Origin of the sequence: Acinetobacter sp. 16 (assembly GCF_033439925.1) — a bacterium.
GTDB classification, from domain to species: domain Bacteria; phylum Pseudomonadota; class Gammaproteobacteria; order Pseudomonadales; family Moraxellaceae; genus Acinetobacter; species Acinetobacter junii.
In genome coordinates this window covers 2,478,663-2,536,333 of the sequence record NZ_CP137746.1, presented here as the reverse complement: position 1 = coordinate 2,536,333, position 57,671 = coordinate 2,478,663, and the positions used below count along the sequence as shown (strand labels likewise).

Sequence of the window (57,671 nt, the reverse complement as noted above, 5' to 3'; positions counted from 1 at the left end):
ATTGGTATGAGTTTGCCTTTTATTCTGAACAAAGCTGGTTTAGATCCTGCAAGTGCTTCTGCGCCTTTAGTTACTTCGATTTGTGACGCGACAGGTGTCATTGTTTATTTGTTTATAGCTTCAATGATTTTATTCTAAATTTTAATAATAAATGTACCGACAAAATCTAAAAACTACTTTATTCTCAAACATAAACGTAGTTTTTAGGTTAGGTTGATGACTGGTCAAACAGAACAAAAAAAATTAACTCAACAGCAAGCAATCGCAGTCGAGCGAGATTTAGCTAAATTTGCCAACACAATGGATAGTTTAGTCCGAATTCCTTTCACGAAACAGGGCGTTGGTGCGGATGCTGCATTAAGTACAATCCCATTTGCAGGAGATATTGCGGGTTTCATTCTGACCATGTATGCCTTTAAAAAGGCAAAAGAAGTTGGTGTACCGCAACATAAATTAGCTGGTGTAATTAAGCTTGCCATTCTCGATATGCTGGTTGGATTTGTACCGATTGTTGGGACACTATTTGATGTATTTATACGTCCAAGTCGTAAAACATTAGAGATTGTGCATGACCACATCCGAGAAGAATACCAAGTGCATAGTGATATTCATGTGGTACATCCTTTTTTGCATGAGTCTTTGGAACAAAAGCAAAAGACCTCAGCATTTTGGCGTAATCCTATTGTAAGTTGGATTTGGTTACGTATTCCTGATCTATTAGGAATTGCTGTATTGATCTTACTGATTCTCGCTGTTTGGCTCGGTGTCAGTTATTTATGGCAACTTTATCAGTCATTCTAATCGGCTTAATTTGCACTCATAAATATAAATAAAGCCTCCATTAAGGAGGCTTTATTTTGTTTAATCTATTTGAATTATTGAACATTTAATTGTTGTAGAGCTGCTACACGTTGTTCAATACTTGGGTGAGTTTGGAATAAAGCTGCTAAGCTGAAACCTTGCTCTTTACCTTCAGTAATCGCAAAAGCTTTCATTTCTTTTGGCATTTGATCAGGCATCTCTGATTCTGCTTGTAAACGGAGTAATGCCGAAATCATCGCTTGTTTACCCGCTAAACGTGCTCCAGCCTCATCTGCGCGGTATTCACGTTGACGAGAGAACCACATCACGATCGTAGAGGCTAAAATACCAAATACGATATCGAGAACAATGATAATTGCGAAGTAAGCAAGACCAGGTGCTTCTCCATCTTCACGACCAAAGACATTGCGGTCAATGAAATCGCCTGCTACACGTGCAAAGAACATCACAAAGGCGTTCACAACACCTTGTATCAATGCCAAAGTAACCATATCACCATTTGCAACGTGACCGATTTCATGTGCAAGAACCGCACGCAATTCATCTTTATTCATTCGCTCAAGTAAGCCAGTTGATACAGCTACTAGAGCATCATTCTTGTTCCAACCCGTTGCAAACGCATTTGATTGGTATGACGGGAAGATACCCACCTCAGGCATTTTGATACCTGCACGTTGGGATAATTGAGCAACTTCTTGTAACAACCACGCTTCAGCCTGATTTCGAGGCGCATTTGGGTCAATTAATTCAGTTCCAGTGGTTTTTTTAGCCATCCACTTCGACATGAAGAGGGAAATTAATGAACCCACCATACCAAAGACAAAACAGACGACCAAAAGGTTGCCTAGATTCAAGCCACCCGCGCCATGGTAACTACCGACACCGAAGAGTGACAAGATAATGCCAGCTACAACCAGTACCGCGAGGTTGGTTAGCAAGAACAAACCAATCCGCATCATTGAGAAAACCCTCATGTAAAGAAAAAGTAATCTGATTTATAAATTTAAATCATGATCATAATATGCAGGGCGATGCTTAAAAATTCAAGCAAAAAATGGGCGTAGATACATTAAGCTAATAAAACAATGAACTAGTATTTAAACAGTCACTTAGCGAGTGAGAAAGTTATAAAATCAACACTAAAATCATAGTGTGAGAATATAGGCTAAACGATCATTCGCTAATATTTATTCGGGCTGATGCAGTTGCATTTGCTGTAGTATATGTACCTGATGGTGCATCAGTAAAAGTACCATCAGCTAGGGTAATGATTTGTCGATTATATTGTTTTGGTGGAGGACTCGGTTCGCTTCGTGGTGGAGTAGTGTAGTTCGCAGACTGAGCTAGTACTTGTCCACTTTGAGCAGACGATGAGTTACTCATGCCTAGACCAGAAGCATATAAGTTTTGATAACGACTGGTTACTCGACGGACATAATCTTGAGTTTCTCTAAATGGAGGAATTCCACCATATTTATCAACATTACCTTCACCAGCATTATAGGCTGCAAGTGCAAGTTGAGTATTTCCATTAAATCTTCGTAGTAACCAACTCAGGTATTTTGCGCCAGCATATATGTTTTGTTGAGGGTCATATGCATTACTTACATTAAAACGTCGAGCCGTTGCTGGCATGAGTTGCATTAAACCTTGAGCGCCAACAGGAGAACGTGCGTTGATATTAAATCCTGATTCAGTATGCATCACGGCTTTGATTAATCCTTCTGCAACTCCATGTTGTTGAGCTGCTTGTCGAATTATTTGATCAAATGCATTTTTATTACGACTATAGCTAGGAAGTACTGAAGCTTCACTCGCACCCCAGTTGCTATAACTGTGAATATTACTGTCAGGATAATAAGTGGCTTTTACCACTTTGAGATGGCTATATTCTGCCTTTTTCTTATTGGTGAGAAGTGTAGTGCCGTTAGTATCTTTGAACTGATAAATGGTCTGACCAGCATATATTGCTGAGCAGCTCATTAAACCGACTGTCCCCAACCAAAGGGCGAAAAAATAATTTTTACTATCCATCGTTATAATATTCGTAAAAAAGCATAATTTCTTCACAGCAGTTTAACAAAAAAAATCATAAAAAGAACTTTTGCTACAATTTTTTTAATTTTGACTGTCTGACAAAAATCAAGTCCTTTTGTGCGAATGTTCATCAAAAAAAATTAAATATTTTTTTTGAAAACGAAAACTTGACATATGTAAGTAATTGATTTTAATTGCTAAAAAGTGTTGGTTAAAAAATGATCAATTTGATCGGAAGCCTTATTTTCAGATAAAAGCAGTTTGTCAATAGCGAAGAAATCCACAATTTTATCCACAGGTTTTGTGGAAAACTGTGGAAAAGTTTGAAATATAAGCAATCTAGCTAAATCTGATCAAATTTGATGCAGGTTTTGTCAGTATCCTTTTTGAATATGACGAATGAAAGAAATTGAAAAATTCTTTTGGTGCGCAAATTTTCGGAATCGGATAAAATCTCGCGGTATTTTTGTTTATGGGTAAATCACGTCTATGTACGCGCCAGTGGAGTCCAACCAAGGATTTAATTTCAAGCCAGAACTTCCGACAAGTTCGGCGTATTATCGCCTGTTGAAAAAACTTCGTCGCCAAGTTGGGCATGCAATTCGTGATTACAACATGATCGAAGATGGCGATAAGGTAATGGTATGTGTGTCTGGAGGTAAAGACAGTTATACATTGCTTGATATCTTGTTGCAGTTTAAGCGCATTGCACCGATCAATTTTGATATCGTGGCTGTGAATCTTGACCAAAAGCAACCTGGTTTCCCAGAAGACGTGCTACCACGCTATATGGAAGAAAATAACATTCCATATTATATCCTTGAGAAGGATACCTATACGATTACTAAGCGTTTAACGCCAGAAGGTAAAACTTATTGCGCCGTTTGCTCTCGTTTACGTCGTGGTTCACTCTATGGTTTTGCTCAAGAAATTGGCGCGACTAAAGTTGCATTAGGACATCACCGTGATGACATCATGGCGACATTCTTTTTGAACTTATTCCATGGCGGCAGTTTAAAAGCGATGCCACCAAAATTATTGTCTTCAGATAAAAAGAACATTCTGATTCGTCCATTGGCATATGTTGAAGAAAAAGACATCATCAAATATGCAGAGTTAAGAAAGTTCCCGATTATTCCGTGTAATCTTTGCGGTTCGCAAGAAAATCTACAGCGTGCGATCATCAATGACATGCTACGTGAATGGGATAAACAATATCCGAAACGTTTACATAGTATTTTTGGGGCATTACAGAATGTTTCTCCATCACAACTAGCGGACCGTGAATTATTTGATTTCGAGGCATTGGATAGTCAACGTGAGTTTCATATGAAAGATCCAGAAGAAATGAAAAATCGTCTCGATGTAGTGAATTTGAGTTTTGCTGCAGAGTAAAATGTAAAAGTTTTTTAAAAGGCACTTTGATAAGTGCCTTTTCTTTATAAATTTTTTAAAAATTGAATATCGCGTACAAAAAATCATAGCCTAAAATAAAAATTACATGCTATAACAGGGCACGAGCAAAAAGCTTCATGTGATGTCGTCTGGATAGATGGCACAAGAAACTGAACAAATACATTTGAGGAATAATCATGGCTGCATTTTTAACTGATGATTGGTTTGCAACTGTTGAAAAACTTACTGCTGAAGCAGGTGATTTAAATTTACCACCAGCACTTGCAAACTTAGCGATTAACTTGGTTGTAACAGATGCAGCTGGAAATACAGAGTTAGCTTTAGACGCTGGTAAAATCCAAAAGGGTTTATCTCCAAATGCTAAAACAACTTTAAATATGGATGCAGAGACTCTACGTAAAGTGTTCTTAGAGTTTGATATGGCAGCTGCTATGCAAGCATTCATGACAGGTAAAATTAAAGTGCAAGGCGACATGTCTCAATTGATGGCATTACAAACTGCTAAGCCTAGCCAAGAACAAAAAGATTTATTCAAAAAGGTTCTTGAACAAACTGCATAAGTTTATTCATAAAAAAAGCTTACCGTTGGTAAGCTTTTTTTTGCTCTGAGCATTTTAAACTTCGATACGATTACTCGTTTTTAGATGCTCTAGATATGTACGGATTCGGGTGACGTACTGTAATGCTTGCTTGTAACGACCATTACGCGCTTGATTACGCTGTAAATAGTCATATAGGTTTACCCATTGATTTGGGTTCTTACCTTGAGCCTTAATACGTTTTTGAATCTGATTTACTGCACCTGGCCCCATATTGTATGCAACCAGCGCATACCAGTTACGATCTGGATAGGGAACATTCTCATATTGATCTAACATAAGATCATAATACTTAGCACCGCCTTGAATGCTTTGTATTGGATCCGTACGGTTAGTTACACCCATTGCTTGCGCTGTGCTGCTCGTCAGCATCATCAAACCACGAACACCCGTGGGAGACACCGAAGTGGGTTTTAAATATGATTCTTGATAACCAATTGCAGCTAATAAATGCCAATCTAAATTATATTTCGCAGCACTTTGTTTAAAGCTTGCCTTATAGATTGGAAGACGCTGATTGAGGTCTTTTTGAATCGTTGACCAAGATTCAGGTTTAACGACATTACGATTATAAAAAGAGGCTAATTGCTGAGTTGTTCCTGACTGTTTGCTTTGGCAAACAAAACCACTCGCAGTTAAAGTCAATGGATCGTCAGCTTGTTTAAACACCCAGTTTAATTGAGGGTTTAAACCATTTTTACTCAAAGTTGCTTGATCGCCACAACTTGCAGAAAAGGAAACAAGCTGTTTACTTTCAATCGTTGCAAGATTTGCTGTGGTCATTGCAAGATTTGCTTTGCCTTGAGCAATCCACTTTAAAGCAGTGGCATTGTCAGGAACTGTCTTAAAATCTAACTTCACGTTGAGACTTTGTGCGTAGTTTCGAGCTAAATCGTAACCGAAACCATGTAAAAATTCGCCGTCTTTAAAAACTGTGGTTGGATTTTCAACTGCAACCACGGTTAAAACTTTTGTCGTTACGACTGTGTTGTATTGATGAGATTTCTCAGCATTCAAGCTATTAAAAGGAAGGATTGCGAATCCTAAAGCTAAAGCTTGAAATGGACGTTTAGAAGATAAAGAGTTAAGGCTAGGCCTAGACCCAGAACTTGAATTACTGTGCATGTTGTCTCCGCTACAGATAATTTATGCCCTAAAAGCTCAGAAAACAAAAACTTCGCTTTTAAAAGTTGATAAATTCGATAAGGGGTGGGCAAGTCATGAACGTCATTCAAAATGACATTGGGTTGATCGGATATTTAATAAATGTTTCACAACATTTACAAAATGTATAAAAAGTAAACAAAAACTAACTTAGGGGCGCATATTAAGGGTCAAAAAACTGATTGTCAAATTTTGTACAGTAAAAAAATGAGAAATACATCACAACCGTCTGATTTGAAAAAGAATAAAATTTATACACTTTGGTGATGATCAAATAAGGAATACAATGCTAAATCTTGTAAATGGAATGTTGTAATAGCGTATTTTTATCTATGAAATCGAATTTAATTACTCGTACAGGACATGATTTATTGGTTGCCGAGTTGAAAAAGCTTTGGCATGACGAGCGACCTGAGATCACTAAAAAAGTAAATTGGGCAGCAAGTTTAGGCGATCGTTCGGAAAATGCTGATTATCAGTATAATAAACAATTGCTTAGGAAAATTGATCGCAGAGTTAGATATTTAGGAAAGCGTTTAGAAGAATTAAAAATCGTAGATTATGTCCCTGAGCAAGAAGGAAAAGTTTACTTTGGGGCTTGGGTTGAGATAGAAAATGATGCTGGTGAGCAAAAAACCTTACGTATCGTCGGTGTCGATGAAATATATGATCATCATCCACAACATATATCCATTGAATCACCAATGGCTTGTGCTTTATTGAGTAAACAAGTGGACGACGAGGTTGAGGTCATCACTCCTTTAGGGAAAAAACTTTGGTATATCAACTCAATTCGCTATGAAAAATCTCAAAATCAATAAATTTATAAGCTGTTGATTTTATTTTGAGCGTTCAGTGCATTATTTTGAATAAAAGATTTGCCAAGTTGAATTTTTATTTATATGATAGCCGCCATTGGAAGCGTGGCAGAGCGGTTTAATGCACCGGTCTTGAAAACCGACGAGGGTGTGAGTCCTCCGTGAGTTCGAATCTCACCGCTTCCGCCAAATACTTAAAAAGCCTCTGTTTATACAGAGGCTTTTTTATTTCTATAAGAAAATTTTAAACATCTATTTATTATTTAAATTTTTTATGGAATCTAAAGTGGATAGATTTTGTGAAAAAGAATACTGATGTTAATGCATTCACCCAAGCAAATTTCATACTAAATTGATTGTTTGATAAATTAAGAGAATTGTTATCTAAAATAAAAATAAATTTAGTATGCTAAAAAACAAGAAAAATCTTTGCTGATAGGATTGCATAACTATTATCTATGTTTTGTACTGCTTTAAAAATCATGCATTTTTTGCATGAAATATTTAATTTTTGCATTATCGTTTTTAAAAGAAAAAAGTGACACTTGCCTGTGCTTATTGTTGAGTCGAAAGTTCTGCTGTATGGCTGAAAAATTTTGACTGAGTCAACATGGATTATCACCAAGGTTTGATGTGTATTGATCACATTGGTGTAAAGAAGGATAGGGAAGGAATAATTATTATGAACCAAAAAAGGTTGCTCAAATATATTCTCATCGCAATGATATCGGGAATATTAGTTGGTTGGGCATGTCATAGCTCAGTAAGTACAGCACAAGCAACGGATATTGCATCTTATTTTAAGATTGTCACGGATGTCTTTCTTCGATTGATTAAGATGATTATTGCTCCATTAGTCTTTGCAACGATTGTTTCAGGATTAATTTCGATGGGTAAATCATCCTCTTTAGGATCGATTACAGTCAAAGCCATGAGTTGGTTTATTGGCGCTTCATTTATTTCACTATTGCTAGGTATGGGACTTGCGAATTATTTCCAACCGGGTGTGGGAATGAATCTCGTTATACCAAAGGAAGCTGTAGATGTGGGTGTAAGTGCATCAAGCTTAAGTCTTCAAACATTTATTACGCATATCTTCCCGCGTAGTTTCGCTGAGGCAATGGCGAATAATGAAATTCTTCAAATTTTAGTTTTTTCGATATTTCTTGGTTCGGCTTTAGCTTTTGTCCAACATCAATCTGGGGCTACCGTCATTGGGCGCATTATTGATGAACTATGTCGTGTGATGTTCCGTATCACGGATTACGTGATGGCTGCTGCGCCAATCGCTGTTTTCGCGGCAATTGCATCTGCAATCACAGTTCAGGGTCCGAAGCTGATCTTAGAATATAGTATTTTTATCGGGCAGTTCTATGTGGGGCTGTTGATCTTATGGATGATCCTGATTTCTTTTGGTTATATTTTCTTGGAGAAAGATGTTTTTAGATTGGTCAAAGCTGTACGTGAACCGACAATTTTAGCTTTTGCTACGGCAAGTAGTGAATCTGCTTATCCTAAGACAATGGAAGCGTTGAATAAGTTTGGTGTACCCAAACGGATTACCAGTTTTGTGTTACCACTTGGTTATTCATTTAACCTAGATGGTTCAATGATGTATATGTCTTTTGCAGTACTCTTTATTGCACAAGCTTACAATATTGATCTAAGCTTTACTCAACAAGTTTTAATTCTATTAACGTTAATGATCACCAGTAAAGGAATAGCCGGTGTTTCAAGGGCTTCAATTGTTGTGATTGCATCTACTTTAGTGATGTTTAAATTGCCTGAGGCTGGAATTTTATTGATCCTTGCGGTTGATCAATTTTTGGATATGGGCAGAACTGCAACAAATGTCATAGGCAACAGTATTGCTACAGCTGTGATTGCTAGAACTGAAGTGGGCAATGAGGAAGTCGATGAGGTTGAGGAAGTGGTTGTTGATTCAATTGTGCCAGTGAGTCGTTTAGCAGATAACACCTAACTTTTGAAACCAGTAAAAAGATTGGATGACAAGTAAATTTATAAACTAAAATGATTGTTTAATATCTTTGAATCTGATTTTAGATCATCGGTATTAAGCAATCTTTTTTATTTCATAATTATTATTATTTGAATTCTTGTGAGGTTAAAAAATCCCAAATATAGTTTATTCTTTTGGAGAGTACGATTTTTCTTCTGATGATATAAACGTCTTGATATGTGTGAAAATTAATTGGTTCAACGATTTTAAGTTTATTTTCTGCAATCTTTTTCAACAAGAAGCTTTGGTAGCCAAGCAATTCCTAAACCTTGTAAAACGAGTTCTTTTAAATCGCTTGCATTATCAGTTTCATATAATATTCGATAGTTTAGTTGATTTTCTATAATATCATCGACACATTTTCTCAGATAAGCCTGTTTGCTATATGATAACAACGGAAATAATTCATTAAATGAATATTTTGGTTGGTTATTATAAAGGGCGGTGACAGGCAAAATTTCCACTTTCACGATTTTGTGGAAAAGAAAAAGTGAAAAATCCATTTGAGCTAAAGTTTTCTGGTCACAATAACAAATCAAGAAATCGCAAGAACCATCTGTGAGCAAGCGCATGCCTTGTTTGAGGTTTGCTGCAATAATTTCTAATTTTAAATCACTCAGATCTTCTGAAAGCTCATGAATAAAACGCGGGAAAAACTGCGTAATGAGCGAATGCGAAACAGCGAATTTTGTATTTAGTTCATTGTTTTTAATATTTTTTTCTAAATAGGTAATTGTGCTTGAAAGTTGGTTGTGAATGTTTTTAGCAGTAGCTAATAAAATTTGTCCAGCTTCAGTGAAATCAATATTTTTACTTTCTCGATCGAGGATTGGGAAACCCAAAGCATTTTCAATATTTTGTAGTCTACGTGAGAAGGCAGACTGAGTTACATGCCTGATCTCTGCTGCTTGGGAGATTGACTTTTCCTGTTCTAATGCAAGTAAATCTTCAATCCATCGAATTTCCAAGGTCATAAATTATCCTTAATGCATGCTCATACACTATTATAATCTATTATGCAAAAAATGCATGTAGTAATATTTTTTTACATTAGAAAAAACACACACAGTCTTTTAACATAAAAATATAGTCGTACAGGATTTATTAAAATGAACATTAAGATTAATACGCGGACTGAAAAAGATTTATTGGGTTTTAAAGAAATTTCTTCGAATTGTTATTATGGTGTACAAACTTTAAGAGCAATCGAGAATTTTAATTTAAGCCAAAGTAAATTAAGCCAGTTTCCAAACTTTATTAAAGCATTGGCAATGGTTAAGTCTGCGTGTGCTTATTCAAATCTTAAATTAAATAAAATTGATGAAAATAAGAACAAAGCAATTCAATATGCATGCCAGCAGATTTTAAATAACCAATATCATGACCAATTTATGGTGGATATGATCCAAGGTGGTGCTGGAACCTCAACCAATATGAATATAAATGAGGTTGTGGCAAATATTGGATTGGAATATCTAGGTCATACTAAGGGTGAATATCAATACTTACATCCTAACAATGATGTGAATATGTCTCAGTCGACCAACGATGTATATCCTACTGCAATCAAAATAGGTTTAATTGCGGCAATCGAACAATTAAATGTACCTTTTAATCATCTAATTGCGAGTTTTAGAGCAAAATCTGAAGAGTTTTCGGATATTTTGAAAATGGGTAGAACTCAGTTACAAGATGCTGTGCCGATGACATTAGGGCAAGAATTTGGGGCTTTTGCTGCTACATTACAAAATGATTTAGATAAATTAAATCAGATCATGCCCGATGCTTTGAGTGTTGTAAATCTAGGTGGTACCGCGATAGGTACAGGCATCAATACTGAAGTGAAGTATCGTGAATATGCTATTGAAGCTTTGTCAGAAATTACGGGTCGTAAGATTAGCAGTTCACCTGATTTAATCGAAGCCACATCAGATATGGGTGATTTTGTTTTATTGTCGAGTTTCCTAAAACGTACAGCGACGAAGCTTTCAAAAATCGCCAATGATTTGCGTCTATTATCGAGTGGTCCACGTGCTGGTTTAAGTGAAATTTATCTTGAGCCACGTCAGCCTGGAAGTTCAATCATGCCAGGTAAAGTGAATCCTGTAATTCCAGAGGCAATGAATTTAATTTGTTTCCAAGTGATTGCAAATGATTTGGCTGTCACTTTAGCTGCTGAGGCAGGGCAGTTGCAGCTTAATGCGATGGAACCATTGATTGCATTCAAACTATTTGAATCAATTGATTTGCTAGGAAAAGCAATGCAAATGTTCCAACTTAAATGTATTGATACGATTCGTGCTAATGCGGAACTTTGTCAGTCACAAGTTGAAAATTCGATTGGTATTATTACAGCATTAAATCCATTTTTAGGTTATGAAACCACGACACGTATTGCTAAACAAGCAAATGAATCTGGCCAAAGTGTGCTGAGTTTAATTAAAGCTGAAAATCTAATTTCTGATGAGGTTTTGGCAGATATTTTAGCTGTAAAAAATATGGTACATCCAAAGCAATCAGTCTGACTTTTAAAGACTTGATGTAAATTTGTTCGACCCAAGAAAGCTTGTGACAGCTTTCTTGGGTTATTGATCTTCAAAACGATATAGCTCTAAACCTCTCTGAAAAAATAAGAAATAAAATCGTATTTTTACATTTTCAATACTACTCCTATACATGTGGAGCCAAGCAGAATGATTCTTGCTATGTAAAATATGAAAAATTAATTAATTTTTATAGTTTTGCTCGTAGTTTACAAAATTTTAGCGTTGAAGTTGACATTGAATCCTTGTGTAAACGTTCAAACCATATTTGGAAATAGATGATCTTTTTAATCATTCCAATTTGAAATTTTGATCCATCTATTGAGTTTATCCAAGTCTAAAACCGAAGCTGATTTAGAGACTTTTTATGTTTTCTCCCTACATCCATGCATTTGCATTGTTTTTTTCATTACTGAATCCATTCCTTATGAGTGTTTATATGATTGGTATGATCCGTAATACGGATGCTAAAGTTTTTAGCAAAGCATTGATTCAAGGATGTTTAATCGCATTTATTGTCTTTATTTTATTTGCTTTGGGTGGTGAAAGTATTTTTAGCCGTTATTTGAATGTTCGATTTGAATCATTTCAAATTTTCGGTGGTCTCATATTTTTAGTCATCGGTTATCGTTACGTTTTCCAAGGTGCAGAAACAATTGGTGAGATGAGAGGTGCACCTGAACATCTAGCTGGAACAATAGCTATGCCATTTATGATTGGACCAGGAACCATAAGTGCTGCAGTAGTCACAGGGATTAGTGTTCCATTTTCAGGTGCAGTTGCAGTCATTGCGATTACGTTGATGTTAACGTGTAGTATTTTGATTCTGATGAAATTTGCACACGATCATTTACGCTATAAACATGCAAAATATATTGATCGTTATTTTGACATTGTAGGGCGTTTGTCGGCTCTGCTGATTGGCACAATCGCTGTTGATATGATAGTCAATGGGATTATGGGGCTGATCGAAAGTGCTAATATTATTAAATAGAAGTATATATGGTATTTAAAATATAAATACCAAATGAACAATTTTCTCATTACTATCCGAAAATTGGTGCGATGTAATCATTTTGAAATATTCATCGTAATTTATATAAATATATTTGATGGTATTTTGAGCTAATTTGCATATGTTTAATTGTCTGAATAAAGGATAATAGTCGCGTAGCATATTTACGAGTTTTACTCATGTCTCCTTTAGATCAATTAAACCAAGCTCCCGATGATCAATCTGAATTAACGATGTCAGTGCTTATGACACCTGATATGGCAAATTTTTCAGGCAATGTTCATGGTGGAGCAATTTTAAAGTTACTTGATCAAGTCGCATACGCCTGCGCTAGTCGTTATTCAGGTAGTTATGTTGTGACTTTATCTGTGGATAAGGTCAATTTCAAAGAACCTATTTATGTAGGAGAGCTGGTTACCTTTTTAGCAAGTGTGAATCATGTTGGTCGTACATCTATGGAGATTGGTATTCGAGTGGAAGCTCAAAATATCCAAAAAAGAACGATTCGTCATACCAACACATGCTACTTCACGATGGTAGCAGTAGATGAACAACGTCAGCCAAAAGCAGTTCCAGCATTAAATTTAGATACAGATTGGAAGCGTTGTCGTTTTGAAGCAGCTGAATTACGCAAAATTCATCGTTTAGAAGAAGTGCAACAACCATCATGCAGCATTTTCAAAAAATCTTCTCAATGCTAATAGCTTAATTCTCTGATTTAAAAAAGAACGAACCGCAGCATGGTTCGTTCTTTTGCATTAATAACAACATTTGATTGTTATTAATGTGGTCTAAAGGTCTGGAGGAAGCTTGAGATCAGTTTAGTTTGTAGCAGCAGGTGCAGATGCAGGTGTTTCACTCGCAGTTGCATCAGTTGTTGCTTGACCTTGAGTTTCTGGCTGTTCTTGAGTTGAGACAACAACTTTCTCTTCTGTTTCATGCGCAGCATGTGATTGATCATGTGCTGTAGCAGCAAAGGTTGTTGCAGCAGCAAGTGTAAGCGTAGTAGCTAACAAAGTCTTAATAAGTTTCATAATTGGCATCCTTAAATTCAATTTTTAAAAGCCGCTATCAAGTTTACTGAACAAGCAGAGCCTGATTTCGACATGGGTTCATGCTAAGTGCCAAAATTATTTACAGCAATATTCTTAACAATGTTTTACGCCTAGCTTAACAATGTGAAATAATAATTAATGTTATGTTGCAGACATGTAAAACAAAACGCCAAAATGAATCATTAAAATGTGTGCAAATATGTTTTTTTGATTAAAAATAGAACAGGTGAATTACGAACGGGAAACATAAACTCGGATTTATATAAAATCTGTTGATTGTATAAAACGATTATATTTTTTAATTTATTTTCTTTATTTGATTTAATATGGTGATTTTGTCTTGGAAAATAATAGACCTCTTGCAAAAATCATTTTTCAACCAACTCCATGTTGTAAATTGCAGCAATTAAATTCAGACGTAAACCCATGCGTTTACGCCTATTTCGATAACGTGTAGCCAGAATTCTAAAGGTCTTTAATTTTCCATTGACGTGTTCAATTCGAATACGACGTTTACTAATTTCCCGATTTATTTGCTTCTGTAATAAAGTTAACGGCTTCTTTTTACTTGCCTTGAATGGCATCAGGCATTTTATCCCCAAACGATTTAAACCTAAATAACCTTTATCAATCAGCATAAAGGCTTGATATCTCTGCTTTTTACGTTGAGCCTTAAACAACTGGAAATCATGTGTACTCCCATGTGTAAGACCTAATGAAATAATCTGCATCGTTTCATAATGAATGATGAGTTGAGCTTTGATCGTATGTCGTTTTTTCTTACCGCTGTAGAATCTTTTCTGTTTTTTTTTGGACGCTCAATTGTCATTTCAGTTGCATCGACAATAACAACATTCCAATCTATCCCTGCACCATGCGGTAGTTTCTTAGGTAAATGAAATTTATCAGATTTTATTAAAATATTTTCTATTTTATGAATAATTCTGGACGCAGTTGATTCGTGGATTCCATAACTCATAGCAACATGAAAGAGCGTGCGATATTCACGCCAATAACTTAGCGTCATTAACAGTTGGTCTTCAAGTGAAAGACTCGAAGGCCTACCTCGTTGAGTATTGACTTGGCTTGACTCTAATACTTCAAGCATTTCTAAAAAGGTTGAGGGTTGTATTCCAATCAGTCGTTTAAACTGACTATTTGATAGCATCTTTACTTTTTCATATTTCATGTACTCATGATAGTAGAACATGACTTTTTAATGTGGATAAAAAACAAACAAAACGTTGATCGTTTTTTGATTTTTGCAAGAAGTCTAATAATTATGTGACTTAAGTCTCAACTGGTGGTTTTTAATAAATTGCTTCATTTTCAGTTTTCTTTCTCGATACAATAGGCTTAACACTTAGATTGAGATTGTCGTGAAACTCATTAGCCGTAAAGCTGTACCCACTCATATTATTTCTGGTTTTCTCGGTGCTGGTAAAACCACATTACTCCAGTATTTATTGACTCAAAAACCTGAACATGAGACTTGGGCTGTTTTAATGAATGAATTTGGGCAAATTGGTGTGGATCAGCAGCTTATTACTCAACAGCAAGGCTATACAGTTAAAGAATTATTAGGTGGATGTTTATGCTGTAGTAGTCAGCTTCCTATGCAGATTGCACTTTCACGACTCTTAAGTGAAACACAACCAGATCGTTTGTTTATTGAGCCGACAGGTTTAGGGCATCCTGCCCAATTGCTTGAGCAACTTACAGAACTGCACTGGCAACGAAGTTTAGATATGCGCGCGTTGGTCATTGTTGTTGATGGAAGTCGATTACATGATGAAAATTGGGTCAGACAGAACTTATATACAGATCAACTTAAAGCTGCACAAATTGTTGTAATTTCACATGCTGATTGCATGACGGATAGTGATCAACAGATTTATTTTGAACTAAAAAAAGAATTTCAGGCTTATGTGCAGGATTGGATTGAAGCTGAACATGGCCACGTCCAACTCGAAGTGATTGATAAAGCACAGCGACGTGTTTTACGTAAAATTCAACCATTATTAAAATTACAACAGCATCAAACGCTAGATGAAAATGTCAGCGCAGTGAAACAACTACCGTACCATTATGTTGAGTCATCACAAGGCTATACCGTTGCAGGATGGAAATTGCCTAAACGTTGGATGTTTAATTTTAATGAGCTTTTAGATTTGTTTTGTGCACAACAGGATTGGGTGCGTATAAAAGGTATTTTTAATACAGATCAAGGTTGGAAAAGTTTCAATTTTAATCCTGAGCAATTTAATTACAAGTCAACTGAAGCAGGGCTAGATAATCGAATTGAAATTATTACGCAGGCATCACATGACTGGTTTAAGTTTGAATCGGAGTTGTTAGATTGCCAGCTAAAAGATGAATGATTCATCGTCATAACGGTCAAATGGCATCTTTATTTTTTCAAAATAGAGTATGCTTAGCGCCAAATTTGAGGATGTATTCTATGGCTCTAAAAGCAACGATATATAAGGCAGATTTGAATATTGCCAATATGGATGAGCATATTTATGCTGATTATCAACTTACACTTGCGCTGCATCCGTCTGAAACAATTGAACGACTCATGGTTCGTGTGCTCGCTTACGCGCGTTTCGCTGACGAGCGTTTAGAATTCACAAAAGATCTGTTTGAAACTGACGAACCTGCTTTATGGCAAAAGGATCTAACAGGGCTTTTGGAAAAGTGGATCGAAGTAGGTTGTCCAGCAGAAGATAAAGTCAAAAAAGCAAGTGCTCGTTGCAAGCAAGTCGCAGTTGTTGCATATGGTTCGCAAGTAGATGATTGGTGGAAACGTAATAGTAAAATCAAAACTTTAACGAATGTCGAAGTTTGGCAGCTAGATGATAAAACAACCTGTGAACTAGAGCAGTTGTGTGAAAGAACGATGCAGTTACAGCTGAATATTTTAGATGGTGAGTGGACTTTGTTGAGCGATAAAGGTCAAGTCGATATTAAATGGCAAAAATTGCAATAATTGGCTTGAACGATATTAGGAGATAATTTGAGATGATAACTGAATTAGAAATTATTGATTTAAAAATTGGTGAAGGTAAAGAAGCGGTTAAAGGTGCGCTTATTACCACTCACTACACGGGATGGTTAGAAGATGGTACTAAATTCGATTCTTCAATTGACCGTGGAAATTACTTTGAAACCGTGATTGGCACAGGTCGTGTAATCAAAGGTTGGGATCAAGGTATCATGGGAATGCGCGTGGGTGGAAAGCGTAAGCTGATTGTTCCTTCACACTTGGCATATGGTGAAAGAAAAATGGGAAAAATAATTCCTGCACATTCAAACTTGATATTTGAGATCGAATTATTTGATGTCAAAACACGTGATGAATAATTAAAAAAATATGTTGATAGAAATCACAATTTAATCTTAATTTATGATTTTATTGTGATTTTTATATTTCATACAAAAACAATACAAATAATATTATAGAAATAAAAATAAGCATATGATTTATATAACTTTTATTTAAATGAGTTTTTTAATAATTTCTGCTTAAAGTTATTGATTCTATAGACAGTTCTGTATATCTTTGAGTTAAAAGAGCAGTGTTTTGTGAATCAAACTTTTTTCATAAAATGTGAATTAAGTTTAACTTTTGGAAAAATTGATTAAACTGGATAATCATTAGGCAAACTAGCTTATTGATGTAATTGGCTAAATATAAAAATATTTCACTTGTATGAACCAAGTGATAAAAATTGAGTGAGTAGAGGTGGGTATGAATGACTATTTTGATATTACCGCGTCTGAGCTATTAAAAGAGCTAAATAATTTTTCATGATTGATACGTATGATGGCTCGGAAAATGGTTTTTGGGCAAATTCTAAAGCATTGACGGATAAACATTACTGGATGGATGGAGACAACAAAGTTGAAATCATTCGAGAGTTGAGTTCTTCTAATCCTCATGCAGAATGTAATTATAAAATTACATTACTTTCACCTGAGGAAGGTAATGTGGTTCTTCTTGATTATGATGGATTCAATAAAAAGATTTTAACTTTCCGTCGTGGTGATTGGGTCAACCGTCTTTATCGTTACTTTTATCATAAAGAGCGCTGCTACTTACAAGACCGTGCAGAACATCCAAATTTCCAACTTATTCAATACTAATGTGGATACATTGATAAAGATTGCCTCGACTATCTAAGATGATCGAGGCAAATTTTTTGTGGGTTTAAAATAACAATTTATTTTTAAGATTATTTTCAGTTTAAAAAATTATAACTACAATCCTCATATTACCCGACAAACTCAACCATCCAATTGTCGATAAGATGAAATCCTTCTGCATATCTCTGTACTGATTTTTCTTTATTATTGAGAATATTCTCCATGTCTACTCCTTCAAGATCGCCAGCTTTAAAATGCTTTTTAGGGCTCGTGGTTGGTATGTTATGCAACACGGCAACTTTCGCAGCCAACCCCAAAATTGATGCTACTACCTTGACGGTGATTGGTTATCATGAGATTACCGATGAAAAAGATGCCCTGATACCAAGCTATGCGGTAACAACGCAGCAATTTAGTGAGCATATCCAATGGTTAAAGAAAAATGGTTACCATTTTATTAATTTAGATCAACTTATTAAGGCTCATCAAGGCAAGTATAGATTACCCAAAAAACCTGTTTTATTAACAGTAGATGATGGTTATCAGTCTTTCTACCAAAATGCTTATCCAATTATTCGTAAAAATAAAATTCCAGTCTTACTTGCAGTGGTGGGTTCTTGGTTAGAGCCATCCAATCTTGAAAAAGTCGATTTCGGTGGTGAGTCGATTGATAGAAATAAAATCTTAAGTTGGAGTGAACTTAAAGAAATGCAGAGTTCGGGTTTAGTGGAAATTGCTAGCCACAGTTATCATCTGCACGAAGGAGTCAATGCAAATCCACAAGGTAATTTAGAACCTGCTGCAATTTCTCGAATTTATGATTCCAAAAATCAAAGTTATGAAAGCGATTCAGCTTACCAGCAACGTATTTATCAAGATTTAAAAAAGAATAATGATTTACTACAGGCACATGGATTGCGATCACCACGAGTTATGGTATGGCCATATGGTCGATACAATATGCAGCTAGTGCAAACAGCAAAACAACTTGGTATGCCGATCACCATTACTTTGGATGATGGTGCAGATCATGCCAAACAGTCCTTGCAGAATATGAGTCGTATATTAATACAAGGTAATATGTCGATAAATGCTTTGGCACAAGAAATCAAAAATAGAGAATTGAATTTAAATGACAATAATCGACCGCAAAAAATTATGCATGTCGATCTTGATTACATTTATGATCCCAACCCTCAACAAGAAGAACGCAACTTAAGCCATTTGCTTGATCGTATTAATGGTATGGGCGTGAATACAGTTTATTTGCAAGCGTTCTCTGATCCTGATGCCAATGGTTCAGCAGATATGGTGTATTTTCCAAATCGTCATATACCAATGCGGGCTGATCTATTTAATCATGTAGCTTGGCAAATTCAAACGCGTACCTCAGTGCAACGACTTTATGCATGGATGCCAATGTTGGCTTGGGAACTACCAAAGACTAATCCTGTTGCAAATGAGCTGGTTCAAACAGAGCAGGCCAAAGCGGGTGAACATTTAAACATGGGCTATATACGTCTGAGCCCATTCTCGCCAAAAGCTCGACAAACGATCAAAGAAATTTACCAAGATTTAGCTAAATCGACACCATTTGATGGTCTGCTATTTCATGATGATGTGACCTTATCTGATTATGAAGATGCTAGTCCTCAGGCTTTGGCTGCTTATGCGCAACAAGGCTTAACAACCGACTTAGCTAAAATTCGGAATAATGATGCTGATTTGCAGAAGTGGACTGCATACAAAACTCAATATCTTGATGATTTTGCAATGGAATTAGCAAATGAAGTGCGACAATACCAACCTTATTTAATGACTGCTCGGAATCTATATGCTCAAGTTGCATTAAATGCTTATGCAGAAAACTGGTATGCACAATCACTAGAACAATCTTTAAATCGTTATGATTTCACTGCGATTATGGCAATGCCATATATGGAAAAGGTAGACCAACCTGAACAGTTCTATAGCAACATTCTAAACCGTCTTAAAAAATATCCAAATGGTATTAAAAAGTCAGTGATGGAATTACAAGCCGTGAACTGGCGAAACGATCAAAAAATACCATCTGAAGAGATGGCTGCGACAATCAAATCATTATATCAACAGGGTGCAATGCACATTGCTTACTATCCAGATGATCCGATTAAAGATCACCCTGATGTAAAGCAAATGCATGATGCTTTTGCACAGAAATCATCACAACTAGTGCCTTAATTGAGTATATGAAATGACTGAAATTGCAGCCTTATGGTCATATGCCATTAAGTTCGTATTCTATTATCCGTTATTCATGTCTTATTTATGGATGATGGGGGCAATTCTATTTTATTGGAAAGAACGCCAAGACCCACCTTATCAACAGCCAAAAAGTTTAGAGCTTTACCCAAAAGTTGCAGTACTTATTCCTTGTTTTAATGAAGGTGATAATGCTGAAGAAACCATTAGCCATGCTTTACAGCTGGATTATCCGAACTTTGAAGTGATTGCGATTAATGATGGTAGTTCAGACAATACGGGAGAAGTACTTGATCGTCTCGCAAGTCAATATGAAAAATTGCGTGTTGTACATCTAGCTCAAAATCAAGGCAAGGCAATGGGATTGCAGGCGGGTAGCTTGATGACTGATGCTGAGTTTTTGATTGGCATTGATGGTGATGCTTTGCTTGATCCTCATGCAGCTAAATGGATGATGCGACATTTTCTAGAGGATGAAACGGTTGCAGCGGTCACAGGAAATCCACGTATAAGAACACGATCAACCTTGCTTGGTCGAATTCAAGTGGGTGAATTCTCATCTATCGTTGGAATGATTAAAAGAGCACAGCGCACGTTTGGTCGATTATTTACGGTATCGGGGGTGATTACGGCATTTCGTAAAAGTGCCGTACATCAAGTCGATTATTGGTCTCCAAATATGTTGACTGAAGATATTGATATTACTTGGAAGCTTCAAAGAGCAGGCTGGGATGTACGTTTTGAACCGAATGCTTTGGTGTGGATTTTGATGCCAGAAACCTTTAATGGTTTGTGGAAGCAGCGTTTACGGTGGGCGATGGGCGGGGCACAGGTCTTAATCAAGAATTTGGACGTCTTCTTGAAACCCAAACTTAACTTCTTATGGCCATTAATGCTTGAATTATGCTTGACCTTGGTATGGTCATATTTGATGCTAATTATGGCTGTCATATGGCTATTACATTTTTTTATTACACTCCCAAGTCTCGCTATTGTAAGTTCGCCATTTTTGCCTTACGGAAGTGGGATTTTATTAGGGGCAACCTGTTTAATTCAGTTTGCTTTAAGCAAATGGATGGATAGTCGTTATGAACCAAACTTGGGTAAAAATTACTACTGGATGATTTGGTATCCCTTTGTATTTTGGTTAATTACGATTATTGCTACAATCGTCGCCTTTCCAAAAGTACTGCTTCGTGGACAGGAAAAACGTGCACGTTGGATTAGTCCTGATCGTGGTATTCGTTAAGTTGTAAGTCTAATCTTACAGAGTATAGTGAAATGAAAGTAAATAGCTTGATTATTGATTTACGTCGCCAACTCCCATGGCATAAACGCTATTTTTCGACCACAACAACAGCGATGATGTGGGCAGGCTGGTTATTATTATGGCGTCCATTCCTTTTAGTTTGGGTATTGATTGAAATTCAGAAAACCCATCTAGCACAGCGTTTAATGTCAGGATTTAGTAATGGTATTGAACATGGTGTAATCGCATTAATTTTTTGTGCTGTCATACTCATGTTATGGGGTTTATTGCCTTCTAAATCAGTGAGTGAAAGGCAAACTGTTGAAAAGCGAATCTCGGATTATGCTCGCTATTTTGAACTATCAGAACAAGAAATATCTTCTGGTCGTCAGCAAAAGATCACAATCGTTCACCACGATGAGAATGGTAAAATCATCCGAGTGGAATAACATTCAATTCTAATAGATTTATTAGATACCTTAGTTTCGACTGAGGTATTTTTTTTTATTTTATAAATTTCAGGCATAAAAAAAACAGCTTACGCTGGATTTTTTTACTGCACCAAACTTCAGTAGTTGAAGGATGGTGCCCGAGGCCAGACTCGAACTGGCACGCTTTGTGGGCGGGGGATTTTAAATCCCCTGTGTCTACCGATTTCACCACTCGGGCATGTGCGCAATAATAGTGGAGGCTTTAAATCTTGGCAAGAGTAAAATCAACTATTTGCTTTATTTTCAATCAAAACATGTTTTTAACCTATAAAAAATAATCATGTGCTATGTATTTTTCATAGTTCTTTCACAAAATTGAGATCATTTGTTCATATTAGCTGATTAGGTTTAAGCATTTAAGGTGATAAAAATAAGGTAGTACTTAAATGACTGTAAATATTTCACGACGGGAACTCATTCAAAAAAGTTTATTCGGTTTGGGTGCATTATCACTCACAGTGGGAATGACAGGTTGTAATGATAGTTCAGATAATGAAACTTCTAGTTTAAAGGTGAGTTTTGAACATGGTGTTGCGAGTGGTGATCCGTTGCAAGATCGCGTTATTTTATGGACACGTTTAACACCAAATGAAACCAGTGCACGTTTACAAGTGACATGGGAGCTTGCATTAGATCAACAGTTTAAACAAATCATTAAAACAGACAAAGTGACTACATCAGCATCACAAGATTTTACGGTGAAAGTGGATGCAACGGGACTTCGGGCTGATACAAGTTATTATTATCGGTTTATTTTTGGAAATAAGATTTCTCCAATAGGGCAGACTAAAACGTTACCCCTAAGCACATCTAAAGTTAGTTTTGCGGTATGTTCATGCTCAAATTATCCAGCGGGATATTTTTATGTATATCGTGAAATTGCAAAGCAAAATGTAGATGTGGTGATTCATTTAGGTGACTATATTTATGAGTATGGTGCTGATGGATATGCCACTGAAGATGCTGCAAAACTTGGTCGTACTTTAGCGGCAGATAACAATAAAGAAATTATTAAATTAGATGATTACCGAAAGCGATATGCACTATATCGAAAAGATCAGGACTTACAAGCTGCACATCAACGTCATCCATTTATCGTGATTTGGGATGACCATGAGTTGACGAATGATACTTGGAAAAATGGTGCTGAAAATCATCAAGAAAATGAAGGTTCGTTCCTTGAGCGTAAGTTGGCCGCCTTACAGGCATATTTTGAATGGATGCCAATTCGTCCTGTAGATGATCAGCATGTAAAGATTTATCGCCAATTCGATTTTGGTAATCTTGTTCAATTGACTATGTTGGATACCCGTATTATTGCTCGAGATCAACAATTAGATTATGCAAATTATTTAACTGCGACGGGCATAGACGTTGCAAAGTTTCAAGCTGATCTTACTAGTCCAACGCGTACTTTGATGGGGTTTGAACAACGTGATTGGTTATTAGGCAAATTACAGCAATCAAATGCAACTTGGAATGTTTTGGGACAGCAAATTTTAATGTCTAAAATGTTTATTCCTGCTGAGTTGTTACTTTCTTTGGCTGAAATAACTTCAGGCAATCCAACAGCTGAAACACTCACAAAAATGAATACGCAAATTACTGAACTGGTAACGCTAAAAGTTCGACTACAAAATAATGATCCAACACTTACTCAACAAGAGAAAGCGCGTGTACTTACGACTGCACCGTATAATTTAGACGCTTGGGATGGTTATTTCACTGAACGCGAGATTTTGTATGGCACATTAGCGCAGTTGAAAAAGAAAATCGTGGTCTTGGCGGGTGATACACACAATGCTTGGTCTTCAAATTTATACAGTAAAGATGGGGTATTCGTTGGAGTAGAGTTAGCTACCAGTTCAGTATCTTCACCAGGATTGGAAAAATACCTCAACATTCCTTTGGCACAATTGCAACAATTTGAATTTGCATTCAAGACTCTAATTGATGAATTGAATTATTGTAATTTGAATCAACGTGGTTATTTGGTGGTTGAATTTGATCAGTTACAGGTACAGTCGAAGTGGATTTTTGTTGATTCTATTAAGCAAGCAAACTATTCCGTTGATGAAAGTCGACAGCACCAACTTAATTTAGATGTCAATTTATTGCCCATTCAGACAGCTCAGCAAGTTGCATAATTTTTAAATCAAAAAAGCCAAGTATCTAAAGCTTGGCTTTTTATAAAACATCAAATTTTAGACATAAAAAAACCAGCTTACGCTGGATTTTTACTGCACCAAACTTCAGTAGTTGAAGGATGGTGCCCGAGGCCAGACTCGAACTGGCACGCTTTGTGGGCGGGGGATTTTAAATCCCCTGTGTCTACCGATTTCACCACTCGGGCTTTACCAATGGAGGCGGAGGTCGGAATCGAACCGGCGTACACGGAGTTGCAGTCCGCTGCATGACCACTCTGCCACCCCGCCATCTCTTGGTGATGCACATATTAGCAATCTTTAAAAAAAAAACAATAGTGTTTGCGGTGAATATGCACATAAAAACAACATCTAAAAGAATATTGGCTAAATTATCATGTATTATTTGCATTATTGATTCATACCCACTTTGGAGATGCGCTGTGGCATTGGTTTTAGACGGTCGTGCATTGGCAACACAAATCGAAGCTGATTTGTTGGTACGTGTAGAAGCATTAAAAGCAAAATCGGGTCGTACCCCAATTTTGGCAACAATTTTAGTTGGTGATGATGGTGCATCTGCAACTTATGTGCGTATGAAAGGAAATGCTTGCCGCCGTGTAGGCATGGATTCTCTAAAGGTTGAACTGCCAAAAGAAACGACAACTGAACAATTACTTGCTGAAATTGAAAAATTAAATGCAAATCCTGATGTTCACGGTATTTTGCTTCAACATCCAGTACCTGAACAAATTGATGAAAGAGCATGTTTCGATGCGATTTCACTCGAAAAAGATGTGGATGGTGTGACTTGTCTTGGTTTTGGTCGTATGTCAATGGGCGAAGCCGCGTATGGTTCAGCAACTCCAGCGGGTATCATGACGATTTTAAAAGAAAACAAGATTGAAATTGCAGGTAAGCATGCCGTTGTTGTTGGTCGTTCAGCAATTTTAGGTAAACCAATGGCAATGATGCTATTACAAGCCAATGCTACCGTGACGATTTGTCATTCACGTACTCAAAACCTTCCTGAGTTAGTGAAGCAAGCCGATATTATTGTGGGTGCAGTAGGTAAGGCTGAATTAATTCAGAAAGATTGGATTAAACAAGGTGCTGTTGTCGTTGATGCTGGTTTTCATCCACGTGATGGCGGTGGTGTGGGTGATATCCAATTAGTGGGTATTGAAGATGTTACATCAGCTTATACACCAGTCCCAGGTGGTGTAGGACCTATGACGATCACGACCTTGATTCGTCAAACAGTTGAAGCTGCTGAAAAAGCTTTAGGTTAAATATCCACTTTAAGCCCTTCTAAATAGAGGGGCTTTTTTCAAGAATTTAAGAAATATGAGCTGTACATTTCAATTTGCGAAAGCACCTGATCAATTGCTTAAAGCCTTACATGAAGTTATTCCAAATACTGATTTATTGGCTCAGCAGTTACCTGAAACCCCAATTTCATTGTGGCTAATTCCTCCTGTATTTCCAACTGATCGTTTAGATGATGAGGTGATTCGTCGTATTTGGAATGAAACCCCTTATTGGATTTTTTGCTGGGCTTCAGGGTTGGCGATGGCGCAATGGCTACTCGCTGAACCACATCATGTAAAAGATAAGGTGGTATTGGATTTTGGTGCAGGCTCAGGTGTGGTTGCAATAGCAGCAAAAATGGCTGGTGCAAAACGTGTTATTTGCTGTGATATTGACCAAGTAAGCTTGGAGTCATGTCGTGAAAATGCATTACTCAATAATGTAGAACTTGAATATTTAGATGATTTATACAAATCTGAACAGGTCGATGTCTTACTTGCCGCTGATGTACTTTATGATCAGTGTAATCGTTTCTTTTTAGATGAGTTTTTGAAGTTCGCACCTGAAGTATGGGTGGCGGATAGTCGTGTGAAAAATTTTAGCCATCCGCAATATTTGAAAATAGATGAAAGAAGTGCAACGACTTGGCCCGATTTAGATGAAGCCAAAGAATTTCGAAATGTAAGTTTTTATCGTACACATCCTCAATAGGCTCTAAATCAAGATAGGGTACTTTGTTGTGTTCTCTGTTTATCAAATAGCAACAGAGATTATTTTGTGTGGATGATAAAACAAGTCTCAGCGATTCAAGTATTGAAAGTTAATTCATATAAATGCTTTCGTACTTGATCGCAATACAATCAAAATTAGGCTTAAATAGTGAATATTAAACAATCAGATAACACTAAACACGGAACTTTTGAGATTTTTGATGCTGATGTAAAAGCTGGTGAGATGGCTTACACGTGGGCAGGTGATTCAATGTTAATCATTGATCATACAGATGTCGAAGATCAATTTCGTGGACAAGGAATTGGTCGTCAATTGTTGGATGCTTTGGTTGCATTTGCACGTGAACGAGAGATTAAAGTTATTCCTTTGTGTCCTTTCTTTAAATCTGTTTTTGATAAAGATCAGTCAATTCACGATGTGCTAAAAGTATAACGATTGATGAAACGTATCTGAAATTGATTCAGATACGTTTTATGTCTTTTATGAATTAGTTGCAGTGATAGCGAACGACTATAAGGGTAGAAGGTCGAGCTTCTAAAGCCTGACGAGTCGCATAACCTTCACTATTGTTCAGATCTGGCGAATTTGTAAGACCAAAAGTGGTACGGCTATTGCCAAGCTTAACACCATATTGTTCTTGTTGAGTTGGGTTCATGATTTCATTCACACTCAGCACTGAGATTTTATAATTTTTATCAGCACCTAAAACTTGTTTACAAGCATGTTGTAATTTGCGCTCGTCAACATCACGATTGCTATGTGCTGCTAAGGTGTATGCTAGAGCCGCTGATGTTGCTGTTTTATTTTCAATTTGATAGCCAGTCAAGCCATTGTATTGATGTGGACTAGTTTGACATGCTGCAATGAAAAGACTACCGCTTACAATAACGAATAAATTAGTTTTTTTCATATCAATGGTCCTGTTATTTCTGTTTTTAAGTATCGCATAAAATCAGCTTTAAGTTGTTAGGATTCTTTAAAACCTAAGCTATTCATCGCATATGAGTTCAAAGTTAAAGAAAGAATTTTCGTTTTCGAACAATTTTGCATATAATCTGCCAAGTTTTTTTATTTAATACAGAAGTCATTGCTTTATTGCAGTATCGAAGCCCGTTTTTTAACGGGCATTTAATTTGTTGCTCAAATAAATAAGGCAAGTCTGGATAGGTATGTCATGATCTCTACAGATAGTCAAAAAAAATATGTGGTTGCATTTGACCAAGGTACCACGAGTTCACGTGCGATCGTGTTGGATCACGATGCAAATGTAATCACGATCGCTCAACGTGAGTTTACCCAAATCTACCCACAACCAGGTTGGGTAGAGCATGATCCGATGGAGATATGGGCAACACAAAGTGCAGTCTGGGTTGAGGCACTTGCACAGGCAAGTATTGCAAGTGATCAAATCGCAGCGATTGGGATCACCAACCAACGCGAAACTACTGTAATTTGGGATAAAAAAACAGGTAAACCTATCTACAATGCGATTGTTTGGCAAAGCCGTCAAAGCAACGAAATTTGTAATCAGCTTCGTCAAGATGGTTGGCAAGACTATATTCGTAAAGTCACAGGGCTTGTAATTGATCCTTATTTTTCTGCAACAAAAATTAAGTGGATCCTAGATCGAGTAGAAGGTAGTCGTGAACGTGCGGAGCGTGGTGAGCTTCTTTTCGGTACGATTGATACATGGTTGATTTGGAAACTTACCAATGGGCAAGCACATGTAACTGATTATACTAATGCTTCTCGTACTATGCTTTTCAACATTGAAACTTTGGAATGGGATGATAAGTTACTCAAAGCTTTAAATATTCCGAAAGCAATGTTGCCTGAGGTACGTAGTTCTTCGGAAGTGTACGGATATACACATACAATTAGTGGGCAAGAAGTTGGAATTCCAATTGCAGGTATTGCTGGTGATCAGCAAGCAGCATTGTTTGGACAAATGTGCGTAGAAGTTGGACAAGCTAAAAACACTTATGGTACGGGTTGCTTCCTTTTAATGAACACGGGCAAGCGAATTGTTCAGTCTGAACATGGTTTACTTACAACAATTGCATGTGGTGCAAAAGGTGAAGTGAATTATGCATTAGAAGGTGCTGTGTTTAATGGTGGTTCATGTGTGCAATGGTTGCGTGATGAATTAAAAGCGATTAATGACTCACATGATTCTGAATACTACGCAACAAAAGTAAAAGACAGTAATGGGGTCTATGTTGTACCTGCGTTTACAGGTTTAGGTGCGCCATATTGGGACCCTACAGCACGCGGTGCGATTTTGGGTATTACACGCGGTGTGAGTATTGAGCATATTATTCGAGCAACTTTAGAATCGATTGCATATCAAACACGTGATGTTTTAGATGCAATGCAACAAGATTCGGGTGAGAAATTACGCACATTACGCGTTGATGGTGGCGTAACTGCAAACAATTTCTTGATGCAATTCCAAGCTGATATTTTAGGCACTTCAGTTGAACGACCTGCAATGAAAGAAACTACAGGTATGGGCGCTGCGTTTTTAGCTGGTTTAGCGGTCGGGTTTTGGTCTGATTTGAATGAATTAAAGAGTAGAATGACGATTGAGCGTAGTTTTACTCCTGAATGTACCCGCGACGAAACCGAAAAACTCTATAAAGGGTGGTTAAAAGCTGTTGGACGTACTCGTGATTGGGCAGAAGATTAGGGTAAAATAGCCGCCGAAGATATACAACAACACAGGATATATGAGCATGAGCTTGATACTACGCCAACAAAAAACCCTCGAATTAGTGAGAGAACGTGGCTATATAAGTATTGAAGAGCTTGCTCAATATTTTGATGTAACACCTCAAACGATTCGTCGTGATATCAACCAGCTTGCTGATGAAGGTTTGCTGCGTCGCTATCATGGCGGAGCGGCACATGATTCAACGGTGGAAAACACTGAATATACGACTCGTGTTGGCTACATGCTTGAAGAAAAAAGAACGATTGCAGCGGCTGTAGCAGCGGCTGTTCCAGACCATGCATCTTTATTTATTAATATTGGTACAACAACTGAAGCAATCGCTCATGCACTTTTAAATCATACTGGTTTAAAAATCATTACTAATAATCTTAATGTGGCTAAGATTTTGAGTAATAAGGAAGACTTTGAGGTCTTAATTGCGAGTGGTCGTGTTCGTCCTGATGGTGGGGTTATTGGTCAAGCTACGGCTGATTTTTTTAAACAATTTAAAGCTGATTATGCGTTGATTGGTATTAGTGGTATTGAAGAAGATGGAACGCTTCTTGATTTTGATTTTCAAGAAGTGTGTGTTTCTCAAGAAATTTTATCTAGTGCTAGGCAAGTGTTTTTAGCAGCCGACAGTAGTAAATTTGGTCGTAATGCCATGATCCGATTGGGATCACTCAAACAAGTTGATTGTATATTTACAGATCAGCAGCCTAATGAAGAATACATGAAGACAATCCGTGAATTGGATGTTGGTTTGATTGTCGCAAAATAAGTATTCATTTTCGAACATTGCGATGTACTATTTGAGCTAATTGATTTAGCTCAATATTTCTATTATTTAGTCTAAAAACTTTCAAAAAATCTTTTTTGTTTAATACTTCAGCATTTTTCCTGTGATTTATAAATTTACCATTTATCTTTAAATGACTGCTGATTGGCATTTTTATGTCTATTTTTTATTGTTTATTTTCATTTGATGTGTTTTAATTTTCATTATTGAACAATAATGAAAATTTGCGGTGACATATGCAAACTTCTCCTCTGTTAAAAGACAAAATTTATGATATCGCTGTGATTGGTGGTGGTATCAATGGTGTAGGTATCGCTGCAGATGCAGCAGGACGTGGTTTGTCTGTGTTCTTATGCGAAAAAGATGATTTAGCAAGTCATACATCATCTGCAAGTAGCAAGCTCATTCATGGTGGATTGCGCTACCTCGAACATAAAGAATTCCGTCTCGTCCGTGAGGCATTGGCTGAGCGTGAAGTGTTATTGGCTAAAGCGCCGCATATCATTCGTCCAATGCGATTTATCATGCCGCATCGCCCACATTTACGTCCAGCATGGCTGATTCGAACAGGCCTATTTTTTTACGACCATTTAGGTAAACGTGAGAAATTATTGGGATCAAATAATGTCTATTTTAAAGATGATAGCCCACTAAATTCAGCAATTACTCGCGGTTTTGAATATTCTGATTGTGCGGTTGATGATTCACGTCTGGTTGTGTTAAATGCTATGCATGCACGTGAAAAAGGCGCTGATGTTATTACTCGCACACGTTGTTTATCAGCTCAACGTGTAGAGGGTTATTGGGTTGTAGAACTAGAGAATGCACAAGGTTCATTTAAAATTAAAGCTAAAGCTTTAGTTAATGCTGCAGGTCCTTGGGTCGCACAATTCATCAAACAAGATTTAGAGCTCAAATCACCTTATGGCATTCGTTTGATTCAAGGTAGTCATATTGTTGTGCCGAAACTGTATGAAGGTGACAAAGCATTTATTATGCAAAATGATGACCGCCGTATTGTGTTTGCGATTCCGTATTTAGATCAATATACAATGATTGGTACGACTGATCGTGAATATCAGGGTGATCCATCAAAAGTACAAATTACGCAAGCAGAAACAGATTATTTGCTTGAAGTGAGTAATGCACATTTCAAAAAACAGCTTACTCAAGCTGATATTATTTGGACATTTTCTGGGGTTAGACCATTATGTGATGATGAGTCCGATAATCCTTCAGCCATTACACGAGACTATACCTTAGCTTTATCTCAAGAAACTCATGATCAGGCACCATTACTTTCTGTTTTTGGTGGAAAGTTAACGACTTATCGGAAATTGGCTGAGTCGGCTATGCAGCAGTTAAAAGCATTCTTCCCTGAAATGAAGGGGAGTTGGACCGCAACTGAGGCTTTACCTGGTGGCGAAAATATGGCATCTGCTGAACAATTAGTGAATGAGATTCGTGCACAAATTACAGATGTTTCTGAGAGCTTAGCAAAACGTTGGGCGACTTCTTATGGTTCGCGTATTTGGAATATCTTGGGCGAGGCTGTTTCAATTGATCAGCTTGGACTGAGTTTTGGACATGGATTATTTGCTAAAGAAGTGGATTACTTATGTCGATTTGAATGGGTAACAACTAGCGAAGATATTCTTTGGAGACGTTCTAAATTAGGATTGGTTTTTTCGCAAAATGAAATTGATCGCTTAGATGCCTATTTATCAAATAAGCCGAATCATATTGTAGCCGCTTAAATAGACTAATATAAAAAAGATCGCTGAAGCGATCTTTTTTATTATCCCTTGATCCCTCTTTATTAAAGGGAGGGAGCTAAGGTAATTAAGCAGACTTAACAGCTGCTAATAATTCATTTTGACGATCTTTAAGTGCTTGTGGTAAACGATCACCAAGTTTAGTAAATAACTCAGTGTGGCTTTCAAGCTCTTTGATCCATTGGTCTTTGTCTTGTGCTGTAACAGTTTCGAATTGCTCTTTAGAGAAGTCGATACCTGTCCAGTTCAATTGTTCATAAGTTGGAACGTAACCAATAGGAGTTTCAGTTGCTTCAGCACGACCTTCACAACGATCAATGATCCACTCAAGAACACGCATGTTTTGACCGAAACCAGGCCATACGAAGTTGCCTTCAGCATCACGACGGAACCAGTTTACGTTGAAGATTTTTGGTAATTTATTACCTGCAGCTTCTGCTTTAGCACCCACTTCTTGACCAAGTTGTAACCAGTGACCGAAGTAATCAGCCATGTTATAACCTGCGAAAGGAAGCATCGCAAATGGATCACGACGAACAATACCTTGTTGACCAACAGCAGCAGCAGTTGTTTCTGAGCCCATAGTTGCAGCTTTATACACGCCATCAACCCAGTCAAATGCTTCAGAAACTAAAGGTACTGTGTCTGCGCGACGACCGCCGAAAATGAATGCAGAGATCGGTACACCTGCTGGATTTTCCCAGTCAGCGTCGATAGAAGGGCATTGACCTGCTGAAACTGTGAAACGTGCATTTGGATGTGCCGCTTTTTCACCAGCAACGTGTGGCTGACCTTTCCAGTTGGTAAGGTTTGATGGAACTTCTTTAGAAAGACCTTCCCACCAAACTTCACCGTCTTCAGTAACTGCAACGTTTGTATAGATTACATCTTTAGTTAATGTCGCCATACAGTTCGGGTTGGTTTTGGTGTTTGTACCAGGTGCAACACCGAAGAAACCAGCTTCTGGGTTGATTGCATATAAACGACCATCTTCACCTGGTTTAATCCAAGCAATATCGTCACCTACAGTCTCAATCTTCCAACCTTCATAACCCGCTGGTGGAATTAACATTGCAAAGTTAGTTTTACCACAAGCAGAAGGGAATGCCGCTGCGATGTAGTGTTTTTCACCTTGTGGGTTTGTTACGCCCAAAATAAGCATGTGCTCAGCTAACCAGCCTTGTTCACGACCCATTGCAGATGCAATACGTAAAGCTAAACATTTTTTACCAAGTAAAGCGTTACCACCATAACCAGAACCGTAAGACCAGATTTCACGAGTTTCTGGGTAATGCACGATATATTTTTCATTGTTACAAGGCCAAGCAACATCTTTTTGACCTTCTTTAAGTGGAGCAGCTACTGTGTGTACACATGGGATGAATTCACCATCTGTACCTAACACGTCATAAACTGCTTTACCCATACGCGCCATTTTAGTCATGCTAACAGCAACGTAAGGTGAATCTGTTAATTCGATACCGATATGTGCAATGTGGCTACCTAATGGACCCATAGAGAAAGGAACCACATACATGGTGCGGCCTTCCATTGAGCCATCAAATAAACCATTTAACTTTTCGCGCATTTCTGCAGGAGCAACCCAGTTATTCGTTGCACCAGCATCTTCTTGGTTTTGAGAGCAGATATAAGTGCGATCTTCAACACGAGCAACGTCAGAAGGGTCAGAATTTGCAAGGTAAGAACCAGGATGTTTTTCTTGGTTAAGTTTTTGCATGGTGCCGTTAGCGATCATCAAGTCGATCAGACGTTGATATTCTTCTTCGCTTCCGTCACACCATTCGATTTTTGCTGGTTTGGTTAATTTTGCAATTTCTTCCACCCATGCAATAAGCTTAGGGTGACGAACGAATTCTGGTGCGTTCACTTGGGTCATGGTGATGCCTTTTTAAAGTGTGTACGACGTACAGTTCTATTCATTGGGTGACAATGAAAATAGATGAAGTAAAAAAAGTGGCTGTATTAAAGCACAAAATCGTAAAAAAAATAAGACTATCGGATCATATTCCCGATTAGTGAAAGAATGTATATTTTTTCATAAGTTATTGTTTTTGATGTTTTTGGTTATGGTTTTTGTTCGCATGTGATTTTTTTATGTGTGTTATTTTTATTATAAATACTTATTAAAAACAATAGTTTATGATTTTTAACTTTTCTTGAGAATTATTATTGATAAATTGAATAATCATCATCCGAATTTTACATAAACTAGCTTTTAATTGTTGTTTTTATAAACAAATATATTGGATATCGTCGTCAAGGCTGCAGTATATGAATCAAGAGTTACAGCCCTTATCTATTATTTATAATCAAAAGTCTGGATTTCATGCAGCTCAACAAGATGAAGTCTACGAGCGTTTGATGACATTTTGGACTCGATATGGTTTTGAGATTCAGGTATTTGAGCTAAATGCGAGAAATGATTTTGATGCGATGATGGAAACAGTATTACTAAGACATCAGCAATCAGAAAAAACTGGTGTTATTGTGGCTGCTGGGGGAGATGGTACTCTGAATGCTGTTGCAAAAAAATTAATGCACACTGATATTCCTATGGGAATTATTCCTTTAGGAACATTTAATTATGTTGCTCGTGTTTTAGAAATTCCAATTGATATTTTTAAAGCTGCCGAGGTGATTGCGACAGGTACTTATCGAGAAGTGCATATTGCAACTTTAAATGATCAGATCTATTTAAATAATGCAAGTTTAGGTTTATACCCATTGTTTATAAAAAAAAGAGAAACATTCAATCGACTTTTTGGTCGCTTCCCCTTACATGCTTATACATCCGCTTTAGATGTTTTATTGCGTGAGCATCAATCTTTGAAATTATCGATTAGTATTGATGAAAAAAAATATCCAGTTAAAACACCTTTGATTTTTTTTGGAAATAATCAATTGCAGCTCTGTGATATGAAATTAAGAATTGCAGAATGTGCTGCAAATGGAAAACTGGCTGGTGTTTTGGTGGCTAAAAATGATCGATTGAGTTTATTAAGAATGTTATTTCAGTTTGTTCAAGGAAAAATTGATCAAGCATCTGATGTTTATTCATTTTGCGCAGAACATATTCAGGTTGAATCTAAAAAGAAAAAATTAACGGTTGCACTCGATGGTGAAATTGTCGAGTTGGAAACTCCTTTAAATTTCGCAGTAAAAAAATCAGCATTAAAAGTGATGGTTCCCCATGTTATTACACCTGTCTGACTTACATTTTGGAACTGAGCGTGAAGTTTGTATTCAGGCAATTCGTGATTTTTGTGAATTACACCGCCCAGAAGCTGTGATTGTCAGTGGAGATTTGACGCAAAGAGCGAGATTGAAACAGTTTTTTGATTGTCGACAATTTCTCGATTCCTTAGATTTGCCTTATTTGGTTGTTCCAGGTAACCATGATATTCCCTTGTTTCACGTATGGAATCGCTTTTTTTCACCATTTGTTCGTTATCAGGCATTTTTTGGTCGATTAGAAACGACACTAGAAACATCGAATTTCTATATTGTTGGGGTGAATAGCATACGTCGCCGCTATCATACACGCGGTCATGTATCACTAGAACAAATACATGAAGTAGCTGAAAAGCTAAGAAATGCTCCGAATAATAAAACCAAGCTCGTTGTTTTTCATCAACCTTTTTATACATTTCCTCATGATCATGGGGATAAAGATTGTCCTGTACTGGCGAAGATAGCGCTTGAACAATGGGGTAAGACAGGACTTTGGGGACTGTTACATGGACATTTGCATAAAGTCGCTATCCATGATTTGAATCAGGTGTTTAATTTGGGATTTGATCATTCAATTTATGACATTCATGCTGGAACAGCTATTTCTAATCGATTGCGTTTTGGCTTGTCTAACAGTTTTAATATAATTTCAGCAAATGGCAAAATCGAACATTATTGGTTTGATGAAAATGAAAAAAATTTTTTAAAATCAAATAGTGTCGATTTATGAGTCAATCATTTTTTTGTTGGATTAAAAAATCATCAAAAAAGTATAAATTTTTTTATTTTTACCCTTGAAGCCTTTTTTTTTAACCCCACAAATGTGGCATATCAAATTTTTTGTTCATTGCTACTGATTAGCAATGCAAATTAATCAAAAAAGACTAAGTCTGATGGAGTTAACTATGAGCAACATTCGTCCGTTACATGATCGTGTTGTGATTCGTCGCGTAGAAGAAGAAACCAAGACTGCTGGTGGTATTTTACTTCCAGGTTCTGCTGCTGAAAAACCTTCTCAAGGTGAAGTGATCGCAGTAGGTAATGGTCAAATCACTGACAATGGTGTGCGTGCTTTGGATGTTAAAGTTGGAGACAAAGTATTATTCGGTACTTATGCAGGTACAACTGTAAAAGTAAACGGTGAAGAACTCTTGATTATGAAAGAGTCAGATATCTTAGCTGTGCTTGAAGGCTAATCGACACATAACTCACATTTATTATCAGATAAAGTATTTAAAGATTCGGAGTTTAACATGTCAGCTAAAGACGTAAAATTTGGTGATTCAGCTCGCTCAAAAATGATTGCAGGTGTAAACGTACTTGCAGATGCGGTTAAAGTCACTTTAGGTCCTAAAGGTCGTAACGTTGTAATCGATCGTTCTTTCGGTGCACCTCACATCACTAAAGATGGTGTAACTGTTGCTAAAGAAATTTCTTTAAAAGACAAGTTTGAAAACATGGGTGCTCAACTTGTTCGTGAAGTTTCTTCAAAAACAAATGACATCGCGGGTGATGGTACAACGACTGCAACTGTACTTGCTCAAGCAATTTTAAATGAAGGTATCAAATCAGTAACTGCTGGTATGAACCCAATGGATTTAAAACGCGGTATCGACATTGCAGTAAAAACTGTAGTTGAAAATATCCGTTCTATTGCTAAACCAGCTGATGATTTCAAAGCAATTGAACAAGTAGGTTCAATCTCTGCTAACTCTGATACTACTGTTGGTAAACTTATTGCTCAAGCAATGGAAAAAGTAGGTAAAGAAGGCGTAATCACTGTAGAAGAAGGCTCTGGCTTCGAAGATGCATTAGACGTTGTAGAAGGTATGCAGTTTGACCGTGGTTATATCTCTCCGTACTTTGCAAACAAACAAGATACTTTAACTGCTGAACTTGAAAATCCGTTCATCCTTCTTGTTGATAAAAAAATCAGCAACATTCGTGAATTGATTTCTGTTTTAGAAGCAGTTGCTAAAACTGGTAAACCACTTCTTATCATCGCTGAAGATGTTGAAGGTGAAGCGCTTGCAACTCTTGTTGTAAACAACATGCGCGGTATCATCAAAGTATGTGCTGTTAAAGCTCCTGGTTTCGGTGACCGTCGTAAAGCAATGCTTCAAGACATCGCGATCTTGACTGGCGCAACAGTTATTTCTGAAGAAGTTGGTATGTCTTTAGAACAAGCAACTCTTCAAGATTTAGGTACAGCGCACAAAATCACTGTTTCTAAAGAAAACACAGTTATTGTTGACGGTGCTGGTGATGCTGCTGCTATCGCTGAGCGTGTTCAACAAATCCGTGCTCAAATCGAAGAATCTACTTCAGAATATGACCGTGAAAAATTACAAGAACGTGTTGCTAAGTTAGCAGGCGGTGTTGCTGTAATTAAAATCGGTGCAGCAACTGAAGTTGAAATGAAAGAGAAGAAAGACCGCGTAGACGACGCACTTCACGCAACTCGTGCAGCAGTTGAAGAAGGTGTTGTTGCTGGTGGTGGTGTTGCTCTTGTTCGCGCTGTAAATGCTCTTGAAGGCTTAAAAGGCGCTAACGAAGATCAAACAGCTGGTATCAACATTTTACGCCGTGCGATCGAAGCTCCACTTCGTCAAATCGTTGCGAATGCTGGTGATGAGCCATCTGTAGTTATCAACGCTGTTAAGAATGGTGAAGGTAACTTTGGTTACAACGCTGCAACTGGCGAATATGGTGATATGTTAGAAATGGGTATCCTTGACCCAGCTAAAGTAACTCGTTCTGCACTTGAGCACGCTGCTTCTGTTGCTGGCTTAATGTTAACTACAGAATGTATGATTACTGACATTCCTGAAGACAAACCAGCTGTTCCAGATATGGGCGGTATGGGTGGTATGGGCGGAATGATGTAATCACATTGTCGCTCATATTTAAAAAAATCCCTGCCTTGGCAGGGATTTTTTACGTTTGAAGTATAGAAAAATCACAATCAAAACGTTATTAATGATCTGACTTAAATAAATAACTTGATAAGTAAATTTTAAATAATTAAACGGTTTTAGGAGTAGAAAATGGTTCGGTTATCATTATTAATTCTTGGGTGTATGGCTTTAAGCTCGTAAGCCTACGCGGATACGATAAAAGATTCATTCCAAGGTGAGACTAAGGTTTTTTTGAATATTTATGGTTTTGCGGCGGACATAAATGGAATAATAGGTTATCAAGGGATTAACTATCAGTTAGATCAACCTGTTAAAGATACCCTAGAGGCGCTTGATCAAGCTTTGATGGGACATCTGGAAGTAACCAAAGGGAAGTGGGGGATTTATACTGATATTCAATATGTAAAGACTGAAGAAGAAAAGCAAGTTTATAATTACCCAATTGCATTATCGACCACTGTAAACTTAAGTAATGCAGGAATTTATTATCGTGCATTTGAACAATTTTCTGATGGTACAGGCTGGATCATTGAACCCACTTTAGGTGTGAATTATACAGATCTAGAGGGAACCTTAGATGCTTTGGGCAAAGGTGTTGCTGTTGAAAAACACTGGTTTGAATATTTTGGTGGGGCGCGGATACGTTACAACTCTACTTCTCCGTGGAATTTAGCAGCGCAATACACTCACGGTACCGAACAAACACAAATCGCTCAGGCTTATTTGGGATACCGTAAAGCTGTATTTTCAACCCCAGTAAATTTTAGAGTGGGTTATCGATACGTATCACAAGACTATTCTGATGGTAACTTTAAATGGGATACCGTACAAAAAGGTCCTGTCGTTGGTCTAGGATTCGGATTTTAATTTAGAATCAAATGACTATGAGTATTGAAAAAAATAAGAAATGCAAAAGCATTTCTTATTTACAAATCACTTTAACAGGATAATCATCCATGTTGAAAAAATGATTCCAAGAGATACAAATTGAGCAGCACTGCCCATATCTTTGGCATTTTTTGAGAGCTGATGTATCTCCAACGATATGCGATCAACCACAGCTTCAATTGCAGAATTAAATAACTCTACAATAATAGCAAGTAAGCAAACAGCGACCATCAATGCTTGTTCAAGGGCAGAAAAATGAACAAAAAAGCTAGTTGGAATTAAAACAAGATTGAGTAATAAAATTTGTCTAAAAGCGGCTTCATAGCTGAATGCGGCTTTAAAACCAGCGAGAGAATAACCCGTTGCATTCAAAATACGCTTGATACCATTTTTGCCTTTGTAGGGAGAGTAAGGCGTCATAACAGAACTTTAAAAGATAAAATATGTCGCCATTATAAAAGTAAAACTGCTTCTGAGGATTGGCAATAAGTCGCATGATCTCTGCAAAGTTGTAATGTTTCTCGCCATTTTATTGGAAACGTTGAGATTTAATTTGTCAATTTGACTGATGCTAAGGATAATAAGCCTAGATCAACAGATGGAATATCCTGCATGAAAATTATCGCAGATGAAAATTTGGCTTTTACCGATTATTTCTTTGCGGAGTTTGCAGAAATACAACATCGAGCGGGGCGAACATTGACTCATGCAGATGTTCAAAATGCTGATGCTTTATTGGTTAGATCGGTTACTAAAGTTAATCATGCCCTAATTGACCAGACTACAATTCAGTTTGTCGGTAGTGCAACGATTGGAACAGATCATCTCGATATTCAAGCGCTAGAACAACAAAACATCACGTGGACGAATGCAGCGGGTTGTAATGCTCAAGCGGTCGCAGAATATGTTATCACTGCGTTGCTGCACCTAGACATCGAATTATTAGAAAGAAATCATGAATTTACATTAGCGATTGTTGGCTTAGGTAATGTTGGTCGTCGACTTGCAAAAATGGCCCAATTATTAGGTTGGACAGTGATTGGCTATGATCCTCTTGTACAGCTAGATGGTATTGAAAATGTATCGTTTGATGCGTTACTAGCACGTGCTGATGCCATATCCATTCATGTACCGTTAACGTCAACTGGTGATCATCCAACACAACATTTATTTAATGAAGCAACGTTTGCTCAAATGAAAGAATCCGCGATACTGATTAATAGCGCGCGTGGTCCAGTGATTCAAGAAGCAGCTTTAATGACAGATATCCAAAGGAATAATCGAAAAGTTATATTAGATGTATTTGAGTTTGAACCTGAAATTTCGCAACAGTTACTAGATATGTTGGCTTTAGCAACACCGCATATTGCGGGTTATAGTCTTGAAGGTAAGGCCCGTGGTACACAGATGATTTATGAGGCATTTTGTCATAAATTTGATTATCCAATATCTAAACAGTTCGAAACCCAATTACCGCATGTTGAGCAATTCTTTGAACAACAAGACTTGAAAGAAGTACTCAAGCAGCATCTTAGCCAAATTTATAATATTGCTGAAGATGATAAAAAATTAAGGGCTTGTGTCATGGATGGAAAAGTTGAACAAAAAGCGTTTGATTTGCTCCGAAAGAATTATCCATTACGCCGTGAATGGGCAGCACACGGTGGACCAAAAGCATGAGCCAGACTAAGAAATCTTATCAACCGACTTGTTCGCTTGAGGCAATAAAAGCCCGTGCAGAGATGTACAATAAAATTCGTCAGTTTTTTGCTGAACGAAATGTTTTAGAAGTTGAAACCCCAGTTTTGTCTCAAGCAGGGGTCACAGATGTGCATTTGGCGTCAGTACAAGTACAGCGTCATATTCATGGAAAATTAAATACTCAATATTTACAGACTTCGCCTGAGTTCCCGATGAAGCGATTGTTGGCGAGTGGTAGTGGCCCAATCTTTCAAATTTGTAAAGTCTTTCGTGATGATGAGCATGGACGTAAACACAATAGCGAATTCACCATGTTGGAATGGTATCGACCTGCTATGGATTTGAAAGCCTTAATGCATGAGACAGCGGATCTATTGGAAACCTGTTTAGCACATCGTTTTGGTGAAATTCGTCCTATTATTTTGAGCTATAAGCATGCTTTTCAAGATCGTTTAGAGATCAACCCATTACAAGCCAGCTTAAAACAACTTAAGGACACCGCACATCGTGTCGGTCTGAATCTTGATTTGGGTGATGATCGTTTGGCTTACATGGACTTATTATTTTCTCATTTTGTAGAGCCAAGTTTGGGCTTTGACAAACCTGTATTTTTGACAGATTTTCCACCTGAGATGGCATCATTAGCAAAAGTAAAACAAGATGAAGATGGGGAATGGGTTGCAGCTCGTTTTGAGGTCTATATTGAAGGCTTAGAGCTTGCTAATGCCTATGACGAACTTCTGGATGCAGAAGTATTAGCAGCACGATTTGAAGCCGATAATCAAGAACGTGCTTTACAAGGTTTACCCGTGATACCTACTGATCAATATCTATTATCTGCTTTACCTCATATGCCTGAATGCTCCGGTATTGCATTGGGTATTGATCGTTTACTTATGGTTGTAATGAATAAGATGAAAATTGATCAAGTGATCGCTTTTCCTGCTGAAATTGCCTAGAGCTGTTATAGAAATTGCATTAATAATTGGATCAACTCACTTTGACGGTGAGTTTGGGTCTTTTTAAAGATGGACTGTAAATGCTTTTTGACAGTATCTGATTGAATATCTTGTGACATAGCAATTTCTTTGACCGTTTTTCCATCTAGGAGTTGTTCACAGATTCTGTGTTCTACAGGTGTAAACATAAATAGTTTTGCGCAAATTTCTTTCTGATATTTGGGTCTATGTTTTAAGCCTGAGAATGTTACTAACAAAACTGGTCGCAAACCAAAAATCTTATGCGCTTTTTCAGGAGAGAGTAAATCTAGGCTCAGGAAAAGTTGGTGATCCAACATCATAATTTTTGTTCGCTCGGCATAACTTAGATCTGGATTATTTTTATAATTTCGCTCCAATTCGATTAGATTTTGGTCGAAAATAGTTTGATTCTCACCAGTAAAAACAAAGCGTCGCTGTTTTATTTGAATTTGAGGATTTATTTCAAATAATTGTTGTGCCTCCGCATTAAGTTCTAAAATATCACCGTTAAAATTAATGATCGCAATAGCTTGCTTCATCTTTTGAATAAGTTGGGAGCCTAAAAGGGTCATTGTGGAATATTCAAAATGATGTCGATATTGCTGAATTTTTTGCTGCAAGATCGGCAAAATTTCATAAACAGGCTTCAACTCAGAACAGCTTAAGGCACCACGATCATAACTGGTTAGAAATGAAAGAATGACACATACCTTATGATCAAAAATAACTTTGAACCGTACCGGGTTTATCGGAGACTTTTTTATTTAAGTTAGGCCACCTGACCTAACGGATTAATCTTATCATAGTACATTGCTTCAAACTCAAAAGGCGATACATAACCCAGTGCACTGTGTACACGCTTTTTGTTGAACCAATCTACCCAATTTAATGTCGCAAGTTGTACATCCGCTAAACCTTGCCAATCTGCTTTTAAATATTCAATCACCTCTGTTTTGTATAAGCCATTCACCGTTTCAGCCAGAGCATTATCGTATGAATCACCCGTTGTACCGACTGATGCTCGTAAATTTGCTGCTTCTAAACGATTGGTATAGCGAATGGAAAGATATTGCACACCTCTGTCGGAATGATGAATCACATTCTTTGGCATGCCTCGATCATGCAATGCTTGCTCCAGTGCATCAAGTACCATATCTGTATTCATCCGTGTTGATACTTTCCATCCAACAATTGTTCGCGAGAACACATCAATAATAAATGCGGTGTAGACCCAGCCTGAATGAGTTTGAATATACGTGAAGTCAGCGACCCACAGCTGGTCAGGATGATCTGCATTAAAATTGCGTTTTACTAAGTCATCTGCTCGTTTTTGATCATCTCGGCTACGGGTGGTTTGTTTATTCTTACCACGCCAAACACCTTGTATACCTAGCTTCTGCATCAATCGAGCAACTGTACAACGTGCGATAACATAACCTTCACGTTTCAATTGTTGCCAGACCTTACGCACACCATATCGACCTAAACTTTCTTTCCAAATACGTTTGATTTGCTCTGCATGATGTAAATCATGCAGAGCACGTTTCGCTCGATGTTCTGGGTTATCAACGAGATCTAAAGCCCGATAATAGGTCGAAGCTGCAATCGGTAAAATTCTACAAATCGCTTCAACACCATATCGATCTTTATTGTTCTGGATAAAATCCACCATTATTTGTGTGGGCGGTCGAGCTCCGCCTGGGCGAAAAAAGCGGCTGCTTTGCGTAGAATTTCATTGGCACGCTTTAATTCTTTAATTTCACGTTCCATTTGCTTCATTTTTTCTTGGTCAGATTTCTGTTGTACTTTGGCAGGATTTAGTTGATCCATATGCTTTAAATACCAAACACGCAATGTTTCAGGAGTACAACCGATTTTAGGAGCAATAGCTGTGATTGCTGCCCAAGTAGAAGGATAATCTTTTTCAGATTCAATTAGTAATTGAACCGCTCTTTCTCTAATTTCGGGGGTATAGTTTGGTTTTTTCATCGGAATAGTCTCTCAGAATATTGAGTCTCCGACAAACCTGGTACGGTTCAATAATCCCTTTTGTTATTTACAAAAGGGATTGAGTGTAAATATTTTAGTTTAGAAGGGGAGTTTTGTGAGTTGGCTAAGAAAATGTGGCAGAACTTTAGGTTCGAGGATAACGGTAACAATGACACCGTATGCTGCTCCCCATAAGTGAGCACTATGGTTTATATTGGTATTTCCACGTTTACCAGACCAAATACTGTAAGCCACATATAAAATAGCGAAAATAATCGCTGGAACTGGAATAAAGAATACGAAAATTAAATTCCACGGTTGAAATAAAATATATGCAAATAAAACGGCTGATACTGCTCCTGAAGCACCCAGACTCGCCCAACGGACATCATTCTTATGTTTTAAATAACTTGGCAAGATAGCAAAAATTAATCCACCTAAATAAAACAGTACAAAGCCCATATCGTAGAAGAATTCACGATAAAAACTTTCAATGATATTACCGAAGAAAAATAGGGTAATCATATTGAACAGTAAATGTGTCCCATCTGCATGTACAAAACCATGGGTAATAAAACGGTCAAATTGCCCACGTTGCATCGCAGGTGGCCAAAAAATCAAACGGTTCATCACGGTTTGATTGCTAAATGCTAATAAAGAAATCGCAACGGTAATAATGATCAGAGTCACAGTGTGACCAAAGGGTAGATGTAGCATAAATGAATTAAATTGATCAGTGTCTAAGCAATAATGCCATTAAAAAGTTAATAAACAATCATCTTGCATATAATTCCTACAAAAATGGTTGATTTTTTTTTATTACCCTCCATCTTCGGTTAATATAACGACATCAGCTTGAGGATTATTGTTATGTCGACTGAGAACACCAACACTGCTGTCGCAGAAGAAATTCCAAACCTTTTGATTACTCCCTCTGCACAAGAGTATTTACGTGATCTATTAGCAAAACAAAATACTCCAGGAATTGGCGTTCGAGTTTTTGTAGAGCATCCAGGAACACCACGTGCTGAGTGTTGTATGGCTTATAGCGCGCCTGAAGAAGTGGTACCAACGGACTATAAACAGGATTATCCAGACTTTCCTGCATATGTAGATGCACCATCGATTCCTTATTTAGTTGATGCAGTCATTGATTACAATAAAGATCGTTTTGGTGGTCAGCTGACTTTCCGTGCACCTAACTCGAAAGTTCCACGTGTAGGGCCTGATGCATCAATCGAAGAGCGTATTACTTATGTATTACAATCTGAAATTAATCCAGGTTTAGAAGGTCATGGCGGTAATTGTAGCCTTGTGGAAGTACAAAATGATCCAGAACATGGTTTAACAGCCGTATTGAAGTTTGGCGGTGGTTGCCAAGGTTGTTCAGCGATTGATGTGACTTTGAAACAAGGTGTTGAAACCACTTTAAAACAGCATGTTCCAGAATTACACCGTGTTGTAGATCAAACAGATCATACTCAATCAGAAGGTGCATATTTCAAGTAATTTGAAGGATTGCATTTATGAATAAAAAAGAGCCTATATGAGGCTCTTTTTTAATTTTTGAACCTTTATTTTGTTTTTAATATTGTTTCATAACAATAAAATCATGTGTATTAATGAATATATAAATAATAATAATTATCATTTGTATTGAGTTTTACTTGTTTTTTGTTGGAATTCACATAAATTTTTAAGCAAATCTTAAGATTTGTGTCGTTTAGGTGAAAACTATGTCGAATAAAATAACCCATAAATCTTTACTCACGCTTTCAGTGATGAGCGGAATGCTTTCCATTGCATTTGCAGCAGAAACTAAAACACAAGAGCTTAATCAATTAGAGACTATCGTGGTGATAGCGAGTGGTTTTGAACAAGACATAAAGAAAGCAGCAGCCTCGATCTCAGTACTTTCACAAGAAGAAATTAATAAAAAAGCTTATCGTGATGTCACAGATGCACTGAAAGATATTCCAGGTGTTGTAGTGACGGGGGGAGGCAGTTCTAGTGATATTAGTATACGGGGTATGGGAAGTGCCTATACCGTGATTATGGTCGATGGTAAAAAAGTAAATACCCGCTCTGTGAGACCAAATAGTGATAATTCTGGGATTGAGCAAGGTTGGTTACCCAATATTGGCGCGATTGAACGAATTGAGGTAATTCGTGGTCCAATGTCTGGTTTATATGGCTCGGATGCGATGGGCGGTGTAATTAATATTATTACTAAAAAAAATACAGCTGAATGGACAGGTTCTATTAAGCTAGATACAACACTACAAGAAAATTCAAAATCAGGTCATCTTTATCAAACCAATGCATATATCGCTGGTCCTTTAATTGCAAATCTGTTGTCGTTCAAAGCAAATGGCTTATATTCTCAGCGAGATGAAGACGAGATTTATGGAGGTTACAAGGAGCAGAAAATTCGGGCGGGTGGTGCAGCCTTGAGTCTGACTCCGAATGATCAGCATACGATTGATTTGGACTATCAGCGTTCAATTCAAAATCGTAATGGAACGGTTGGAAAAAGTATCTCTCCTGTGCAAACAGATCGAAATCCTCCAGTAGATTCACTTACAGATTATTATCGAACAGAGTACAGCTTAACTCATCGAGGTCAGCTTGGTCCTGTTGAAACACATTCATATATTCAGCGTGAAGAAAATGAAAATCCATCACGCAATATGGAAGCCATCAATACTACTTTTAATACGATTAACAAGATTAACTTTGATCGTCATAGTTTGAGTTTTGGTGGAATGTACTTAAAAGAAGAATTAGATGATCAAGGCAATCAACTCAGTGTGGGAGGGGCAAAACCTGTCTCAAGTTTAGATCGTTATAGTTGGGCGCTGTTTGCTGAAAATGCATGGAATGTTATAGATGATTTCACTCTGACTACATCATTACGTTTAGATGAAGATGAGAAGTTTGGTGATCATTGGAGTCCAAAAATCTATGGCGTTTGGGGTTTAAATGATCATTGGGTGATTAAAGGAGGCGTGTCTACAGGATATAAAACGCCTGCACTTCGTGCGACGGTAGCAGAGTGGGGGCAAGCAACAGGTGGTGGTCAAAGTAAGGGCGTAATTGTTGGTAATCCAGACCTAAAACCTGAAAAAAGTGTTAACTATGAGGTGTCTTTCAACTGGGATAATTTAGATCATATCACGGCTGGACTTACTATTTTTAATAGTGATTTCAAAGATAAAATTACAGAAGTTAGAACCTGTCAGGGTGAAAATGTTGGCGCCTTAGAGTGTGATTGGTTAGGTGAAAAATTCGACTTTGTCAGCTTACGTGAGAACGTGGATAAAGCCAATATGCGGGGTGCTGAACTGACGTTTGGTTGGCAGGCGTTGCCTAATGTGAATGTATCAGCGAATTACACCTTTACAGATACAGAACAAAAGAGTGGTATCAATAAAGGTAAGCCTTTAAATGAAATGCCTAAGCATATGTTCAATACAACAGCGGATTGGGAAGTATCGGATCAGTTTTCTAGTTGGGCAAGATTAAATTATCGCAGTAAAACATCTGACTATTTAAGTCGAACAGCGATGGCGAAAGGTAAACCTGCCTATACCATGCTAGATGTTGGTGTCAATTATAAACCTACGCAAAATGTCGCAATTGCCGCAGGGGTATATAATTTGCTAGATAAGGAAATAGATACAGAAACTTATAGTTATGTGTTGGATGGTCGACGTTATAATTTAGGACTTACGTATAGTTTCTAACTTTAAATGATAAAAAAAACAAGGCGCTTAGGCGCCTTGTTCATGATTGAGGATGTTCATTACTTGGTCAGAATAATAAAACTTCTCTAAATGAATACGTGCGCGTTGTCTTAGATAACCAGTGTCAATCAAACGCTTTAACACTGGTGTTAATAAAAGACTTAATTCATTTTGAATCAAACTCTCATTAATATTGAGATCTCGAAGGAGTTGATCAAACGTACGCTCCTGATTGCGTGCATACCATGCGTAAACACCATCATGTACTTGTTGTTTCATATAGGGTGTCTGACGAAGATGATCCCAGATCTCATGTCCCATACCAACAGTTTGCGTTAGATCTTGAACTTCAACATAGTTTTTTAACACGGAAACGGGCATAACTTTAATTTTGTGCCAAATATTAGCTTGGAAATGATATAGCTTTTCATCATTAAAATGCTGATTGAGTACGCGCTCACTCATTTGGCTAATTTTAAGAATATTCTTCTGTAAATAATGGCCGACTGTGTCATTTAGATTAGAGTCCGTAACAGTCTCTAATACAGATTTCCCCATTTTCATGAAATGACCAACGCCTGGGACACGTTTAGACATCACTGAATTATCCAAATAATCTTGAATAGAGTGTTGAATAAGTTGAGTAATCAGAGCAGAAAATGCAGGATTGTTAACAATCGTTTTAATTAAGCGTTGGCGATGTCCACTTTTACTTGCAACGTATTGAGCAATCGTATCGATCGTTAAAACAGGAATAATTTTTTCAATGGTTGTTTCATCATTTAAAGGATGAATAAGTGCAAATCGAATGTGCTCGGCAATTTGTTCAACTAAAAATGAACTAGCAGGTGTATTTAAGATCTGTTTTTCAATTAAGGTATAAATTTGTTCAAAAGACCAAATATGTTGTAGTTGTTGTAAACGTATCCAATGATAGAACTGCGAGAACTCTTGTTGAATTGTTTCTGATTGCGAAAACTGTTGATCTAAAAAGTCCAGTTGAGCATCAATCAGTTGTTCTATCATTGGGTGTTTAAGCATAAAGACTCTAAATAAATGATTAAGGAGTAGGTGCAGTCACCGACTTTTGGGCTTGGGTTTTACTCAAGAACGGTAGATATTGTTGAACGACGAGCTGATCTGCTTCTAAGATCGGCATATGACCGACATTATCCAAGATGACAGGTGCTTGAGCGTTTTTCAAAAGTGATTTTAACTCAGGTGCGACTTCAACATTGATAATTTTATCTTGCTTGCCCCATAAAATCAGTGTTGGTGCATCAATTGATTTAGCAAGTAAGGCAAATGAGTCTGGTGTAAACAATTTATTGAGTGCAATGATTTGGTCAACCATTTTCTGAGTTTGTTCTATTTGTCCAATCATCATCTTTTCTTGTGCTTGGGCAATTTCTTTAGGAATAAACGGCGGGTTATGCATTGCTTGCTGCATTAAGAAATTAAAGTCGCCTTTTTTACTGACGATCATACTTCTGATTTGATTTGGGTCTTTCAAGTAAGGTGTATTTCCAGCTTTGTAGACACCAGCCGCATCAACTAAAAATAAACTCTTGGTTTCAAATGGATATTGACCCGCATAAAGCATCGCAATAGAGCCACCTAGAGAGTGTCCTGCAATATGAGCAGGTCCTGTTAAGTTTGCAGCCTCAATAAAACGGCGTAATTTTTCTGTGACATTAGGTACAGAATAATCAAATTCTTTCGGAACTTGGGTTTCTCCACTAGCAGGTAAATCTGGAATGATCACATGATAGTTGCCTGTTAATGCATTCGCGACACGATTCCAGTTATCACGACTACCAGCCAAGCCATGAATAAGTACAACAATCGGTTTACCGACTTGACCACCTTCACTATAAGACCATGTAATATCACCAACTTTAAGCGTTTTACTTTGTAACCCAGCCCAAGCACGTTCCTGTTGTAATACATTTTGGAAACTCATTTCGATTTCAGCGGCTTGAGTCATCGTTGTTGTCATGGTTGCAGCCAGACCGCAACTGAAAGCGATTGCCGTCAGTGTTTTTCGGATTGGTATGGAAAAGCTTCTATTCATCATGATTTTTCTGTCCTTGATTTATTTTTAAACCTTTTGATTATTGTTGAAGTTTCAAACATAGTCATTTGCATATTCAACAGATGTCTGTAAATTATTGCCAATGAAATGATTATTTTTTCCTTATTTTTCTTGATAAATCGATCACCAAATGTTTGAGAGTTTTTATTTTTGTCAGTGACAATCTATCGTCCTCACATTAAACTATTTTTTCATGTCAATCATAGATGGATTTAAGCATGCTCACCGCTAATGAAGCTCTAGAACGTTTAAAAGCTGGTAATGCTCGTTTTGTGAAAGGGGAAGCCGCCCTACAGAAGCAACTCACTCACCAAGAACGTGCTGAAATGGCAAGTGAACAAAACCCTTTTGCTATTGTTTTAGGATGTTCCGATTCTCGAGTGCCAGCGGAGATGGTTTTTGATCAAGGCTTAGGTGATTTATTCGTTATTCGTGTAGCAGGAAATATTGTTGCACCTTCTCAAGTAGGTAGCGTTGAATTTGCTGCTGAACGTTATGATTGTGCTGTTGTTGTGGTATTAGGTCATAGTCACTGTGGCGCAATTCAAGCAACGATCGATACTTTAAAGCATCCTGATCAAGCACCTTCTTCGAACTTAATGTCGATCGTAAACCGTGTACGCCCATCTGTTGAAATCTTAATGCAAACAGAATTGAAAGATGATTTGAAAAAGTTATCGGCACATGCTGTACGCTCTAATGTATTTGCTTCAGTAAATCAGTTGCGTCATGGTTCCGCTGTACTTGAAAGCTTAATCGAGAAAGGCAAAATGATCGTGGTAGGAGCTGAATACTCACTTGAGACAGGTGAAGTGACTTTTTTTGATTTCTAAATAAAGTTATAGATTGTCAAATTATAAAAGGTGCCTACAAGGCACTGCTGTCCCACAAATATCACAAGAAGAACCTCAATTGAGGTTCTTCTTGTTTTCGCCATTTTTTATCAGGCACAAAGAGTGACCTTAAAAGTTTCCTTTCAAATAAATTGACCTGAATAATTCTCAGTAAACGCTGAACACTCCATCCTTCTTGTGCCATGTGTTTAGCGAAGTTCACCAGCAAATAGGCAATTAATGCAATCCATATTTGCGTTTGTATCGCATTGCGGCTTCGACCTAGAAATGACTTCAGTTTTAAATTCTGCTTGATGGCTTTAAAGAATAACTCAATCTTCCAGCGGTCTTTATAAATTGCAGCAATGGTGGATGCTGCCAGATGAAAGTTGTTGCTCAGAAATTCGAATGTTCTTTTCTTATCTGTATCATAAAACTCTATACGTCTTAATAATTCAGGTGCGCCTCTTTTCTTGGCATGCGCACTGCTCAATTCAATACATTCATCCGCAATAATCCCTTTAGTCTCTAATACGCTGCGGCTTGATTTAACTTGATAAACTGTCTTTGGGCGTAGCCGGGTTACAAAGCTGACGTTCTGAAGTGTCAACTGAGCAAACCATTGATAATCAACATATCCTTTATCAAAGACGATAATGCTGCCAGCAGGAAATTTAAATGCTCTGCCTTGCACCATATCATTTTCAATACCATCCCCAAGCGCTACAAATTCAGGAATGGTATTGCTGTGATTTAAGCCAACACTGAGTTTAATACTGGCTTTGGATTCATGTACTTTTGCCCATGCGCACAATGACAGTGAAAGATCAATATGACTGGCATCTAGTGAATACAGCGGATTTTTGAATCTAAATTTATGTGCAGTTTTAGAGTTTTCACAGCGCTGAAGCAGCTGTGTGAACAATTGCTGATACAGGCTGGCGGGCTGTTCTTCGTTGAGTCTTGCTAAGGTGCTTCGCGCAATTCTCTTCGCGCCAAGATGATAGAGCTTTTCCTGCTGGGATTCGAGATTGGATTGAATGTCTCTTAAGCTTTGCCGACAAGAAAGTTGGGACATCAATATGGCAACAAACTGATCCCAGCGGGTGGCTGATCTTAATTTTTGCCCAGAGTGGTGCAGTTTAGCCAGACGTTCAAAATCTTGTCTTAGAATGGGTTTGAGTAATTGATGAAATACGGTATTCTGATGTGACAAAACCTGAGTCCTTTATAGTTAAAGTGTTTGTTTGCACTCATATTTTAACTATTTAGACTCAGGTTTTTTTATTTAAAGCAAACTATGGGACAGTAGTGGCCTACAAGGCACCTTTTATATATGGATAAGCTGAATTTAACATGATCGGCTGCGCCTGAGCATTTGGATGAATTTGATCTTTTTGAATAAGATTTTTATTACCCGCTACACCCTCCAAAAAGAAAGGTAAAAGCTTAACTTTGTATTGCTGACTTACAACTTTATAATTTTTTTCAAACGCTGTGCTATACGCCGTTCCATAATTTGGTGGTATCTTCATACCAAACAGTAAAACTGTTGCCTTTTGTCTTTGACTGAGTTGTACCAACTGAGCAAGATTACGTTGGATCATTTGAGGTGGTTGTCCTCGGAGTCCATCATTACCACCTAGCTCAATCACCATAATTTCAGGCTTATAGGTTTGTAATAGCTTAGGCATTCTTGCAAGTGCACCGCTTGTTGTTTCACCGCTTACACTTGCATTGACCACTTTGTGTTTTTTCGGATACTGTTGGTCAAGCCGTTGTTGTAATAAGTTAACCCAGCCTTGTTTGACATCTATTCCATAGCCTGCACTCAGACTATCTCCCACAATCAATATAGTCTTAGCTGAAACGATTGTCGGGAATACACATATTGCAAGCGCTCCCAGTGTTTTAGAAACGAACAAGATAACTTTAGATATTTGCATAGCACTTAAAATTTGTTCTAAAGGATACGTGACATCATGCCACAACCGATTATTTCTGCTCGAAAAGTTACACAAACCATTCAAATTAATCAGCAAAATTTAACGATTTTGAAAGAAATTAATTTGGAAATTTATCAGGGAGAGCAGATTGCAATTACGGGACGTTCAGGTTCAGGAAAGTCAACATTATTGGGGATTTTAGCGACTTTGGATCGTCCTAGTAGTGGTGAATTGACGGTTTGCGGTCAAGATGTACATCAGCTAACAGAGGAGCAGCGAGCACAAGTTCGTTTAGAAAATATTGGGTTTGTATTCCAGTCATTTCAACTTCTTCCACAGTTGAGTGCTTTAGAAAATGTCATGCTGCCGATGCGTTTACAACCAGACTTCCAATTTAAAGATGCTGAGAAAAAAGCGTTGGCATGGTTAGAGCGTGTTGGTTTGATTCGACAGGCTCATCAAACACCCAAAGTTTTATCTGGTGGTGAGCAACAGCGTGTCGCTATTGCACGTGCCTTGATTGCTGAACCTAAATTAATTTTTGCAGATGAACCCACAGGTAATTTAGATGGGCAAACTGCAGAAGAGATTGAACAATTACTTTTTGATTTAAACAAAGAGTTGGGAACAACATTGGTTCTAGTCACGCATGATCAAAACTTAGCTGAACTTTATCAACGTCATGTCAAACTCATCGATGGTCAGATTCAGGAGATTGTTCGATCAGGAGGGGCAATATGAGTTCTATTTTAAAGCCCTTACTGATACAAAGTTTTCGAACGGGTGGTTTGTATTTACTGATTATTGCACTTTCATTGGCGATCAGCGCGACAACGGCTTTGAAATTTAGCAACACTCAAGTACAAAATGCTGTGACCTTACAAGCAGCTGAAATGCTTGGAGCTGATCTGGTGTTGTCGGATAGTCATCCGATTCAGTCCAGTTGGATAGAGCAAGCGAATAAGCTGAACTTGAAGCATTCTCCAGTCACTGTATTTGGTTCTATGGCACATACCCAAGATCAATTTGTCATGGTTAATGTCAAAGCGGTCAATGATCAATTTCCTCTACGAGGCAAGTTAGAAATTGAACCCCAAGCCAAATCAATACAACCAAATCAAGTCTGGTTAAGCCCACGGGCAGTTGATTTACTCAAAGTTAAATTAGGTGAACAAGTTGCAATTGCAGATGGAACATTTACTTTCACAGGCGTGATTGAACATGATTCAAATCAAGAGTTAGGTTTCTCTGGATTTTCACCAACAGTTATTATTCATCAGGCGGATATTGCGAAGACAAATGCCATTCAAGTCGGGAGTCGGATTGAATATCGTTTATTGATGGCAGGTCAGCTAGAACAAGTAAATGCATTTAAAACGATTTATAAGCAGCAAACTCATCAAGAGGATGAAACCTCTCCGAATGCAAATTCATCTGTAGAAAATTCGGAACAAACTTCACTTCGATTGCGTGATGCTAGTCAGTCCAATACACGATTAATGAAACCAATCGAGAATTTGGATACATTCCTACAGCTCGCCAATTTACTTACTATTTTGCTTTGTGGGATTGCGATTGCTTTAACTAGTCAACGTTATGTACAACAAAACCAAGATCATATTGCTTTGATGCGGTGTTTGGGTTCAAGTAAGAAACAGATATTGATTGCTTATTTAGGCTTGTTAGCCTTGGTAAGTGCTATTTCCATCGTGTTAGGAAGCCTGATTGGAATCGCATTAGGCTATGGATTATTGCAATTGATGTTGCAGCTCATTCCGCAACTACAAGTTAGTTTTGCTATATTTGATATCCTGATGGCATTACCGATTGCTATTTTCACCAGTGTAATGGTTTTGATTGGTTTTATTCTGCCGAGTATTTGGGAGTTATTAAATACGCCGCCAATACGCGTAATTCGTCAACAAGAACGTTCACGCAAATCCTATATAGCAATGTTTGCTATCGGCACGATCAGTTTAATGATTTTTAGTTTAGTTCTTAGTGATAATTTACAATTGAGCCTAATGGTTCTCGCTGCAATTCTTGTGCTTTGTGGAGTCTTATATGCTGTTATTTGGTTGCTTCTCAAACTGATCAAACAATTAAAGCACCCATTATCTGCCTATGTTCGGATACCGCATCAAACTGCATTGCAAATTACGGCACTTGCATTGGGATTAAGTTTAATTACGGTACTTAGTGTATTGAGAACAGACTTACTTGAGCGCTGGCAACAACAACTTCCAGAGGGAACACCTAACCAATTTGTGTATGGTCTGCCCCCATTTGACATGCCTTTGTTGAAACAATCGTTGGAACAGAATGATTGGAGTTCAACGCCGTTGTATCCAAATATTCGAGGTCGATTGATTTCAAAAAATGGTGAAGCTTTCTCTCCAGAATTGATCAAAGAAAATAACTCATTACGTCGTGAATTAAATCTTACGCAGTCCTCTGAGTACCCTAAAGATAATGTGATTACTCAAGGACGTTCAACATTTACTCAAACTGGGCAAGTTTCTGTTGAAGAAAAATTGGCGAGTGAACTTGGAATCAAGATTGGCGATCAACTGAGCTTTAGTCTGCCTGAAGGAAGCTTGAATGCAACCGTGATTAATTTACGCTCCGTAGAATGGGAAAGTTTTAGCCCCAATTTCTTTTTCATTTTTTCACCTAAAACGATGGATGAAAATGCTGGAAGTTATTTAGGTAGTTTTTATGTTCCGCCAACTGATCAGGCAAAAATGGTTGAGTTGATTCAGCAATTTTCAAATACTGTTTTTATTGATGTTGGACGTGTTCTAGATGAAGTGAAACGTTTGATGACTGTGTTGGTTCAGATCGTGACAGTACTTGCAATGTTGGTTGGTTTGTCAGGCATTTTAGTCTTGATTGCGTGCTTAAATGTATTGATGGATGAACGTCGTCGAGAAGTGGCACTGTTAAGATCATTTGGGATCGCTAAGAATCGATTAAAACGCATGTTGAGTTTAGAAATCGGTTTTATTGGATTAGTCTCAGGTGTTGTGGCGTGTTTTTTTGCTGAGGTGATCAGTGCTATCGCTAGCTATAAAATGCAAATGTCTATTCAATGGCATCCAGAAATCTGGATTATTCTTCCTTTGACGATGATGGTGGTATGTACATTGATAGGTCGTTATCGCTTGAGCTATCTCTGTGATATACCACCTTTGCAAAGTTTAAGAGAAATTAATCAGTCTTAAAAACTGATCTGATTTTGGCGCAGAATCTCAGTCCACAAAGAAGTGAGTTCTGTGCTGAGTCGGGTGCAATACCAATAAAAGATGCTTAAAGTCGAGACTGCAACAAGCAGTGCTATAAATTGGAATACACCCGTTCGTTGTGTTTTTTGAGACAGATACCATAAGCCCGCTAACAAACCACCCATCAACATGCCACCGATATGTGCGGCATTGTTGATGCCAGATACGGTGAAACCAAACACAAGGTTGATTGCCATAATCATGAGTAATGATTTTTTATCTAGAATAAAACGTTGATTTGCGAGTTGAGGCAATAATGAAATTACGGTCAATGAAGCACCGAGTCCCATAACAGCACCTGATGCACCTGCGCTAATACGAGGTAATAAAGCAGCATCAAAGTTTTGTAGCAAATCATATGCATCTCGAATCGAGAGATAACTCGATAATACACTTCCCATTAAACCAGCAAGAAAATACATACCTATATAATAGGAACGGCCAAATAGTTGTTCAGCTACATTGCCAAAAATATAAAGCGCCCACATATTTAGCATCAGATGGATGAGTCCAAAATGGAAAAACATGCTAGTAAATAGGCGCTCAGGCTGAGATAAGAATGTAAGTGGCGTAAAATCTGCACCCCAAGCAATTGCATCTAGAGGTGAAGGGTCGGTAATATTCACACCTGAAAGAATTTGCCAACCAAATAAACTGACATTGACGGCAATAAGTAATGCGGTAAACCACCATGTATGGATTCTCAACTTTTGATTGATTTGTGGTGGTGTCATGTCAGTCATATGTGTCTAAGCTAGTCATCAATATAAAAAACAGCTTAGCATGAATTCGTTGCCCTAGGAGTGATGCACTTTAATGAAAGCCTTTTTAGCACGTGCAGTAATGTTGATTATTGGAGTGATACTCCTCATCCAACTTTGGATCTTTGCAAGTTTAGTTTGGTGGAGAACCAATCCAGTTGAAACCACAATGTTTATGCGGTTGGACTATTGGTCTGATATGAAACCAATTCAGCAAGATTGGCGAGATTATGATGAGATTAGTGACAACTTTAAGCACGCAATTCTTGCAGCCGAAGATGCGAAGTTTGTTCATCATCATGGATTCGATTGGGCAGGTATCCAGCATGCTTTAGAACGTAATAATGAGAAGGGTGAAGTGGTTGCAGGTGGATCAACAATTTCTCAACAATTGGCAAAAAACCTATTTTTATACAACCAACGTTCGTTTATTCGCAAAGGACAGGAAGCAGTTGCAACGTGGATGATGGAGCGGATGTGGTCAAAGCGCCGAATTTTAGAGGTATATATGAACTCTGTAGAATTTGGTGAAAATATTTATGGGGTTGAAGCTGCAACACAATATTATTATGGGAAAAGTTCAAAAAGCTTAACACGTGAACAAGCCGCATTTTTAGCAGCGTTGTTACCAAATCCTAAGTATTATCAAGATCATCGTAATGACCGTAAGTTGCAATATCGCAAACGCGTCATATTGAGATATATGAACGGAACACAGCTTCCAGAATAATCCGATCGATTAAAAAAGCTCAATATTTTTGGGCTTTTTTACCAAATTGACATAAATTTGCAGCATACTTAAATTATCAGTAGATGAATGCATAAATAACAAGGTTCAGTATGAATACGGCAGTGACGACAACAACGCCAATAGAATATAGTTACAACGATCGTTATATTAATCGCGAATTATCCATCCTCGATTTCCATTTACGTGTCTTGGAACAGGCTGTCGACCCACTTCATCCGTTATTGGAGCGTATGAATTTCTTACTGATCTTTTCCCGCAATTTAGATGAGTTTTTTGAAATCCGTGTTGCAGGGATGATGGAGCAACTAACTCTGGGCAATGAAAGTCGCACACCAGATGGCTTAACTCCAAAGCAAGTTTTAGATCAAATCTCTGTTACTGCTCATGCTGCAATTGAACGACAATATCGAATTCTAAACGAGCAGATCTTACCTAAGTTGCGTGAAGAAGACATTTGTTTCCTACGCCGTGGTGAGTTGACACCTGCACAGTCAGCATGGATTAAAAAGTATTTTCAAGAGCAAGTCGCTCCTGTGTTAACGCCAATTAGTCTTGATCCAGCGCATCCATTTCCTCGTTTAGTGAATAAAAGTCTAAACTTTATCGTGACCTTGGAAGGTAAAGATGCTTTTGGTCGTCAAATTGATCTAGCTGTCGTCCCTGCACCGCGCTCATTACCGCGTGTGGTTCGTTTACCAGATGAGCTGACAGGTGGAAAAGAACATCATGTCATGCTATCTGCGATTATTCATGAGCATGTATCTGATTTATTCCCTGGTATGACAGCGACGGGTTGTTATCAGTTTCGTGTAACACGTAATGCCGATTTAGCTCTTAACGAAGATGTTGAAGACTTAGCGAAAGCCTTAAAAGGTGAGTTAAGTTCTCGTCGTTTTGGTCGTGCTGTACGTTTAGAAGTAACTCATAATTGTCCAAAACACATCTATGAATATTTGTTAGATGAATTTGATCTAAATGAAGAACAACTTTATCGTGTAGATGGGCCTGTAAATTTGGCGCGTTTGTTGTCTAATTTTAAACGTCCGCATTTACGATATGATTCCCACACACCAATTATTCCAAAAGCATTCAAGAAATCCGAAAGTGTGTTTTCTGCGATGCAAAAGCAAGATATTTTGCTGCATCATCCATTCGAATCTTTTGCACCTGTAATTCAATTATTACGTGAAGCAGCACGTGATCCACAAGTGCTTGCAATTAAGCAGACTTTATATCGAAGTGGTGCTGATTCTGAAATTGTTCAGGTACTTGCTGAAGCTGCACGGAATGGTAAAGAAGTCACAGCAGTAATTGAATTGCGGGCTCGTTTTGATGAAGAGTCAAACATCGAGGTTGCAAACGTTTTGCAAGAAGCAGGTGCGGTCGTTGTATACGGCATCGTAGGCTACAAAACACATGCCAAAATGATCTTAG

General features: G+C 37.6%; 51 protein-coding genes, 4 tRNA genes, 3 pseudogenes and 1 other annotated feature (2 of these 59 cut by a window edge). Of the genes and pseudogenes, 38 read left to right on the top strand and 20 right to left on the bottom strand.

Features of this window, described 5'->3' with window-relative positions; translation table 11 throughout:
- On the top strand, positions 1-138 hold the end of the coding sequence (gene mgtE, locus R2H34_RS12300; RefSeq protein ID WP_151958634.1) for a magnesium transporter. It extends 1,200 nt beyond the left edge of the window; the window shows 138 of its 1,338 coding nt (coding positions 1,201-1,338); the start codon falls outside the window, past its left edge; it ends in the stop codon at positions 136-138.
- Between the two features lie 78 nt (positions 139-216).
- The gene (locus R2H34_RS12295) at positions 217-801 is read left to right on the top strand and encodes a DUF4112 domain-containing protein (protein WP_004908234.1); all 585 of its coding nucleotides are present in this window, start codon (positions 217-219) and stop codon (positions 799-801) included.
- A gap of 74 nt (positions 802-875) precedes the next feature.
- On the opposite strand, the gene htpX is transcribed toward R2H34_RS12295, so the two are convergent.
- Both htpX and R2H34_RS12285 read right to left on the bottom strand, forming a co-directional pair.
- The gene (gene htpX, locus R2H34_RS12290) at positions 876-1,781 is read right to left on the bottom strand and encodes a protease HtpX (RefSeq protein WP_318342278.1); all 906 of its coding nucleotides are present in this window, start codon (positions 1,779-1,781) and stop codon (positions 876-878) included.
- A gap of 214 nt (positions 1,782-1,995) precedes the next feature.
- Positions 1,996-2,856 (bottom strand): lytic transglycosylase domain-containing protein, encoded by an 861-nt coding sequence (locus R2H34_RS12285; RefSeq protein WP_004956064.1) that lies wholly within the window; start codon positions 2,854-2,856, stop codon positions 1,996-1,998.
- 492 nt (positions 2,857-3,348) lie between these two features.
- On the opposite strand from R2H34_RS12285, the gene ttcA reads away from it, so the two are divergent.
- Positions 3,349-4,254, top strand: coding sequence for a tRNA 2-thiocytidine(32) synthetase TtcA (gene ttcA, locus R2H34_RS12280; RefSeq protein WP_318342277.1), 906 nt, complete (start codon positions 3,349-3,351; stop codon positions 4,252-4,254).
- A 197-nt stretch (positions 4,255-4,451) separates the two neighbouring features.
- Complete coding sequence (locus tag R2H34_RS12275) at positions 4,452-4,835, top strand: SCP2 sterol-binding domain-containing protein (RefSeq protein WP_004676693.1); 384 nt, start codon at positions 4,452-4,454, stop codon at positions 4,833-4,835.
- 54 nt (positions 4,836-4,889) lie between these two features.
- Here R2H34_RS12275 and R2H34_RS12270 read toward each other — a convergent pair whose 3' ends face one another.
- Complete coding sequence (locus R2H34_RS12270) at positions 4,890-5,999, bottom strand: transglycosylase SLT domain-containing protein (protein WP_004908222.1); 1,110 nt, start codon at positions 5,997-5,999, stop codon at positions 4,890-4,892.
- Positions 6,000-6,370: 371 nt separating this feature from the next.
- On the opposite strand from R2H34_RS12270, the gene greB reads away from it, so the two are divergent.
- The 3 genes from greB to R2H34_RS12255 all read left to right on the top strand — a co-directional run bounded on the left by greB (position 6,371) and on the right by R2H34_RS12255 (position 8,837).
- Entirely contained in the window at positions 6,371-6,859 is a 489-nt protein-coding gene (gene greB, locus R2H34_RS12265; protein ID WP_075696719.1) for a transcription elongation factor GreB, read from the top strand.
- A gap of 96 nt (positions 6,860-6,955) precedes the next feature.
- Positions 6,956-7,045 (top strand) — tRNA-Ser (locus R2H34_RS12260).
- A gap of 493 nt (positions 7,046-7,538) precedes the next feature.
- Positions 7,539-8,837: a dicarboxylate/amino acid:cation symporter gene (locus R2H34_RS12255; protein WP_318342276.1), complete on the top strand. Its 1,299-nt coding sequence runs from the start codon at positions 7,539-7,541 to the stop codon at positions 8,835-8,837.
- Between the two features lie 124 nt (positions 8,838-8,961).
- On the opposite strand, the pseudogene R2H34_RS12250 reads toward R2H34_RS12255, so the two are convergent.
- Positions 8,962-9,850, bottom strand: a pseudogene (locus tag R2H34_RS12250) (LysR family transcriptional regulator).
- A 135-nt stretch (positions 9,851-9,985) separates the two neighbouring features.
- On the opposite strand from R2H34_RS12250, the gene R2H34_RS12245 reads away from it, so the two are divergent.
- From R2H34_RS12245 to R2H34_RS12235, 3 genes are all read left to right on the top strand, one after another.
- Positions 9,986-11,401 (top strand): aspartate ammonia-lyase, encoded by a 1,416-nt coding sequence (locus tag R2H34_RS12245; RefSeq protein WP_282896710.1) that lies wholly within the window; start codon positions 9,986-9,988, stop codon positions 11,399-11,401.
- Between the two features lie 385 nt (positions 11,402-11,786).
- The gene (locus tag R2H34_RS12240; protein WP_282896711.1) at positions 11,787-12,413 is read left to right on the top strand and encodes a MarC family protein; all 627 of its coding nucleotides are present in this window, start codon (positions 11,787-11,789) and stop codon (positions 12,411-12,413) included.
- A 200-nt stretch (positions 12,414-12,613) separates the two neighbouring features.
- On the top strand, positions 12,614-13,135 hold the full coding sequence (locus R2H34_RS12235; protein WP_004912784.1) for an acyl-CoA thioesterase: 522 nt from the start codon (positions 12,614-12,616) through the stop codon (positions 13,133-13,135).
- Between the two features lie 120 nt (positions 13,136-13,255).
- Here R2H34_RS12235 and R2H34_RS12230 read toward each other — a convergent pair whose 3' ends face one another.
- Both R2H34_RS12230 and R2H34_RS17965 read right to left on the bottom strand, forming a co-directional pair.
- Positions 13,256-13,468 (bottom strand): hypothetical protein, encoded by a 213-nt coding sequence (locus R2H34_RS12230; RefSeq protein WP_042893615.1) that lies wholly within the window; start codon positions 13,466-13,468, stop codon positions 13,256-13,258.
- Positions 13,469-13,857: 389 nt separating this feature from the next.
- Positions 13,858-14,678, bottom strand: a protein-coding gene (locus R2H34_RS17965; protein WP_373868795.1) for an IS5 family transposase whose coding sequence is annotated in 2 segments (ribosomal slippage) — positions 13,858-14,288 and positions 14,288-14,678 — 822 coding nt in all. Because the reading frame shifts where the segments join, the coding sequence is not laid out codon by codon here.
- Between the two features lie 190 nt (positions 14,679-14,868).
- On the opposite strand from R2H34_RS17965, the gene R2H34_RS12215 reads away from it, so the two are divergent.
- The 7 genes and pseudogenes from R2H34_RS12215 (at position 14,869) to pgaD (ending at position 21,577) form a co-directional block, all read left to right on the top strand.
- Entirely contained in the window at positions 14,869-15,870 is a 1,002-nt protein-coding gene (locus R2H34_RS12215) for a CobW family GTP-binding protein (protein ID WP_042893617.1), read from the top strand.
- A gap of 80 nt (positions 15,871-15,950) precedes the next feature.
- Positions 15,951-16,481, top strand: coding sequence for a YaeQ family protein (locus R2H34_RS12210; RefSeq protein WP_125297992.1), 531 nt, complete (start codon positions 15,951-15,953; stop codon positions 16,479-16,481).
- Positions 16,482-16,513: 32 nt separating this feature from the next.
- Positions 16,514-16,855: an FKBP-type peptidyl-prolyl cis-trans isomerase gene (locus R2H34_RS12205; RefSeq protein ID WP_004912770.1), complete on the top strand. Its 342-nt coding sequence runs from the start codon at positions 16,514-16,516 to the stop codon at positions 16,853-16,855.
- A 388-nt stretch (positions 16,856-17,243) separates the two neighbouring features.
- Positions 17,244-17,638 (top strand): annotated as a pseudogene (locus R2H34_RS12200) (hypothetical protein).
- A 222-nt stretch (positions 17,639-17,860) separates the two neighbouring features.
- On the top strand, positions 17,861-19,858 hold the full coding sequence (gene pgaB, locus R2H34_RS12195; RefSeq protein ID WP_004912761.1) for a poly-beta-1,6-N-acetyl-D-glucosamine N-deacetylase PgaB: 1,998 nt from the start codon (positions 17,861-17,863) through the stop codon (positions 19,856-19,858).
- Between the two features lie 13 nt (positions 19,859-19,871).
- Positions 19,872-21,128 (top strand): poly-beta-1,6-N-acetyl-D-glucosamine synthase, encoded by a 1,257-nt coding sequence (gene pgaC / locus R2H34_RS12190; RefSeq protein ID WP_004912758.1) that lies wholly within the window; start codon positions 19,872-19,874, stop codon positions 21,126-21,128.
- A gap of 32 nt (positions 21,129-21,160) precedes the next feature.
- Positions 21,161-21,577: a poly-beta-1,6-N-acetyl-D-glucosamine biosynthesis protein PgaD gene (gene pgaD / locus R2H34_RS12185; RefSeq protein ID WP_004912754.1), complete on the top strand. Its 417-nt coding sequence runs from the start codon at positions 21,161-21,163 to the stop codon at positions 21,575-21,577.
- Positions 21,578-21,711: 134 nt separating this feature from the next.
- Here the strand turns inward: pgaD and R2H34_RS12180 are convergent.
- Positions 21,712-21,797: transfer RNA gene (locus R2H34_RS12180), tRNA-Leu, on the bottom strand.
- A 208-nt stretch (positions 21,798-22,005) separates the two neighbouring features.
- Between R2H34_RS12180 and R2H34_RS12175 the strand changes: the two genes are divergently transcribed.
- On the top strand, positions 22,006-23,766 hold the full coding sequence (locus tag R2H34_RS12175; protein WP_282896740.1) for an alkaline phosphatase D family protein: 1,761 nt from the start codon (positions 22,006-22,008) through the stop codon (positions 23,764-23,766).
- Between the two features lie 120 nt (positions 23,767-23,886).
- On the opposite strand, the gene R2H34_RS12170 is transcribed toward R2H34_RS12175, so the two are convergent.
- Together R2H34_RS12170 and R2H34_RS12165 are read right to left on the bottom strand one after the other, a co-directional pair.
- A tRNA-Leu gene (locus R2H34_RS12170) sits at positions 23,887-23,972 on the bottom strand.
- Positions 23,973-23,980: 8 nt separating this feature from the next.
- A tRNA-Cys gene (locus tag R2H34_RS12165) sits at positions 23,981-24,054 on the bottom strand.
- A 152-nt stretch (positions 24,055-24,206) separates the two neighbouring features.
- On the opposite strand from R2H34_RS12165, the gene folD reads away from it, so the two are divergent.
- The 3 genes from folD (at position 24,207) to R2H34_RS12150 (ending at position 26,238) form a co-directional block, all read left to right on the top strand.
- Positions 24,207-25,055 (top strand): bifunctional methylenetetrahydrofolate dehydrogenase/methenyltetrahydrofolate cyclohydrolase FolD, encoded by an 849-nt coding sequence (gene folD, locus R2H34_RS12160; RefSeq protein ID WP_125297986.1) that lies wholly within the window; start codon positions 24,207-24,209, stop codon positions 25,053-25,055.
- A gap of 55 nt (positions 25,056-25,110) precedes the next feature.
- Positions 25,111-25,785: a class I SAM-dependent methyltransferase gene (locus R2H34_RS12155; protein ID WP_004956126.1), complete on the top strand. Its 675-nt coding sequence runs from the start codon at positions 25,111-25,113 to the stop codon at positions 25,783-25,785.
- A 168-nt stretch (positions 25,786-25,953) separates the two neighbouring features.
- Positions 25,954-26,238, top strand: coding sequence for a GNAT family N-acetyltransferase (locus R2H34_RS12150; protein WP_151708205.1), 285 nt, complete (start codon positions 25,954-25,956; stop codon positions 26,236-26,238).
- Positions 26,239-26,293: 55 nt separating this feature from the next.
- Here the strand turns inward: R2H34_RS12150 and R2H34_RS12145 are convergent, their stop codons facing one another.
- Positions 26,294-26,716 (bottom strand): hypothetical protein, encoded by a 423-nt coding sequence (locus R2H34_RS12145; protein WP_282896739.1) that lies wholly within the window; start codon positions 26,714-26,716, stop codon positions 26,294-26,296.
- Positions 26,717-26,980: 264 nt separating this feature from the next.
- Between R2H34_RS12145 and glpK the strand changes: the two genes are divergently transcribed.
- The 3 genes from glpK (at position 26,981) to glpD (ending at position 31,075) form a co-directional block, all read left to right on the top strand.
- On the top strand, positions 26,981-28,495 hold the full coding sequence (gene glpK / locus R2H34_RS12140) for a glycerol kinase GlpK (protein WP_087540767.1): 1,515 nt from the start codon (positions 26,981-26,983) through the stop codon (positions 28,493-28,495).
- Positions 28,496-28,541: 46 nt separating this feature from the next.
- On the top strand, positions 28,542-29,300 hold the full coding sequence (locus R2H34_RS12135) for a DeoR/GlpR family DNA-binding transcription regulator (protein ID WP_004963376.1): 759 nt from the start codon (positions 28,542-28,544) through the stop codon (positions 29,298-29,300).
- Positions 29,301-29,554: 254 nt separating this feature from the next.
- Positions 29,555-31,075 (top strand): glycerol-3-phosphate dehydrogenase, encoded by a 1,521-nt coding sequence (gene glpD, locus R2H34_RS12130; RefSeq protein WP_004963374.1) that lies wholly within the window; start codon positions 29,555-29,557, stop codon positions 31,073-31,075.
- 85 nt (positions 31,076-31,160) lie between these two features.
- Here the strand turns inward: glpD and R2H34_RS12125 are convergent, their stop codons facing one another.
- Positions 31,161-32,990 (bottom strand): phosphoenolpyruvate carboxykinase (GTP), encoded by a 1,830-nt coding sequence (locus R2H34_RS12125; protein ID WP_004963370.1) that lies wholly within the window; start codon positions 32,988-32,990, stop codon positions 31,161-31,163.
- Positions 32,991-33,385: 395 nt separating this feature from the next.
- On the opposite strand from R2H34_RS12125, the gene R2H34_RS12120 reads away from it, so the two are divergent.
- The 5 genes from R2H34_RS12120 (at position 33,386) to R2H34_RS12100 (ending at position 38,130) form a co-directional block, all read left to right on the top strand.
- Complete coding sequence (locus tag R2H34_RS12120; protein ID WP_004963368.1) at positions 33,386-34,324, top strand: diacylglycerol/lipid kinase family protein; 939 nt, start codon at positions 33,386-33,388, stop codon at positions 34,322-34,324.
- Positions 34,305-35,075, top strand: coding sequence for a metallophosphoesterase family protein (locus R2H34_RS12115; RefSeq protein ID WP_004963365.1), 771 nt, complete (start codon positions 34,305-34,307; stop codon positions 35,073-35,075). Before R2H34_RS12120 ends, R2H34_RS12115 begins: the two co-directional genes overlap by 20 nt.
- A 175-nt stretch (positions 35,076-35,250) precedes the next feature.
- Positions 35,251-35,541: a co-chaperone GroES gene (gene groES / locus R2H34_RS12110; protein WP_000065579.1), complete on the top strand. Its 291-nt coding sequence runs from the start codon at positions 35,251-35,253 to the stop codon at positions 35,539-35,541.
- Positions 35,542-35,598: 57 nt separating this feature from the next.
- Complete coding sequence (groL, locus tag R2H34_RS12105; RefSeq protein ID WP_001274625.1) at positions 35,599-37,233, top strand: chaperonin GroEL; 1,635 nt, start codon at positions 35,599-35,601, stop codon at positions 37,231-37,233.
- Between the two features lie 225 nt (positions 37,234-37,458).
- A complete protein-coding gene (locus R2H34_RS12100) occupies positions 37,459-38,130 on the top strand; it encodes a hypothetical protein (RefSeq protein WP_228128839.1) in 672 nt (223 codons plus the stop codon).
- 66 nt (positions 38,131-38,196) lie between these two features.
- On the opposite strand, the gene R2H34_RS12095 is transcribed toward R2H34_RS12100, so the two are convergent.
- Positions 38,197-38,571 (bottom strand): diacylglycerol kinase, encoded by a 375-nt coding sequence (locus R2H34_RS12095; RefSeq protein ID WP_004963359.1) that lies wholly within the window; start codon positions 38,569-38,571, stop codon positions 38,197-38,199.
- A 192-nt stretch (positions 38,572-38,763) separates the two neighbouring features.
- Between R2H34_RS12095 and R2H34_RS12090 the strand changes: the two genes are divergently transcribed.
- Both R2H34_RS12090 and epmA read left to right on the top strand, forming a co-directional pair.
- The gene (locus R2H34_RS12090; protein ID WP_004963357.1) at positions 38,764-39,831 is read left to right on the top strand and encodes a 4-phosphoerythronate dehydrogenase; all 1,068 of its coding nucleotides are present in this window, start codon (positions 38,764-38,766) and stop codon (positions 39,829-39,831) included.
- Positions 39,828-40,811, top strand: coding sequence for an EF-P lysine aminoacylase EpmA (epmA, locus tag R2H34_RS12085; protein ID WP_087540769.1), 984 nt, complete (start codon positions 39,828-39,830; stop codon positions 40,809-40,811). The genes R2H34_RS12090 and epmA overlap by 4 nt, the downstream gene beginning before the upstream one ends.
- Positions 40,812-40,816: 5 nt before the next feature.
- Here the strand turns inward: epmA and R2H34_RS12080 are convergent.
- The 3 genes and pseudogenes from R2H34_RS12080 to R2H34_RS12070 form a co-directional block, all read right to left on the bottom strand.
- Positions 40,817-41,563, bottom strand: a pseudogene (locus R2H34_RS12080) (helix-turn-helix transcriptional regulator); the annotation flags it as partial.
- Positions 41,564-41,601: 38 nt separating this feature from the next.
- Positions 41,602-42,821 (bottom strand): IS3-like element ISAba29 family transposase gene (locus tag R2H34_RS12075; RefSeq protein ID WP_318342272.1). Its coding sequence is split into 2 segments (ribosomal slippage): positions 41,602-42,545 and positions 42,545-42,821, totalling 1,221 coding nucleotides; the frame shifts between segments, so codons are not numbered across the junction.
- Positions 42,430-42,546: a sequence feature (AL1L pseudoknot), on the bottom strand. (Overlaps the previous gene by 117 nt.)
- A 99-nt stretch (positions 42,822-42,920) precedes the next feature.
- A complete protein-coding gene (locus R2H34_RS12070) occupies positions 42,921-43,538 on the bottom strand; it encodes a rhomboid family intramembrane serine protease (RefSeq protein WP_004912671.1) in 618 nt (205 codons plus the stop codon).
- A gap of 153 nt (positions 43,539-43,691) precedes the next feature.
- Here R2H34_RS12070 and nfuA point away from each other — a divergent pair, with 153 nt between their 5' ends.
- Both nfuA and R2H34_RS12060 read left to right on the top strand, forming a co-directional pair.
- Positions 43,692-44,330: a Fe-S biogenesis protein NfuA gene (gene nfuA, locus R2H34_RS12065; protein ID WP_087540771.1), complete on the top strand. Its 639-nt coding sequence runs from the start codon at positions 43,692-43,694 to the stop codon at positions 44,328-44,330.
- Positions 44,331-44,557: 227 nt separating this feature from the next.
- The gene (locus R2H34_RS12060; RefSeq protein WP_004912665.1) at positions 44,558-46,567 is read left to right on the top strand and encodes a ligand-gated channel protein; all 2,010 of its coding nucleotides are present in this window, start codon (positions 44,558-44,560) and stop codon (positions 46,565-46,567) included.
- Between the two features lie 27 nt (positions 46,568-46,594).
- Here the strand turns inward: R2H34_RS12060 and R2H34_RS12055 are convergent, their stop codons facing one another.
- Both R2H34_RS12055 and R2H34_RS12050 read right to left on the bottom strand, forming a co-directional pair.
- A complete protein-coding gene (locus R2H34_RS12055) occupies positions 46,595-47,608 on the bottom strand; it encodes a hypothetical protein (protein WP_087540773.1) in 1,014 nt (337 codons plus the stop codon).
- A gap of 19 nt (positions 47,609-47,627) precedes the next feature.
- Positions 47,628-48,644, bottom strand: a complete 1,017-nt coding sequence (locus R2H34_RS12050) for an alpha/beta fold hydrolase (RefSeq protein WP_004963343.1) — start codon at positions 48,642-48,644, stop codon at positions 47,628-47,630.
- 236 nt (positions 48,645-48,880) lie between these two features.
- Here R2H34_RS12050 and R2H34_RS12045 point away from each other — a divergent pair, with 236 nt between their 5' ends.
- Entirely contained in the window at positions 48,881-49,495 is a 615-nt protein-coding gene (locus R2H34_RS12045) for a carbonic anhydrase (protein WP_004963341.1), read from the top strand.
- Between the two features lie 61 nt (positions 49,496-49,556).
- Here the strand turns inward: R2H34_RS12045 and R2H34_RS12040 are convergent, their stop codons facing one another.
- Both R2H34_RS12040 and R2H34_RS12035 read right to left on the bottom strand, forming a co-directional pair.
- Positions 49,557-50,711 (bottom strand): IS4 family transposase, encoded by a 1,155-nt coding sequence (locus tag R2H34_RS12040; RefSeq protein ID WP_005003123.1) that lies wholly within the window; start codon positions 50,709-50,711, stop codon positions 49,557-49,559.
- A 100-nt stretch (positions 50,712-50,811) separates the two neighbouring features.
- Positions 50,812-51,435: an arylesterase gene (locus R2H34_RS12035; protein ID WP_171488092.1), complete on the bottom strand. Its 624-nt coding sequence runs from the start codon at positions 51,433-51,435 to the stop codon at positions 50,812-50,814.
- A 42-nt stretch (positions 51,436-51,477) separates the two neighbouring features.
- Here R2H34_RS12035 and R2H34_RS12030 point away from each other — a divergent pair, with 42 nt between their 5' ends.
- On the top strand, positions 51,478-52,182 hold the full coding sequence (locus tag R2H34_RS12030) for an ABC transporter ATP-binding protein (protein ID WP_087540009.1): 705 nt from the start codon (positions 51,478-51,480) through the stop codon (positions 52,180-52,182).
- Entirely contained in the window at positions 52,179-54,665 is a 2,487-nt protein-coding gene (locus R2H34_RS12025) for an ABC transporter permease (protein WP_087540011.1), read from the top strand. The genes R2H34_RS12030 and R2H34_RS12025 overlap by 4 nt, the downstream gene beginning before the upstream one ends.
- Here R2H34_RS12025 and R2H34_RS12020 read toward each other — a convergent pair.
- Positions 54,662-55,468: a rhomboid family intramembrane serine protease gene (locus tag R2H34_RS12020; protein WP_151690906.1), complete on the bottom strand. Its 807-nt coding sequence runs from the start codon at positions 55,466-55,468 to the stop codon at positions 54,662-54,664. The genes R2H34_RS12025 and R2H34_RS12020 overlap by 4 nt on opposite strands.
- A gap of 73 nt (positions 55,469-55,541) precedes the next feature.
- Here R2H34_RS12020 and mtgA point away from each other — a divergent pair, with 73 nt between their 5' ends.
- Together mtgA and ppk1 are read left to right on the top strand one after the other, a co-directional pair.
- Positions 55,542-56,216: a monofunctional biosynthetic peptidoglycan transglycosylase gene (gene mtgA / locus R2H34_RS12015; RefSeq protein ID WP_004912643.1), complete on the top strand. Its 675-nt coding sequence runs from the start codon at positions 55,542-55,544 to the stop codon at positions 56,214-56,216.
- Between the two features lie 110 nt (positions 56,217-56,326).
- Positions 56,327-57,671 carry the 5' portion of a polyphosphate kinase 1 gene (gene ppk1, locus R2H34_RS12010; protein WP_004912640.1) on the top strand. Its footprint extends 734 nt past the window's final position, so the window shows 1,345 of its 2,079 coding nt (coding positions 1-1,345); it begins with the start codon at positions 56,327-56,329; its stop codon lies beyond the right edge, outside the window.

Excerpts from the sequence above, each read along its gene's own strand:
- R2H34_RS12295 (WP_004908234.1), top strand. The coding sequence starts at position 217 with ATGACTGGTCAAACAGAACAAAAAAAATTAACTCAACAGCAAGCAATC.
- htpX (WP_318342278.1), bottom strand. The coding sequence starts at position 1,781 with ATGATGCGGATTGGTTTGTTCTTGCTAACCAACCTCGCGGTACTGGTT.
- R2H34_RS12285 (WP_004956064.1), bottom strand. The coding sequence starts at position 2,856 with ATGGATAGTAAAAATTATTTTTTCGCCCTTTGGTTGGGGACAGTCGGT.
- ttcA (WP_318342277.1), top strand. The coding sequence starts at position 3,349 with ATGTACGCGCCAGTGGAGTCCAACCAAGGATTTAATTTCAAGCCAGAA.
- R2H34_RS12275 (WP_004676693.1), top strand. The coding sequence starts at position 4,452 with ATGGCTGCATTTTTAACTGATGATTGGTTTGCAACTGTTGAAAAACTT.
- R2H34_RS12270 (WP_004908222.1), bottom strand. The coding sequence starts at position 5,999 with ATGCACAGTAATTCAAGTTCTGGGTCTAGGCCTAGCCTTAACTCTTTA.
- greB (WP_075696719.1), top strand. The coding sequence starts at position 6,371 with ATGAAATCGAATTTAATTACTCGTACAGGACATGATTTATTGGTTGCC.
- R2H34_RS12255 (WP_318342276.1), top strand. The coding sequence starts at position 7,539 with ATGAACCAAAAAAGGTTGCTCAAATATATTCTCATCGCAATGATATCG.
- R2H34_RS12245 (WP_282896710.1), top strand. The coding sequence starts at position 9,986 with ATGAACATTAAGATTAATACGCGGACTGAAAAAGATTTATTGGGTTTT.
- R2H34_RS12240 (WP_282896711.1), top strand. The coding sequence starts at position 11,787 with ATGTTTTCTCCCTACATCCATGCATTTGCATTGTTTTTTTCATTACTG.
- R2H34_RS12235 (WP_004912784.1), top strand. The coding sequence starts at position 12,614 with ATGTCTCCTTTAGATCAATTAAACCAAGCTCCCGATGATCAATCTGAA.
- R2H34_RS12230 (WP_042893615.1), bottom strand. The coding sequence starts at position 13,468 with ATGAAACTTATTAAGACTTTGTTAGCTACTACGCTTACACTTGCTGCT.
- R2H34_RS12210 (WP_125297992.1), top strand. The coding sequence starts at position 15,951 with ATGGCTCTAAAAGCAACGATATATAAGGCAGATTTGAATATTGCCAAT.
- R2H34_RS12205 (WP_004912770.1), top strand. The coding sequence starts at position 16,514 with ATGATAACTGAATTAGAAATTATTGATTTAAAAATTGGTGAAGGTAAA.
- pgaB (WP_004912761.1), top strand. The coding sequence starts at position 17,861 with ATGTCTACTCCTTCAAGATCGCCAGCTTTAAAATGCTTTTTAGGGCTC.
- pgaC (WP_004912758.1), top strand. The coding sequence starts at position 19,872 with ATGACTGAAATTGCAGCCTTATGGTCATATGCCATTAAGTTCGTATTC.
- pgaD (WP_004912754.1), top strand. The coding sequence starts at position 21,161 with ATGAAAGTAAATAGCTTGATTATTGATTTACGTCGCCAACTCCCATGG.
- R2H34_RS12175 (WP_282896740.1), top strand. The coding sequence starts at position 22,006 with ATGACTGTAAATATTTCACGACGGGAACTCATTCAAAAAAGTTTATTC.
- R2H34_RS12155 (WP_004956126.1), top strand. The coding sequence starts at position 25,111 with ATGAGCTGTACATTTCAATTTGCGAAAGCACCTGATCAATTGCTTAAA.
- R2H34_RS12145 (WP_282896739.1), bottom strand. The coding sequence starts at position 26,716 with ATGAAAAAAACTAATTTATTCGTTATTGTAAGCGGTAGTCTTTTCATT.
- glpK (WP_087540767.1), top strand. The coding sequence starts at position 26,981 with ATGATCTCTACAGATAGTCAAAAAAAATATGTGGTTGCATTTGACCAA.
- R2H34_RS12135 (WP_004963376.1), top strand. The coding sequence starts at position 28,542 with ATGAGCTTGATACTACGCCAACAAAAAACCCTCGAATTAGTGAGAGAA.
- glpD (WP_004963374.1), top strand. The coding sequence starts at position 29,555 with ATGCAAACTTCTCCTCTGTTAAAAGACAAAATTTATGATATCGCTGTG.
- R2H34_RS12125 (WP_004963370.1), bottom strand. The coding sequence starts at position 32,990 with ATGACCCAAGTGAACGCACCAGAATTCGTTCGTCACCCTAAGCTTATT.
- R2H34_RS12120 (WP_004963368.1), top strand. The coding sequence starts at position 33,386 with ATGAATCAAGAGTTACAGCCCTTATCTATTATTTATAATCAAAAGTCT.
- R2H34_RS12115 (WP_004963365.1), top strand. The coding sequence starts at position 34,305 with ATGTTATTACACCTGTCTGACTTACATTTTGGAACTGAGCGTGAAGTT.
- groES (WP_000065579.1), top strand. The coding sequence starts at position 35,251 with ATGAGCAACATTCGTCCGTTACATGATCGTGTTGTGATTCGTCGCGTA.
- groL (WP_001274625.1), top strand. The coding sequence starts at position 35,599 with ATGTCAGCTAAAGACGTAAAATTTGGTGATTCAGCTCGCTCAAAAATG.
- R2H34_RS12095 (WP_004963359.1), bottom strand. The coding sequence starts at position 38,571 with ATGACGCCTTACTCTCCCTACAAAGGCAAAAATGGTATCAAGCGTATT.
- R2H34_RS12090 (WP_004963357.1), top strand. The coding sequence starts at position 38,764 with ATGAAAATTATCGCAGATGAAAATTTGGCTTTTACCGATTATTTCTTT.
- epmA (WP_087540769.1), top strand. The coding sequence starts at position 39,828 with ATGAGCCAGACTAAGAAATCTTATCAACCGACTTGTTCGCTTGAGGCA.
- R2H34_RS12070 (WP_004912671.1), bottom strand. The coding sequence starts at position 43,538 with ATGCTACATCTACCCTTTGGTCACACTGTGACTCTGATCATTATTACC.
- nfuA (WP_087540771.1), top strand. The coding sequence starts at position 43,692 with ATGTCGACTGAGAACACCAACACTGCTGTCGCAGAAGAAATTCCAAAC.
- R2H34_RS12060 (WP_004912665.1), top strand. The coding sequence starts at position 44,558 with ATGTCGAATAAAATAACCCATAAATCTTTACTCACGCTTTCAGTGATG.
- R2H34_RS12055 (WP_087540773.1), bottom strand. The coding sequence starts at position 47,608 with ATGCTTAAACACCCAATGATAGAACAACTGATTGATGCTCAACTGGAC.
- R2H34_RS12050 (WP_004963343.1), bottom strand. The coding sequence starts at position 48,644 with ATGATGAATAGAAGCTTTTCCATACCAATCCGAAAAACACTGACGGCA.
- R2H34_RS12045 (WP_004963341.1), top strand. The coding sequence starts at position 48,881 with ATGCTCACCGCTAATGAAGCTCTAGAACGTTTAAAAGCTGGTAATGCT.
- R2H34_RS12030 (WP_087540009.1), top strand. The coding sequence starts at position 51,478 with ATGCCACAACCGATTATTTCTGCTCGAAAAGTTACACAAACCATTCAA.
- R2H34_RS12025 (WP_087540011.1), top strand. The coding sequence starts at position 52,179 with ATGAGTTCTATTTTAAAGCCCTTACTGATACAAAGTTTTCGAACGGGT.
- R2H34_RS12020 (WP_151690906.1), bottom strand. The coding sequence starts at position 55,468 with ATGACTGACATGACACCACCACAAATCAATCAAAAGTTGAGAATCCAT.
- mtgA (WP_004912643.1), top strand. The coding sequence starts at position 55,542 with ATGAAAGCCTTTTTAGCACGTGCAGTAATGTTGATTATTGGAGTGATA.